The organism is Vibrio sp. ER1A (assembly GCF_000733315.1).
GTDB lineage: Bacteria > Pseudomonadota > Gammaproteobacteria > Enterobacterales > Vibrionaceae > Vibrio > Vibrio mediterranei.
In genome coordinates this window covers 1,176,794-1,234,464 of the sequence record NZ_JPJA01000086.1, presented here as the reverse complement: position 1 = coordinate 1,234,464, position 57,671 = coordinate 1,176,794, and the positions used below count along the sequence as shown (strand labels likewise).

Annotated in this window: 55 protein-coding genes (1 of these 55 cut by a window edge); 34 read left to right on the top strand and 21 right to left on the bottom strand. The window is 44.8% G+C overall.

All coding sequences use genetic code 11. From position 1 onward, the window contains the following. Positions 1 to 270: 270 nt before the first annotated feature. Positions 271 to 2,247 (bottom strand): acetoacetate--CoA ligase, encoded by a 1,977-nt coding sequence (locus tag HW45_RS12610; RefSeq protein ID WP_038227228.1) that lies wholly within the window; start codon positions 2,245 to 2,247, stop codon positions 271 to 273. Positions 2,248 to 2,472: 225 nt separating this feature from the next. Here HW45_RS12610 and phhA point away from each other — a divergent pair, with 225 nt between their 5' ends. The 7 genes from phhA (at position 2,473) to HW45_RS29580 (ending at position 10,310) form a co-directional block, all read left to right on the top strand. After that, entirely contained in the window at positions 2,473 to 3,264 is a 792-nt protein-coding gene (gene phhA, locus HW45_RS12605; RefSeq protein ID WP_038227227.1) for a phenylalanine 4-monooxygenase, read from the top strand. Continuing rightward, positions 3,257 to 3,592 carry a 4a-hydroxytetrahydrobiopterin dehydratase gene (locus HW45_RS12600; protein ID WP_006070894.1) on the top strand — a complete coding sequence of 112 codons (336 nt, stop codon included), beginning with the start codon at positions 3,257 to 3,259 and terminating at the stop codon, positions 3,590 to 3,592. The genes phhA and HW45_RS12600 overlap by 8 nt, the downstream gene beginning before the upstream one ends. 165 nt (positions 3,593 to 3,757) lie before the next feature. After that, entirely contained in the window at positions 3,758 to 4,924 is a 1,167-nt protein-coding gene (locus HW45_RS12595) for an efflux RND transporter periplasmic adaptor subunit (RefSeq protein ID WP_038227226.1), read from the top strand. Continuing rightward, positions 4,917 to 8,045 carry an efflux RND transporter permease subunit gene (locus HW45_RS12590; protein WP_038227225.1) on the top strand — a complete coding sequence of 1,043 codons (3,129 nt, stop codon included), beginning with the start codon at positions 4,917 to 4,919 and terminating at the stop codon, positions 8,043 to 8,045. Before HW45_RS12595 ends, HW45_RS12590 begins: the two co-directional genes overlap by 8 nt. A gap of 242 nt (positions 8,046 to 8,287) precedes the next feature. Next, positions 8,288 to 9,349, top strand: a complete 1,062-nt coding sequence (locus HW45_RS12585) for a linear amide C-N hydrolase (protein WP_038227224.1) — start codon at positions 8,288 to 8,290, stop codon at positions 9,347 to 9,349. Between the two features lie 81 nt (positions 9,350 to 9,430). Next, positions 9,431 to 10,156 (top strand): hypothetical protein, encoded by a 726-nt coding sequence (locus tag HW45_RS12580; protein WP_038227223.1) that lies wholly within the window; start codon positions 9,431 to 9,433, stop codon positions 10,154 to 10,156. A gap of 13 nt (positions 10,157 to 10,169) precedes the next feature. Then, complete coding sequence (locus HW45_RS29580) at positions 10,170 to 10,310, top strand: hypothetical protein (RefSeq protein WP_160171217.1); 141 nt, start codon at positions 10,170 to 10,172, stop codon at positions 10,308 to 10,310. 51 nt (positions 10,311 to 10,361) lie between these two features. On the opposite strand, the gene HW45_RS12575 is transcribed toward HW45_RS29580, so the two are convergent. The 3 genes from HW45_RS12575 to nagE form a co-directional block, all read right to left on the bottom strand. After that, positions 10,362 to 11,222, bottom strand: coding sequence for a helix-turn-helix transcriptional regulator (locus HW45_RS12575; RefSeq protein WP_038227222.1), 861 nt, complete (start codon positions 11,220 to 11,222; stop codon positions 10,362 to 10,364). 167 nt (positions 11,223 to 11,389) lie between these two features. Beyond that, the gene (yiaY, locus tag HW45_RS12570) at positions 11,390 to 12,538 is read right to left on the bottom strand and encodes an L-threonine dehydrogenase (protein WP_038227221.1); all 1,149 of its coding nucleotides are present in this window, start codon (positions 12,536 to 12,538) and stop codon (positions 11,390 to 11,392) included. A gap of 371 nt (positions 12,539 to 12,909) precedes the next feature. Next, complete coding sequence (gene nagE / locus HW45_RS12565; protein ID WP_031494588.1) at positions 12,910 to 14,382, bottom strand: N-acetylglucosamine-specific PTS transporter subunit IIBC; 1,473 nt, start codon at positions 14,380 to 14,382, stop codon at positions 12,910 to 12,912. A gap of 167 nt (positions 14,383 to 14,549) precedes the next feature. Between nagE and HW45_RS12560 the strand changes: the two genes are divergently transcribed. After that, positions 14,550 to 15,428, top strand: a complete 879-nt coding sequence (locus tag HW45_RS12560; protein ID WP_038227220.1) for a LysR substrate-binding domain-containing protein — start codon at positions 14,550 to 14,552, stop codon at positions 15,426 to 15,428. 22 nt (positions 15,429 to 15,450) lie between these two features. Here HW45_RS12560 and HW45_RS12555 read toward each other — a convergent pair whose 3' ends face one another. The 4 genes from HW45_RS12555 to HW45_RS12540 form a co-directional block, all read right to left on the bottom strand. Then, on the bottom strand, positions 15,451 to 16,764 hold the full coding sequence (locus HW45_RS12555) for a BamA/TamA family outer membrane protein (protein WP_200874577.1): 1,314 nt from the start codon (positions 16,762 to 16,764) through the stop codon (positions 15,451 to 15,453). A 208-nt stretch (positions 16,765 to 16,972) separates the two neighbouring features. Next, positions 16,973 to 17,893: a M14 family metallopeptidase gene (locus tag HW45_RS12550; RefSeq protein ID WP_038227219.1), complete on the bottom strand. Its 921-nt coding sequence runs from the start codon at positions 17,891 to 17,893 to the stop codon at positions 16,973 to 16,975. A gap of 137 nt (positions 17,894 to 18,030) precedes the next feature. Further along, positions 18,031 to 18,459 (bottom strand): acyl-CoA thioesterase, encoded by a 429-nt coding sequence (locus HW45_RS12545; RefSeq protein WP_038227218.1) that lies wholly within the window; start codon positions 18,457 to 18,459, stop codon positions 18,031 to 18,033. A 96-nt stretch (positions 18,460 to 18,555) separates the two neighbouring features. Further along, positions 18,556 to 18,864 carry a DUF1289 domain-containing protein gene (locus tag HW45_RS12540; RefSeq protein WP_031495200.1) on the bottom strand — a complete coding sequence of 103 codons (309 nt, stop codon included), beginning with the start codon at positions 18,862 to 18,864 and terminating at the stop codon, positions 18,556 to 18,558. A 96-nt stretch (positions 18,865 to 18,960) separates the two neighbouring features. Here HW45_RS12540 and HW45_RS12535 point away from each other — a divergent pair, with 96 nt between their 5' ends. Then, positions 18,961 to 19,239 carry a hypothetical protein gene (locus tag HW45_RS12535; protein WP_006070915.1) on the top strand — a complete coding sequence of 93 codons (279 nt, stop codon included), beginning with the start codon at positions 18,961 to 18,963 and terminating at the stop codon, positions 19,237 to 19,239. A gap of 69 nt (positions 19,240 to 19,308) precedes the next feature. On the opposite strand, the gene pyrC is transcribed toward HW45_RS12535, so the two are convergent. After that, positions 19,309 to 20,334, bottom strand: coding sequence for a dihydroorotase (gene pyrC / locus HW45_RS12530; RefSeq protein ID WP_038227217.1), 1,026 nt, complete (start codon positions 20,332 to 20,334; stop codon positions 19,309 to 19,311). A gap of 134 nt (positions 20,335 to 20,468) precedes the next feature. On the opposite strand from pyrC, the gene HW45_RS12525 reads away from it, so the two are divergent. Beyond that, entirely contained in the window at positions 20,469 to 22,352 is a 1,884-nt protein-coding gene (locus HW45_RS12525) for an MOSC N-terminal beta barrel domain-containing protein (RefSeq protein WP_443083039.1), read from the top strand. Between the two features lie 62 nt (positions 22,353 to 22,414). On the opposite strand, the gene HW45_RS12520 is transcribed toward HW45_RS12525, so the two are convergent. Both HW45_RS12520 and nadE read right to left on the bottom strand, forming a co-directional pair. Continuing rightward, on the bottom strand, positions 22,415 to 22,660 hold the full coding sequence (locus tag HW45_RS12520; RefSeq protein WP_006070919.1) for a YdcH family protein: 246 nt from the start codon (positions 22,658 to 22,660) through the stop codon (positions 22,415 to 22,417). A gap of 218 nt (positions 22,661 to 22,878) precedes the next feature. Next, on the bottom strand, positions 22,879 to 23,709 hold the full coding sequence (gene nadE, locus HW45_RS12515) for an ammonia-dependent NAD(+) synthetase (protein ID WP_038227216.1): 831 nt from the start codon (positions 23,707 to 23,709) through the stop codon (positions 22,879 to 22,881). A 118-nt stretch (positions 23,710 to 23,827) separates the two neighbouring features. Between nadE and HW45_RS12510 the strand changes: the two genes are divergently transcribed. Together HW45_RS12510 and HW45_RS12505 are read left to right on the top strand one after the other, a co-directional pair. Then, entirely contained in the window at positions 23,828 to 24,340 is a 513-nt protein-coding gene (locus HW45_RS12510) for a nicotinate-nicotinamide nucleotide adenylyltransferase (protein ID WP_038222203.1), read from the top strand. 31 nt (positions 24,341 to 24,371) lie between these two features. Further along, complete coding sequence (locus HW45_RS12505; protein WP_038227215.1) at positions 24,372 to 24,866, top strand: hypothetical protein; 495 nt, start codon at positions 24,372 to 24,374, stop codon at positions 24,864 to 24,866. A gap of 87 nt (positions 24,867 to 24,953) precedes the next feature. Here the strand turns inward: HW45_RS12505 and HW45_RS12500 are convergent, their stop codons facing one another. The 3 genes from HW45_RS12500 to HW45_RS12490 form a co-directional block, all read right to left on the bottom strand. Next, entirely contained in the window at positions 24,954 to 25,610 is a 657-nt protein-coding gene (locus HW45_RS12500) for a flavin reductase family protein (protein ID WP_038227778.1), read from the bottom strand. A gap of 140 nt (positions 25,611 to 25,750) precedes the next feature. Beyond that, a complete protein-coding gene (locus tag HW45_RS12495) occupies positions 25,751 to 27,232 on the bottom strand; it encodes a cryptochrome/deoxyribodipyrimidine photo-lyase family protein (RefSeq protein WP_038227214.1) in 1,482 nt (493 codons plus the stop codon). Positions 27,233 to 27,543: 311 nt separating this feature from the next. Then, positions 27,544 to 28,152 carry a hypothetical protein gene (locus HW45_RS12490; RefSeq protein WP_038227213.1) on the bottom strand — a complete coding sequence of 203 codons (609 nt, stop codon included), beginning with the start codon at positions 28,150 to 28,152 and terminating at the stop codon, positions 27,544 to 27,546. 199 nt (positions 28,153 to 28,351) lie between these two features. On the opposite strand from HW45_RS12490, the gene HW45_RS12485 reads away from it, so the two are divergent. Continuing rightward, on the top strand, positions 28,352 to 29,482 hold the full coding sequence (locus tag HW45_RS12485; protein WP_006070949.1) for a 1-acyl-sn-glycerol-3-phosphate acyltransferase: 1,131 nt from the start codon (positions 28,352 to 28,354) through the stop codon (positions 29,480 to 29,482). 91 nt (positions 29,483 to 29,573) lie between these two features. Here HW45_RS12485 and HW45_RS12480 read toward each other — a convergent pair whose 3' ends face one another. Both HW45_RS12480 and lpxL read right to left on the bottom strand, forming a co-directional pair. Further along, positions 29,574 to 29,975: a hypothetical protein gene (locus HW45_RS12480; protein WP_065311704.1), complete on the bottom strand. Its 402-nt coding sequence runs from the start codon at positions 29,973 to 29,975 to the stop codon at positions 29,574 to 29,576. 49 nt (positions 29,976 to 30,024) lie between these two features. Then, positions 30,025 to 30,954, bottom strand: a complete 930-nt coding sequence (lpxL, locus tag HW45_RS12475) for an LpxL/LpxP family Kdo(2)-lipid IV(A) lauroyl/palmitoleoyl acyltransferase (protein WP_038227212.1) — start codon at positions 30,952 to 30,954, stop codon at positions 30,025 to 30,027. 298 nt (positions 30,955 to 31,252) lie between these two features. On the opposite strand from lpxL, the gene HW45_RS12470 reads away from it, so the two are divergent. From HW45_RS12470 to HW45_RS29575, 3 genes are all read left to right on the top strand, one after another. Beyond that, a complete protein-coding gene (locus tag HW45_RS12470; RefSeq protein ID WP_038227211.1) occupies positions 31,253 to 32,002 on the top strand; it encodes a hypothetical protein in 750 nt (249 codons plus the stop codon). Positions 32,003 to 32,106: 104 nt separating this feature from the next. Then, positions 32,107 to 33,567, top strand: a complete 1,461-nt coding sequence (locus HW45_RS12465; RefSeq protein WP_051868038.1) for a hypothetical protein — start codon at positions 32,107 to 32,109, stop codon at positions 33,565 to 33,567. Between the two features lie 174 nt (positions 33,568 to 33,741). Beyond that, positions 33,742 to 33,906, top strand: coding sequence for a hypothetical protein (locus HW45_RS29575; protein ID WP_156020246.1), 165 nt, complete (start codon positions 33,742 to 33,744; stop codon positions 33,904 to 33,906). Positions 33,907 to 33,991: 85 nt separating this feature from the next. On the opposite strand, the gene HW45_RS12460 is transcribed toward HW45_RS29575, so the two are convergent. Both HW45_RS12460 and HW45_RS12455 read right to left on the bottom strand, forming a co-directional pair. Next, positions 33,992 to 34,417 carry a DUF6515 family protein gene (locus tag HW45_RS12460; protein ID WP_038227210.1) on the bottom strand — a complete coding sequence of 142 codons (426 nt, stop codon included), beginning with the start codon at positions 34,415 to 34,417 and terminating at the stop codon, positions 33,992 to 33,994. Between the two features lie 126 nt (positions 34,418 to 34,543). Further along, positions 34,544 to 35,209 carry a CatB-related O-acetyltransferase gene (locus HW45_RS12455; protein ID WP_038227209.1) on the bottom strand — a complete coding sequence of 222 codons (666 nt, stop codon included), beginning with the start codon at positions 35,207 to 35,209 and terminating at the stop codon, positions 34,544 to 34,546. 131 nt (positions 35,210 to 35,340) lie between these two features. On the opposite strand from HW45_RS12455, the gene HW45_RS12450 reads away from it, so the two are divergent. Next, positions 35,341 to 36,186: a GNAT family N-acetyltransferase gene (locus HW45_RS12450; protein ID WP_235225458.1), complete on the top strand. Its 846-nt coding sequence runs from the start codon at positions 35,341 to 35,343 to the stop codon at positions 36,184 to 36,186. Positions 36,187 to 36,203: 17 nt separating this feature from the next. On the opposite strand, the gene HW45_RS12445 is transcribed toward HW45_RS12450, so the two are convergent. Next, positions 36,204 to 37,580 (bottom strand): MATE family efflux transporter, encoded by a 1,377-nt coding sequence (locus HW45_RS12445; protein WP_038227207.1) that lies wholly within the window; start codon positions 37,578 to 37,580, stop codon positions 36,204 to 36,206. A gap of 384 nt (positions 37,581 to 37,964) precedes the next feature. On the opposite strand from HW45_RS12445, the gene urtA reads away from it, so the two are divergent. The 16 genes from urtA (at position 37,965) to dhaR (ending at position 54,197) form a co-directional block, all read left to right on the top strand. After that, positions 37,965 to 39,254 (top strand): urea ABC transporter substrate-binding protein, encoded by a 1,290-nt coding sequence (gene urtA, locus HW45_RS12440; protein ID WP_038227206.1) that lies wholly within the window; start codon positions 37,965 to 37,967, stop codon positions 39,252 to 39,254. A 100-nt stretch (positions 39,255 to 39,354) separates the two neighbouring features. After that, a complete protein-coding gene (gene urtB / locus HW45_RS12435; RefSeq protein ID WP_038227205.1) occupies positions 39,355 to 40,980 on the top strand; it encodes an urea ABC transporter permease subunit UrtB in 1,626 nt (541 codons plus the stop codon). 14 nt (positions 40,981 to 40,994) lie between these two features. Beyond that, complete coding sequence (gene urtC, locus HW45_RS12430; RefSeq protein WP_038227204.1) at positions 40,995 to 42,143, top strand: urea ABC transporter permease subunit UrtC; 1,149 nt, start codon at positions 40,995 to 40,997, stop codon at positions 42,141 to 42,143. Continuing rightward, a complete protein-coding gene (gene urtD, locus HW45_RS12425) occupies positions 42,140 to 42,991 on the top strand; it encodes an urea ABC transporter ATP-binding protein UrtD (protein WP_038227203.1) in 852 nt (283 codons plus the stop codon). The genes urtC and urtD overlap by 4 nt, the downstream gene beginning before the upstream one ends. A 1-nt stretch (position 42,992) precedes the next feature. Further along, positions 42,993 to 43,688, top strand: a complete 696-nt coding sequence (gene urtE / locus HW45_RS12420) for an urea ABC transporter ATP-binding subunit UrtE (protein ID WP_038227202.1) — start codon at positions 42,993 to 42,995, stop codon at positions 43,686 to 43,688. Further along, positions 43,685 to 44,608, top strand: coding sequence for an urease accessory protein UreD (locus tag HW45_RS12415; RefSeq protein WP_200874576.1), 924 nt, complete (start codon positions 43,685 to 43,687; stop codon positions 44,606 to 44,608). Before urtE ends, HW45_RS12415 begins: the two co-directional genes overlap by 4 nt. Before the next feature lie 34 nt (positions 44,609 to 44,642). After that, on the top strand, positions 44,643 to 44,945 hold the full coding sequence (gene ureA / locus HW45_RS12410) for an urease subunit gamma (RefSeq protein WP_006074658.1): 303 nt from the start codon (positions 44,643 to 44,645) through the stop codon (positions 44,943 to 44,945). A gap of 8 nt (positions 44,946 to 44,953) precedes the next feature. Next, positions 44,954 to 45,289 (top strand): urease subunit beta, encoded by a 336-nt coding sequence (locus tag HW45_RS12405; RefSeq protein WP_038227201.1) that lies wholly within the window; start codon positions 44,954 to 44,956, stop codon positions 45,287 to 45,289. 31 nt (positions 45,290 to 45,320) lie between these two features. After that, positions 45,321 to 47,024: an urease subunit alpha gene (gene ureC, locus HW45_RS12400; RefSeq protein ID WP_038227200.1), complete on the top strand. Its 1,704-nt coding sequence runs from the start codon at positions 45,321 to 45,323 to the stop codon at positions 47,022 to 47,024. A gap of 37 nt (positions 47,025 to 47,061) precedes the next feature. Then, positions 47,062 to 47,514, top strand: a complete 453-nt coding sequence (gene ureE, locus HW45_RS12395; protein ID WP_038227199.1) for an urease accessory protein UreE — start codon at positions 47,062 to 47,064, stop codon at positions 47,512 to 47,514. 41 nt (positions 47,515 to 47,555) lie between these two features. Beyond that, positions 47,556 to 48,137 (top strand): HupE/UreJ family protein, encoded by a 582-nt coding sequence (locus HW45_RS12390; RefSeq protein ID WP_038227198.1) that lies wholly within the window; start codon positions 47,556 to 47,558, stop codon positions 48,135 to 48,137. Between the two features lie 33 nt (positions 48,138 to 48,170). Continuing rightward, positions 48,171 to 48,881 carry an urease accessory protein UreF gene (locus HW45_RS12385; RefSeq protein WP_051868130.1) on the top strand — a complete coding sequence of 237 codons (711 nt, stop codon included), beginning with the start codon at positions 48,171 to 48,173 and terminating at the stop codon, positions 48,879 to 48,881. Between the two features lie 29 nt (positions 48,882 to 48,910). Next, positions 48,911 to 49,534, top strand: coding sequence for an urease accessory protein UreG (ureG, locus tag HW45_RS12380; RefSeq protein WP_006074664.1), 624 nt, complete (start codon positions 48,911 to 48,913; stop codon positions 49,532 to 49,534). A gap of 99 nt (positions 49,535 to 49,633) precedes the next feature. Further along, the gene (locus tag HW45_RS12375; protein ID WP_038227197.1) at positions 49,634 to 50,035 is read left to right on the top strand and encodes a DUF4345 domain-containing protein; all 402 of its coding nucleotides are present in this window, start codon (positions 49,634 to 49,636) and stop codon (positions 50,033 to 50,035) included. 503 nt (positions 50,036 to 50,538) lie between these two features. Further along, positions 50,539 to 52,104: a BCCT family transporter gene (locus HW45_RS12370; RefSeq protein ID WP_038227196.1), complete on the top strand. Its 1,566-nt coding sequence runs from the start codon at positions 50,539 to 50,541 to the stop codon at positions 52,102 to 52,104. A 164-nt stretch (positions 52,105 to 52,268) separates the two neighbouring features. Continuing rightward, complete coding sequence (gene dhaR / locus HW45_RS12365) at positions 52,269 to 54,197, top strand: dihydroxyacetone kinase operon transcriptional regulator DhaR (RefSeq protein ID WP_038227773.1); 1,929 nt, start codon at positions 52,269 to 52,271, stop codon at positions 54,195 to 54,197. Positions 54,198 to 54,225: 28 nt separating this feature from the next. Here dhaR and dhaL read toward each other — a convergent pair whose 3' ends face one another. Together dhaL and dhaK are read right to left on the bottom strand one after the other, a co-directional pair. Beyond that, positions 54,226 to 54,861 (bottom strand): dihydroxyacetone kinase subunit DhaL, encoded by a 636-nt coding sequence (gene dhaL, locus HW45_RS12360; protein WP_038227195.1) that lies wholly within the window; start codon positions 54,859 to 54,861, stop codon positions 54,226 to 54,228. Positions 54,862 to 54,887: 26 nt separating this feature from the next. After that, complete coding sequence (gene dhaK / locus HW45_RS12355) at positions 54,888 to 55,946, bottom strand: dihydroxyacetone kinase subunit DhaK (protein ID WP_038227194.1); 1,059 nt, start codon at positions 55,944 to 55,946, stop codon at positions 54,888 to 54,890. A gap of 347 nt (positions 55,947 to 56,293) precedes the next feature. On the opposite strand from dhaK, the gene HW45_RS12350 reads away from it, so the two are divergent. Beyond that, on the top strand, positions 56,294 to 57,671 hold the 5' portion of the coding sequence (locus tag HW45_RS12350) for a dihydroxyacetone kinase subunit DhaK (protein WP_038227193.1). The gene runs 245 nt beyond the window's last position; the window shows 1,378 of its 1,623 coding nt (coding positions 1-1,378); it begins with the start codon at positions 56,294 to 56,296; its stop codon lies beyond the right edge, outside the window.

Below are 57,671 nucleotides of genomic sequence, written 5' to 3'. Positions count from 1 at the left end.
TTTTTGTTTAATTGTTGAGCGCTATTCTTCACGGTTCCGAAAGCCTTTACGATGAATTAGAGAAATTCAGTTTTGCGGTTCAGAAATGAATTTCTCCAATTCCTCGGTTTGCACTAGTGAGTTTGTTATAACATCGGAAATAGCTGACTAAGGTAGAAACAATGAAGTATTTATCACTGGCTCTGGTGTTCACTGGCTATCTAGCGTTCTTCTTTTTCTTCGCATTGCGTATGAGTGTATAGCGATTAGTGATCAAACCTTGAAGTTACGTTATACAACGTGGCTTTTCACTTCTTCTAGAACCCAGGGGTTAGCAATCGCCCCTTGGTTCTTGACCGGTTGACCATGTAGCGTTTGCTTGACCGCTAGCTCTACTAACTTGCCTGACTTGGTTCGCGGTACTTCGCTGATCGGATAGATCTCTGAAGGAACATGACGTGGAGAGCAGTGTGTTTTCAGGGTTTGTTTAATGCGTTGTTTTAAGACGTCATCAAGCGTGGCCGTGTCGCTAAGTTGAACAAACAGGACCACGGTTTCATTGCCATTCTGAACCCGACCAACCGCGATAGCGTCACTGATTTCCTCCAACTGGTTCACTTGCTGGTATATTTCTGCAGTTCCAATACGAACACCTCCCGGATTAAGAGTAGCGTCACTTCGACCAAAAAAGGTCATACCGCCAGTAGGACTTTGCATTACATCGTCGCCATGATTCCAAACTCCTGGGAATTCAGCCCAATACGCATTGTGATAGCGTTCGCCCTTATCGCTCCAAAAACCGATAGGCTGATTGGGAAAACTGTTGCGACATACCAGCTCTCCACGCTGTTCAATCACGCTATTACCCTGTTCATTGAATACTTTTACATCCAGCCCTAGTCCCGGTGCTTGGCATTCTCCTCTGTAGACTGGGGACACAGGGTTACCCAAGACAAAACAGCCACAAATATCGGTTCCCCCTGATATAGAAGCCAGATGCAAGTCTGGTTTTATCGCGTCATAGACGAAATCAAACTGTTGTGGATAAAGGACGGAGCCTGTTGAACACAGCGTTTTGAGTCGTGGTAAAGCGAAGTGTTCGTTGGGTTGGTAATGGAGCTTTTGTAAAGTCTCAAGGTACTTTGCAGATGTGCCAAACAGAGTGACCTCAGCTTTATGAGCGAGTCGCCAAAGGGTGTTTACTTTGGGATAGACAGGGCTGCCATCAAATATCACCAATGTTGCCCCCGATGCCAAGGCAGAGACTTGCCAGTTCCACATCATCCAACCACAAGTGGTGTAATAGAACACGCGGTCTTGGGGCTTGATATCACAATGGAGTTGATGTTCTTTCAAGTGGTTGATAGTAGTGCCACCGACAGAATGCACAATACATTTTGGTTTGCCTGTTGTCCCCGAAGAGTAGAGAACGAATAAAGGTGCATTAAACTTAACGCGATGGAAGGCGACTGGCATAGGCGAAAAACGCCGTGCTAGGGAGTCCCAATCCACGGCATTTTCCATTTGAGTATCGTGCTGGTCAGAATAGCGAATCAGGCAAGCTTGGGTAATCGAAGGCAGAGCGTCGATAAGGCTTTGGTTTTTCTCAATCATTCCGAAAGCCTTGCCATTGAAATGGTAACCGTCGCAGCAGAATAGGATTTTAGGTTCAACTTGCCCAAACCGTTCGATGACACTGTCCACGCCGAAGTCGGGAGAGGTGGAAGTCCATATCGCACCTAAACTGGTTGCTGCGAGCATGGCGATAACTGTATGAGGAATATGTGGCAAATAGCCCGCTACGACATCGCCTTCAGCAATACCCAACTCAATAAGCCATTGTTGGACGATGGAGACCTGCTCAATTAACTGCTGCCAAGTAAGGTGAGACGACTGATGATTTTCGTTCTGAAAGTAAATAGCAAGTTCAGAAGGGTGAGCCTTGCCGTAAGCTAGGAGATTTTCGGCATAATTTAATGTCGCATTGGGGAACCAGAGCGTGTCTCTAGCGACGACAGGTTTGTCCCATTTTGGCGAACCTAACTGGCAACTCGGCGCATGCCTGTCTCCAACTACACCACAATAATCCCATACTTCATTCCAAAAGGACTCTGGCTGGCTGATGGACCACTGATGCAAATGAGCATAATCACTAAAGCTGAGCCCTTGTTGTTCCAGTACTTGCATAAAGGCTTTGAGATGAGAACCCTCGACTCGCTCGGGAGAAGGCGACCAGAGTGGGATGTGATCCATGTCGTTATTTGGCATGCGCTTCCTTTGTACTTAATGCGATGAATTGTGATTAAGTTTTGGTGCGAATCCTCAATACGTCAAATTGAGGGAGCTGAAAACAATATATTGATAAGTCGAAAGAATTCGTTCAAATGTAAATAAATTGTTACACCGCGATGCGCATTAGAGTCTGATTGAATTATTGTCAGCAAATTTCTCCGCACATAGGCTTAATGTAACGAAGTTGTTAATGGTGACGAGATGACTCAGTACGTATCAAAACCTGTGAACGAGCTCGGTTTTGTGGAGTGGAGCAGCGAGGAAGATCAGATATGGCATGACTTGGTTGTTCGACAGCTCGATTTGGTGAAAGAGAGAGCGTGTAAGGAGTATTTGCACGGCCTAGACTTGTTAGATCTACCCCTTGATCGTGTTCCGCAGCTACCTGAAATTAACCTAGTGCTACATAGAGAAACGGGGTGGCAAGTGGAGCCAGTACCGGCGCTTATTGATTTTGACCGATTTTTCGCGTTATTGGCCGACCGCAAGTTTCCTGTTGCGACGTTTTTGCGGTCGAGAGAAGAGTTTGACTACTTACAAGAGCCCGACTTCTTTCATGAGGTATTTGGTCATTGTGCCATGTTGACCAATCCGCAATTTGCCGAATTTACTCGAATCTACGGCAAGCTAGGCAGTGATGCTGACGCCAAACAGCGAGTATATTTGGCTCGACTGTACTGGTTTACCGTTGAGTTTGGTTTAGTGGAACAAAACGGTCTAACTAAAATTTACGGCGGTGGAATTCTCTCTTCACCGGGAGAAACTCTCTATGCGTTAGATGATGAACGAGCACTGCGCCAAGCTTTCGACTTGGATACCGTGTTAAGAACTCCATACCGCATTGATATCATGCAGCCGACCTATTTTGTACTGGACGATATTGACCAACTATACCAACTACGATCGGGCGGTCTCACCGAATACGTTAATCGAGCGATGAACGCTGGATTGTTGCCACCACTATTTGAACCAAAGGATAAGACTCATGCTTAATGAACTGCGCTGTGAAGCGTGTAGTAGCGATGCACTGGCATTAACGAAGGAAGAACAGCAACAACTACTGACAGAACTGAACGGCTGGAGCATTATCGAGAGAGATGGGATTCCTCAGTTAGAAAAACAGTTTAGTTTTAAGAACTTTAAGTTGGCTTGGGCCTTTTCTAATAAGATTGCTGAGCTAGCAGAAGATGAGTTTCATCACCCTGCAATTCTTTTGGAGTGGGGGAAGGTAACCGTGACTTGGTGGAGCCACTCAATAAAAGGATTACACCAAAACGATTTTATCTGCGCGGCTAAATGTGATTCGCTGTCGCACTCATAATCCCATCGAATGAATCTAGTGTAGAAGGTATGTTGTGATGCATACCTTCTTGTTCTTATTGCTGCTCTTCACACAAACACAGAAAAAGATGAGGTTTCCTTACAGTTTCTCTAGCTGAAATTACGTACAATAATCAAAGCAGAAGAATATAAATCAAGGGAAGCTATGTTCAAGCGCAGTATTAAATGGATTCTACCATTCGCGATTTTAGGTGTGGCCGCTGGTGGCTTTATGCTAGTGGAGCAAACGGCTCCAGAAATTGAAGACCAAAAACAAGTCGATACCGTCCCAAGAGTTAAAACCCAAATCCTAAAAGCCGAAAATCATCAGGTGCAAATCTCAAGTTTTGGTGAGGTAGTGCCACTTGAGCGCACTGCGTTATCAACACAAGTTTCCGGTGAAGTTACCAGTTGGCATCCGAACTTTGTGGCAGGCGGCGTGGTAAAACGCGGCGAAATTCTTTTCACCATCGAAAAAGATAACTATCAAGCAGCGGTGCTGCAAGCCCAAGCACAACTTGCGCAGGCGCAAGCGGCCTTAATTGAAGAGCGTGCTAAGGCGAAAGTTGCCGAAAGACAGGCAAAGAAAATCAAAGATACCCAAGTCTCGGACCTCTATCTGCGTATTCCTCAAGTGCTAAGCGCAGAGGCCAGCGTTAAATCGGCGCAGGCTGCATTGCGCAGAGCCAATCGTGATCTTGCCAACTGTGAAGTTGAAGCGCCTTATGATGCGTTGGTGGTCTCCAGAAGCATCGGTGTTGGTCAGTACATTACTTCAGGCGCACAAGTTGCGGAGCTGAATAACATTGAATCAGCAGAGGTGATGGTACCCATTGCAGGCTTCGACGCGCCTTTCTTACCTGACAATATTGTAGGAGTGAAAGCCGACGTCATTTCTAAAGGTCGCACTAACTCGGTTCGAGATGGTGTGATTATGCGAGATCTAGGAGTGGTAGACAGTGCTACGCGTATGGCAAACCTAGTGATTCGAATCAAGGACCCTTATGCGCTGACAACGGATGCCAAACCATTACCTTTTGGTTCATATGTTGAAGTGGTCTTCAACGGTAAACAGATCCCAAACCTGTTTAAAGTGCCGCAAGAGTTGGTCACTGATGAGCGAGTCTGGGTTGTCGATCAAGAAGACAAGCTCGTCCCTAAAAGTGTCCATGTTTTGCGTGAAGAGCAGGCAAACTTCTTTATCGATTCTGGTGTGAAAACAGGCGATGAGCTGGTATTAACTGTGCCCGAGTTCCCGCAAATTGGAATGTCGGTGATTCGCTCGAATAGTAATTCAGAGGTATTGGTGAACCAAGGAGAAGCCAGTGAGTAAGTCCACTCAACGCGGCATTATCGCCCTTTTTGCCAATAACTCGGTAGCCGCCAACCTTTTGATGGCGTTTATCTTGATCATGGGAACCGTCAGCTACTTTCTGATTCAGCGCCAGATGTTCCCAAATTTTGAAATCAACTACATTAATGTGACAGCGTCTTACCCAGGGGTTTCTGCTCAGGAAATAGAAGAGACGATCCTAATCAAAGTGGAAGAGTCTCTGAAAGATGTCACCGAGATTAAAAAAGCGGTGACTGACGCTTATCGAGGTGGCGGTGCGGTAACTTTGGAAATTGATACCAAGGCAAACCTTATGGAAGTACTGGATAAGGTAAAGCAGCGAGTCGATGCCATAGCTAGTTTCCCCAAGGCGATGGAGCCGATTAAGGTCACGCAGATAGAGTTTAAGCAAGACGTTATTGGTATGGTGCTGTCAGGCAATACGTCGTTATCAGAGCTGAAAACCATTGCGAAGCAGGTAGAGAAAGAACTATTACAGCTTAATGACGTTTCTTTGGTTGAAGTCAGCTCTCCACCCGATGAAATCGGTATTGAAATTCACCCAGATGAGCTACGAACCTATGATCTAACGCTTGACGACGTAGTAGCGGCGATTCAAAAATACTCGGCAAATTTTTCCGCAGGACAAGTCAGGACTAGTACGGGTTTAGTGTCGATTCGAATTGAGAACCAGTACTACGACGGTTTTGAATTTCGGCAGATACCCGTCAAAGTCGGCGCCAATGGCTCCAAGGTCTTGTTGGGTGATATTGCCAAAATAAAAGACGAGTTTACTGAAGGGCAACACTACTTTAAGTATTCAGGTGAGAACGGCATCTATTTGACGGTAAAGGCAACGAAAACCCAAAATATGGTGCCTGTGGCCGAAACGGTGAAGCGCTTTATTGACGCAAGAAATCAAACGTTACCTCATGGTATTCAGCTCAACACTTTGATGGATATGACGTTCTATTTGAATGCTCGACTGGATATGATGCTTAAGAACCTGTTGCAAGGTGCGGTTTTGGTAGCGGTTTTGCTGACCATTTTCCTGCGATTCCGCTTAGCTATGTGGGTTATGGTTGGTTTACCGGTCTGTTTCTTGGGAGCGGTTATGCTGATGCCGCTGTTTGATGTCAGTATCAATATCATCACACTGTTCGCGTTTATTATGGTGCTCGGTATTGTGGTAGATGACGCCATAGTCATAGGAGAAAGTGTCTACACCGAGGTTGAAAAAGAAGGTGGAGGGGTCACCAATGTCGTGCGCGGCGCTCAGCGTGTCGCAACCCCTGCAACATTTGGGGTACTGACAACTATTGCTGTGTTTGTTCCGTTCTTATTCTCGACAGGACCAGAGAAAGCGTTTTTCTATGGTCTCTCAATTGTTGTTATTTTCTGTCTGATTTTCAGCTTGATAGAGTCGAAACTCATCCTGCCAGCGCATTTGGCTCATACCAAATTTACCCCAGTCAAAGAGAACAGTTATCGTGCCCGTTTCAATCGCTCATTTTTCCGCTTTGTTAATGGGCCATACAAGCGCACCGTGTCGTGGTGTGTGGAGTGGCGTTGGTCTGTGATGGCTGGCTTTATCGCAATTTTGGTTATCAGTGCGGCAATGCTGACGTCAGGTCATGTGCGTATGATCCCAAGCCCTAAAGTTCCGTCTGACTTTCCAATGATTAAAATTGAGATGAACAGCAATGCGTCCGATGAACAAACGATTGATGCGTTACTCACTCTTGAAAAAGTGGTGAGTGAGGTCGATAAGGATATAGAGCAAGAGTACGGGCAGCCTGTTATTCGTGACATGATGACGATTAACACTAGTCGCACCGAAGGCATGATCATCCTTCCTCTGGTTGATGAAGACGTGCGTCCAGTTGATGCGTTTGAGCTGTCTCGTCGTTGGCGTGAAAAAATGCCGACGATTGTTGGTCTGAAATCCATTGTTATTAACGATAATGTGGCTGGTGGCGAAGAGGGCGATGAGTTTGGTTATTTGCTGTATGGCCCCGATATGGAAGTGCTGAATGCCGCTGGACGTGAGCTTATTTCAAAGCTTCAGCTCCAGACGGGGTTGTTTGATATCAGTTCTTCGATGGATACTGGCAGTCGTGAAGTACAACTTTCGCTGAAACCTGTGGCTTATGATCTCGGACTGGATCTAGCTAATGTAGCGTCGCAGGTTGGTGGCAGCTTTTATGGTGGAGAGGCGCAGCGAGTACTTCGGAATACTGAAGAAGTCAGGGTAATGGTTCGCTACCCTAAGTTGACCCGAGAAGCGTTCTCTTCACTGCGCTATGCCTTGATTAATACCCCATCAGGCAAAAAAGTGATGTTGGGCGATGTGGTTAACATCACCAGTAAGCCGGGCATCAACCAAATACGACGGGAGAATGGTTTTAGAACGGTTTATATCTATGGTTCTATTGACGAAGCGGTGATTGAACCCGATAGAGCAGTGAAGAATATTGAAGATAATGTGCTTCCGGAACTACGCGCTCAATTCCCTGAAGTGAAAACTGAGTTAGGTGGCACGATTGAAGAACAACAAAAGCAAAAAGCAGAGCAGATAGTGTTCTTTATTGCAGGGATGATAACGGTTTACATTCTATTAGCTGTGCCATTAAAAAGTTATGCCCAGCCGTTTATCATTATGTCTGTTATTCCGTTTAGCCTAACGGGTGCGATATGGGGGCACTATTTCTATGGCCTTGATATGAGCATGATGTCCACATTTGGTTTGATTGCGGCGGCAGGGGTTGTGATTAATGACTCGTTAGTGATGACTGATTATGTCAACCAAATCAAAGCGCGGTGTGATTGTGCGAAGCAAGCCGTGGTTGAAGCTGGCTGTGCGAGGTTTAGGGCGATAACGCTGACCTCTATCACTACGTTCTTTGGGGTGTTGCCCATCATGTTCGAGACCAGTCTTCAGGCGGCGTTTGTTAAACCTATGGCCGTTGCTTTAGGCTTTGCTGTGATGTACGCCACCGTGGTAACTCTCATTGCCGTTCCGTGCTTATATGTGATTCTTGAGGATATAGGCAAAGCTTTTAGCAAACTGAAACGAGTGTACTTTCCAGTTAAAGATAATCAAAACACAACAGCAGTATGATTGTTGTGATGGTTTTCGATTTTAATTCATTGTAATCATTAAAACTAACCTTTCCCTTTGGTGCTGTAAGCTAGAGGGAAAGGGTTGATGTTTCCTGCCTTACTACTTCCTCTTTTCGACTAACCTATTCGATATTTATATACTAATCACTTTGATGTACTTCTACTCAGCGATTAAAATTCGCTCTATCAACAGGTGACAAAACACGGTTTTGCTACCGTGAACATATTAGAGAGTTGAAAATGAAGAAGACAATTATCGCGCTTACATTAGCTGCTACAGCATCAAGTGTACTCGTTGGAACCGCCAACGCATGTTCTCGCATCACGCTTGATACGCCATATGGTGTATCTCAAGTTAGAACACTTGATTGGGGACAGAAACTTGGTACGTATGCGATTATGTCACCAGCGGGTGTTGAGGTGGCAACTAAAGCGGTTCCATCGTACAAAACTGCGGCGAAATGGACGGTGAAGTATCCGACATTGAACTTAGAAGAACGTGCCGTGTTTGTTGATACATCGGGTGAGGCTATCAACAATCAAGGTTTATCTGCTTCAACTTTATATATGTACGATTCGCAAGCATTCATCAAGGATTACAAGGACACCGGTGCACCGGCAGTTAACTGGGGTGATGCCGCAGCTTTTATGGCGCAAAACTTTAAAACGGTAGAAGAAGCGGTCACTGCGTTTGAAGCAAATGAATTCCAGTTTGCTTGGGCCGATGGTATTCATGGTACCCAGCATGGCTTGCATATTTCGGTACAGGACAAATCTGGTGACATTGCTTTGTTTGAGCTCAATGAAGGCGGCAAAATGATGGTGCATCGCGGTTCTGTGAACGACAAACTGCGAGTAATGGTGAACGCCCCTTTGCAGCAATATCACGATGAGAATGCGACAAAAGTAGGTGACTTCAATCATGTCGAAAATGGTCATAACATCGGTTCTACTATCTCATCCCCAGAAAGAATGCTACGAGGCTTGTACAACTCTGCTCATGTTAAGTTTGACCCACAGGCTTCATGGGCACAGACAGAGGGTAAGCTCCAATCCACATTCGATTCAGGGAATCTAGTGCCCCAAGACATTATTGACCCAGCAAACGGTGAAACATATGCCAGCTGGATTCAATATACCTACAACTTCGAAAATGGCTCATTCAAGATGCGCAACTTTGATACGTACAGTGAGATTCGCATCGACCTCAGTCAGCTTAACGACATCAAAACCGTATCATGTGCTGATTTAGTAGAACAAGCTGAGCTATCAAATGTCGCTACCTTCTCTACGTGTAGTTAACCCTTCTTATCACTCTGGCAATGCCTTGTGAAATCCACGGATGACCTAATTAAAGGGATTTTTGTTTAATTAGGTATAAATATGAAAAACACTATAACTGCCATGGCTCTAAGTTTGATTACTGCGGGCGTTTGGGCAAATGAAGTGACATCGACTCACCAAAAAGATGTCGCTCCAGAAGCTTCAATTCAAGATATTAATTATGGCGATCCGACGGCTCTATTCTCAATGGTTGGACTGTCTAGATCAAACGATCGTACTCAACTCAACAGTGTGTTCGGTTGGGGGCAAGGGCATATGGTCTTCGCTGATTTAGGTATCGGTGACAAGAAAGATATTGAAGGCAAGACAGATATAGATTACCGCGTTCGCTATTTTAAGGTTAACGACGGCCTAGGTTATTCCCTGGATGTCATCGGAAATCGAAATACCACGACGACGCTAGCGGGTGCTATCTACAAGATCGAACTTACCCCTAATCTCTCTGTGTTTCCAATGCTCTACGGCGGCTATATGGATAGCAAACACGACATCGCGGTAGAAGGTAAATCATCCTTTAAAAACTCGGCGTTAGTTCAAGGCGGTCTTTATGCGATGTATGGGTTTGATGCTGGTCACTGGCTCTATGCCAACCCTAAAGCGACATACATTACTCGCGCCAAAGAGTTTGTTCCACAAATAGAAATTGGCGGTGGCTATATGGTGACTGATTATGCGTCCATTGGTTTCAAAGTTGAGCATACCGCGGACAATAAAGTGAGCAAGAAAGACACGGTCAGTTGGCTACAAGCCAGCTATTACTTTTAGCTGAGGTAAACCGGTGGAAGACACACTAGACATAGTTGCCATGTGTGTCATGGATGACCGCAGTTTTATTTTGGCGTTTCTAATTGGTGCGGCCTTTATGATGTTTTGGTTTGAACTTCGTCGCTGGAGTTCAGACAAGAATAACGCTGAATAGTGTTCTAGCGACGATTAGAACAGGAGGTGCCTTTTAATTAAGGCACCATTTTTAATGACTGCCATGAATTAGCGAACGTTGGTATTGCTTTGGAGTTAGGCCGTAAGCATTCTTAAACAGTCTTATGTAGTGAGAAATATTGTCATATCCGGCTTCATAGGCAGCATCAGTAACACTCAATTTGTTGAGACTTTGTTTTGAGGACTGCAGTCTAACTTGAGTGAGGTATTGTTTAGGGCTTAGCTGTGTTGCTGCTTTAAATTTCTGTGAAAAACTCGACTGAGACAATCCCACTTCTTCTGCTACCTGAGCTAACGTCATCTTTAGTCCCATCGGTGAATTCATAATCCTAATCGCTTTACTGATGGGGTGAGAGCGATGGTTCGAGATGATACTTTGGCAAGTATTATTGCGCAGCAACTCAAACACCAATTCTTGTCCGGTCAGGTCGATTAGAAAGTCCATGCAGGCTTCTTGCTCTCGAAGGATCTCTTGCATTCGAGTGTGTAGTTTGTCGATTCTTTTGTCGATGGAATTGACCGCGAAACTTTGTGACTCTAATGCTGTTGGTGAATCGACTTCTAGAGTATCAGCAACACGTTGACTGACGCCTTCAATCATTTGTTCATCGAATTCATACACCAGTGCTTTGGTGTACTCAGGCATCTTCATGTAGATGTTCGAATTAGGTGGTAACAGAACAAATTGGTCACGGTTGTATTGGAAGCTCTGCGACTGATTGACACTCACCGATTTGGTGCCTTTTAAAATGGTACACAGGCGAGGAGCATCGTAAGAGCGGTACTCATCGTGAAAGTCTTTTGGAAGATCGTAATAGAGTAAGTTTAAGCTACCGGTAGATAGTGCGTACTCACGTTCTGCCACTCGACTAAAGCTGTTTAGTTTATGCATAAATAATGCGTCTTTCTGTTTTCATCGCCTGAAAGCTAATAGTAGGGAGATGGCAAGAAGGTAACATTGATCTGAGTTAGGAAAGGCGGGAGCTTTTTAAACGCAAAAATGCAGGCAATCGGTTGGCCTGCATTTTTGTGATGTTGCACGTTAAACGTGTCGAATAATTACAGCGCTGAATCTAAGATGGCTACGATTTCTTCGTGGCTTGCTTGTTTAGGGTTGGTGAAACCACAAGCGTCTTTTAGCGCGTTCTCTGCAAGTACATCGAAGTCGTCGCGCTTTACACCAAGCTGTTCAAGACCAGCCGGAATGTTCACATCTTTAGATAGCTGACGAATAGCATCAAGACCAGCATTCGCGGCTTGCTCATCAGTCATGCCATTAGTATCAACACCCATGGCGCGCGCGACGTCAGCTAGGCGTGCAGGTACTACCTTAGCGTTATATTGCTGAACGTGTGGTAGCAAGATTGCGTTACATACACCATGAGGAAGATCGTAGAAGCCACCAAGTTGGTGAGCGATAGCGTGAACATAGCCCAGTGAAGCATTGTTAAACGCCATACCTGCCATAAACTGCGCATAAGCCATGTTGTCACGTGCAGTTAGATTGTCACCGTTTTGCACCGCCTCACGAAGGTTTGCTTGCACCATTTCGATAGCTTTGATCGCAACGGCATCCGTGACTGGTGTAGCTGCGATAGACACATAAGCTTCAATCGCGTGCGTAAGTGCGTCCATCCCAGTTGCCGCTGTAAGAGACGCGGGCTTAGCCAGCATCAACTCAGGGTCGTTTACAGAGATAATTGGCGTCACATTCTTGTCTACAATTGCCATTTTGATGTGGCGAGCCTCATCTGTGATGATGCAGAAACGTGTCATTTCAGAAGCAGTGCCTGCCGTTGTATTGATTGAGATCAGCGGTAACTGAGGCTTCGCTGATACATCAACACCTTCGTAGTCTTTGATTTCTCCGCCGTTAGTCGCAAGCAATGCGATACCTTTTGCGCAATCATGAGGGGAGCCGCCACCGAATGAAATCACACAATCACACTGATTGCCTTTTAGTAGCGCTAAGCCATCGTTCACGTTCTCGATAGTTGGGTTTGGTTTAGTCTCGTAAAACACAACCGCTGCTACGTTTGCACTATCAAGCAAACTAGTGAGTTTACTTACTGCGCCCAGCTCGTTTAAAACCTTGTCGGTAACGATAAGAGCTTTAGTAAAGCCATGTGATTTGATAGCGTTTACCGCTTCTTCAAGACAGCCGACACCCATTAGGTTTAATGATGGAATATAGAAAGCGTTAGACATGCTCTACCTCGTTCAATGTTTAATAATATTTTTGACCGCACATCTCAAGAAACAGTGGCATTACCGCGGGGGCAGTAATGCACTCGTACTACCACTTTAGAGGTGCTTTTTATCGTTGATTGAAGAGTAACAGTAGGTTTGAATAGCAAACTAGCGCAGATTTTATAGAAATAGTCGAAATTTGATTAGCCTGAATGTTATGAGAATATTTATATTATAAATTAGTAGGTTAGCGGATTAAAAAGAAGTGCAAAGTCGGTGACTAAGCGACTCTGCACTTCGAGGGGGAGGCGGTAAGGTGATACCGCCGATTTTTCTCTGTTGAAGGTGATTCAACAAATTGAGAAAGGGTTTACATCACGAGTCCGTTATCATTGCGCTAAAGCGACTTTCATCTGTTCGGCGACTTTGTCGACCTTTCCTAGTCCTATGATGACTTGAATACCGTTCTTACCAACTGGAACAACACCTGCGGCACCAAGTTGTTTGAGTTTTTCTTTGTCTACAATGCCAGAGTCTTTTACTGATAGGCGTAGGCGAGTAATACAATTGTCTACTTCAGTAATATTGTCACTACCACCTAGGGCTTCAATATACTGGTGAGTTAAGCCTTCGATACCTTGATCACCGCCTACCGCTGTTTCTTGCTCTGGAGCCATGTCTTCACCACGACCTGGCGTTTTTAAGTTGAATTTCAAAATAGCGAAACGGAACACGCAGTAGTAAATGGCGAAGAAAACTAAGCCCTGCACAATAAGCATATACCACTGAACAGCAAGCGGGTTTTGACTAGACAGGACTAGGTCGACAAAACCGGCGGAGAAACCAAATCCTGCGATCCACTGCATACTTGCAGCAATATATAGTGAAATACCAGTCAGTACGGCGTGAAGTAAGTACAGACCTGGAGCTAGGAACATAAAGCTAAACTCTAGTGGCTCAGTAATTCCTGTAAAGAAAGAGGCCATCGCAGCAGCAAGCATGATAGAGAACACGGCTGATTTGTTCTTTTTATCTGCACAGTGGTAAATCGCCAATGCTGCACCAGGAAGACCAAACATCATGATTGGGAAGAAGCCCGCTTGATACATGCCAGTCACACCAACCGTAGCTGTTCCATTAGCAATAGACTGAGCACCGCCTAAGAAGTTAGGAATGTCATTAATGCCAACGACATCAAACCAGAAAACAGGGTACAGGGCGTGGTGCATGCCAACGGTCAACATTAATCGGTTAAAGAAGCCAAATAGACCTGCTCCTAATGCACCCATAGATTGAAGTTTAACACCGAACACGATAAGAGCGTCATACACTACAGGCCAGACATATAGAAGCACGAAGGCTAACAGCATACCCGCAATAGAAGTCAGAATAGGGACTAGGCGCTTTCCACTGAAGAATGCCAGCGCTTTAGGTAGCGTTACACCTGAGTAGCGATTGTAGATTTCAGCAGAGACTATACCGACAATAATACCAACAAATTGGTTGGAGATTTTGCCAAAGGCTGCCGGAACTTCGTCAGCACTAATACCTTTAAGTTGCTGCACGGTTTCTGGAGAAAGAAGAGTTGTCAGTACTAAGAAGCAGATAAAACCAGACAATGCAGCAGAGCCATTTTTGTCCTTGCTTAAACCAAATGCAACACCAACGGCAAACAACACTGCCATGTTATCGATGATTGCACCGCCGGACTTAATTAAAAACGCAGCAAGGGTACTGTCTGCTCCCCAACCTGTTGGATCCAACCAATATCCAACCCCCATTAAAATCGCAGCGGCAGGCAGGGTGGCCACTGGAACCATTAATGCCTTACCTACTTTTTGCATATAGCCGAGTATGTTCATTCAAACCTCTTTGTGTTTATTATTCACGGAACTTGCGCCCTGTACTTGCTTGCAACGACAGGGTGTTTATTCGTTTTCTAGTTGCTATTTGAAACTTATTTATCGATGCGAACAAACTAATTTTCGGGTACTATGGATTAAAAATTTTAATAAGTAGAGGCCGTGTTATGGCGAATGAACAAACCTTATTGAGGAATCTGCATACCTTCCATGTCGCAGCAAAAGTACTGAGTTTTACCCTTGCAGCGAAGGAATTGCACTTGACTCAAGGTGCTGTGAGCCATCGAATTAAGGTGCTTGAGAAGTCGCTTGGTTTTAATCTATTCACCCGAGGAACAAGGAAACTGGGGCTTACAGAGGAGGGCGAACGGTTTCATCAAACGCTTTCAAAATCGTTGTACTCCATTTTTGGTGAGATCGAAGAAATTAAATCGACGGATATGAGTGGGGAGATCACGATAGCCAGTTCGCCAAATTTTGCCTCGTCTTGGTTAGTACCAAGACTCAAAGGTTTTAATCAGCGCTACCCCAACTTTAATGTAAATATTCTTGTCCACGAAGAGCAACAGAACTTCGAGAATGACCAAGTTGATATCGCGTTTTATTATGGCGATGACAAACCAAAGGACTGCTTCGTTAAACCTCTCTTTGGTGAGCGCTATATTCCTATTTGTTCGCCTGAATACGCTCAACGATTTAAGCTCTTTGAACGTGGCCTAGATGGACTGAAAGAGGTCAATCTTATACATGCATTAGGGTCAAATGTCTGGGAGCGCTGGATTAAATATCACGACTATGATCTCAATATCTTTAGACACTTTTATTGTGTTGGGCATCGAGGGTTAGACCTGACCGGAGCCCTGAACTCACTTGGCTTAGCGATGGGGAGGTATTATTTTGTTAAAGACTATATTGAGAGAGGCGAGTTGGTTTGCCCTTACCCTTCAATGAGCACTAGCCAAACTTATGATTTGGTATGTCTAAATGGTCATGAAGAAAGACCAAAAATCCGGACATTTATTCATTGGATCGATAGCCAACTCTAGTGTTGGCTATCGGAACGAAAATTTAGAATGGATGATCAACCATAATCCAGAAGTTAGTGCTTTCTGGAGACTTAGCTAAATCGGCACGAACGACCAATCCGGCCATCAATGCACGAACTGATGCGCCGCCATCGTACTTGAGATCGGTAAGAAGTTCGTTCGCCGTGTAGGCAGAACCTACGCGACCTACCTCAACAAAGCCTACAAGTTGGATCCAGTCTACTCTCAAGAAATTCAACCAAGAGATATCTTTAATAGGGTTATAGGCCAACGTATAACGATATTCTGCAGAGCCATAAATCACGGCTTTGTCGTGGAATCGGTTATTGTCGTAGCCACGCATACGAGTAAAGCCACCTAAAGTTGCCCCCTCATTATAAGGTGCATTTCCGTTTATAGACTGTGTGCCATTAGGGTTATCCGTCACTTCCCAAGTAGGTGAATAACCGGTCCAGAAGTTCATCGCGATAATTCGTTGTGATGCCCAATCCGACTTGCCGAGAGAAAAGTATTTGCTCATATCAAGTTCGTTGAACGACCACTGCTTTTTAGACTCAAACCAGCCCCAATCGTGAGAAGTTGCGATGTATTGTCGGCTACCGTAGGAAGGGTTGGGGGCAAAGTCGGTATTATCGTAGAGTATGCCAAACTCCATCGCATGAATCGCGCCGTCGACGTCCCCTTGTTGAAACTCAAAAGATTGGTATCGATTAAATTGGCGAGCTACAAAGATAGTTGAGCCGCTGGTCAACGGATTCCACTCTTTACCTCCGGAAGGCTCTGAGACTAACAAACCGTTGCGGATCTGATAGTCAACGAGTCCTTTGTCTCTGGTTACACCAATAGGAAGTACATACTCCATCTTGATATCAAACCAGTTAGATGCGCCATCCGCTTCCAAATAATCTAGATTAGATGAGCCATTGCTACCGGGACGAGGTGGGGTGTAATAGGCATTACCTGAAGTATAAGCACGTTGTTTTGGGTAATACCCAAACATGCCGTATGCACTCAAGAACACGCGTTCGGTTCCTGGAATCATGTAGTTCCAAACACCTCCAGCTAGTGCATAACTGGTTTCACCTCCAAAGACAGTGCCACCTATGGTCATCTGGTCTTGGTAGATACCTTTTATCATGCCGCCAACACCGACATTTAGCCCCATGGTTTCCGTACTAAATAGGTAAGGCAGTACCATGGATTCTCTAATTCTGTCTGGCGTTTCCTGTCGGTCAATACGCGACTTGACGTTAGTTGGTGTCGCTCCTTGCGCCACCACTGCAGTGAGTGAGCACGATATAGCAGCGATGACACTTATAAAACGGCGGTATGTCATACGAGTTAGACTTCCTTGTGAGATTTTTCATTCTTATTATGGTGTAACGATAAATAGCCTAACGTTATTTTAGGAGATAGAAAACACTAAGTGGTTATTTTGGCGGCTTTTTAACAATGGTTTTGTAAATTTGGTGGTTATTGGCGCGAATATAGAAAACCCAAGCCGTAGCTTGGGTCATAGAGTATAAAGTCACGAGTGAAGATTACTACATACGCGCCTTTAAATATTCCAAAGCCCCAATGACAGATGCGACTTGAGCATCGTTACACTCTTGTGAGGTGACTTTTGGACTGTCTGGATAAACTTCAGTTGTGGTTGAGTACTCACAATCCGTCATGCCGGTGCAAAGGCTGAGCTTTTTCAGTGGGTAATTGATGACGCCATGCTGAACGACTTTAGAACCGATAATATTGCCATTTTGGTCTGGCGGGGCAATATGAGTCACTTTTTCTACATGCTGGATGATCGTCGCTTGAAATTCATCTGCGGGATTCTCGGTATTGCCGACAAGATAGAAACCGTCAGGAACATTGTCCTCGATGTAGTCGAGACCATCGCGTGCCGCTAGTGCTGGTCGAAACTCGCTTTCATCTGTATCCGTTGTTTCATGTAAATCGATATGTGCCCAAACAGTGGTATCTAACGATGCAACCATCGACATGAGGTTCGCAGACTCTTCTGTTGGTGAATCTGTATAGAAAGAGCGATTAGGGTCGACAGCATTCGGGTTCCAACGATTGATCGTTTCATAACCCCAAGGACTGACACATGGTGCGATAACAATGTTGAATAGTGACTCGTAGTGAGAGGCGTTTTCTTTGGCGAACTGAAGCGCACCGTGGACGCCAGAAGTCTCATAACCATGAACACCACCAGTAACAAGAACCGTTGGCTTCTGTGAATCCCAAGATTTGGTTTTTAATACGAAGAGTGGGAATCGATCAACATCATACGAAAGCGCACCATATTGCTCAATATTGAAGGTATCTTTTAGCGCTGCGATCTTTGGGAGTACATCTTCGCTGTACAGACGCTTAACAGTAGTCGATTCGCGCCATTGGATAACGTTTTCCTCAGTCCATTTCTGTCCTGGGGTACCGATAGGGTAGTGAAACTGGTTTTTCATGGTTTCCATTCTCGATATTGTTTGTGCTGCAAGAATAGCTTTGCAAGGTTTAACGTGCAACGAGCATGGTGTGAAGATTGTGACAAATCATTTTCGGACCACTGAGCTAGCGGTTCAAACGGCTCGTTTGATCGCGTTTAATCGCGGTTTGCTTGTTCAATCGCTGACATGAGTTTGTCAGAAATCAGGGCTTTTTGATTGGTGGTGAAATCAAACATGACGATCGTGGCTGTCCCCGTCGTGGTGACTTTGCCAAGCTTCTTGCTGACCACTTGATATTCCATCTTAAAGCGGTCTTCTTGTACCTCAGTAATTCGAGAGCCGACAAGTAATGTATCGGGGTAGGTGACAGGCAGTTTATAGCGGCAATAGGTTTCCCCAAGTACTGGGCCTATATTCGTGACTGCCATGTCTTCCATTAGATTAATGTGACTGAAGTAGTCGAGTCGCGCGGTTTCAAAGTATCGAAAATACACTGCGTTATTGACGTGATTAAGTGCATCCATTTCGCCCCAAGCGACAGGGATCTCTGTAACGACAGAGTAGTCCTTAAGCAATGATTCCATATTGTTATCCTTTATTAAGTTTGTGCATTTACTCTATTTTGGAATTAACAATAATGCAACATTAACGGTGCGAAGTTGAGTACCCCGTTTGGGGGTTTATTCAATAGGTAGGGTTGAGAGGCATTTTCGGCACAAACACAGATCGGATTTTTCGATGGAAGAGGTATCGCGCTTGTCCAGTTCAAAACACCAACAGGTATCGTGGCCCGCCGAGATGTCACAATAGGCGGCTTCTCCACATTTGGGGCAAACGTGTGTGGTTGCAGAACCTGCTAACTGCTCCATTTTGTCATCGCGTTCTTCTTCTTCCATTAAACGCCATGCAGACAACTCGTCCATGGTACGAAAGCAACCAGAACAAATGCCACCTTCGTTTTTACAGGCGGCTTTACAGGGAGTGGCGATAGCAATAGTTTTAGTCATAGATTTAAATCAATAGGTTGCACAGTTTGTTCTAGAGCGTTAGAATTAAATGGTAATAATTATCATTTGCAAAAATAAATGACGACACTCTTTTTAATTATTGGCGTGATGTTTATTCTCGCCTTAGCTCGCAAGCTTGCATTCTCCAACATAGCGCTCGCTTTGTTAAGTGGATATTTAGTGTTGTGGCTCTATTTGGATAACTCCACCCTAACGGCAATCTGTTTGCTGCTGTTTGCACTGTCACCAATTTTGGTGCGAGTAAAAAGCCGCAATATTAGTTTTATCTTGTTCATTCAAGCTTTAATTTTGCCAGTTGCGATTCATTTTGGGATGACGTCGCTGCCGATTCAGTAACGTTCCCGAATCAATAAAAAAGGCTCCCATTGAGAATGGGAGCCTTGACGATAAGTACATCAGTAAAAATTACTTCACTTGCCAGTTGACCGTTTCTCCGCCACGGATAGGTACAACAATGTCATTACCGAATGGCATGGTTTCTGGCACGTTCCATTCAGATTTCTCTAGCGTGATAGTATCTGTGTTACGTGGTAGTCCATAGAAGTCTGGGCCGTTGTGGCTTGCGAATGCCTCTAAATTCTCTAGCTTGCCTTCTTGCTCGAATACTTCTGCGTATAACTCTACTGCTGCGTGAGCAGTGTATGAGCCAGCACAGCCACAAGCGGCTTCTTTTTTGCCTTTAGCGTGTGGTGCAGAGTCAGTACCTAAGAAGAACTTCTTACTTCCGCTAGTTGCCGCTTCTACTAATGCTTGTTGATGCGTACCGCGTTTTAGAATTGGTAGGCAGTAGAAGTGTGGCTTGATACCGCCAACGAGCATATGGTTGCGGTTATACATCAAGTGGTGTGCGGTAATTGTTGCTGCTACGTTGTCGTTGGCATTTTTAACAAACTGAGCTGCATCGGCTGTCGTAATATGTTCAAGAACAATCTTAAGGTTAGGGAAGTCGTTAACGATTGGAGCCAGTACCGTATCGAGGAACTCTTTTTCACGGTCGAAGATGTCAACGTCGTGAGTAGTCACTTCACCGTGAACCAAAAGTAGCATTCCAACTTCTTCCATTGTCTCTAAAACAGAGTAGATGTTCTTTGCTGAAGTTACGCCAGAATCTGAGTTCGTTGTTGCACCAGCTGGGTACAGTTTTGCTGCTACCACACCAGCCGCTTTGGCTTTACGAATTTCTTCTTGAGAGGTGTTGTCGGTTAGGTACAGCGCCATTAGAGGCTCAAACTGCTCAGATGGTTTTTCGGCCATGATGCGCGCTTTATACGCAAGTGCCATTTCAGTGTCAGTGACAGGTGGGATAGTGTTAGGCATGATCAATGCGCGGCCGTTGTAGCGACTGATGTCACGAACGGTATCTTTTAGTACTTCGCCATCGCGAAGGTGAACGTGCCAGTCGTCAGGACGAGTAATAGTCAATGTAGTCATTTGGGCTCCCACCAAGTTAGATTCTTCTTGAAACGGAGCCTAAACGGCCGCGAAAAATGTGAATGCAATCGCTTACGTTTAGGCGACAGGATGATAGAGGAAAACGACTTAGATTTCACTATGTTTCTGGGACAATGTGCAAAAAGGCGTTAACATTGTGCTCTGCAAATGGACATAACAACAAAAAGGGCTCAGTCGTGGCAAAATCTACTCTGCTTTCCCAAATCAATATCTATCCAGTTAAGTCAGTTGGAGGTATTTCTCTTTCCTCTTCATGGGTTGAAAAACAAGGGCTTTGTTTTGACCGTCGTTTTATGGTGGCATTGGCCGATGGTTCAATGGTGACCGCACGCAAATACCCTAACATGGTAAAAGTGTCATCCAGCCTTCTACCGACAGGTATTATCTTCACTTACCCTGGACTGCCTCCTTTAAAGCTGCAATACAGTACATTTAAAATGCAGGATACGGCCGCTACAGTATGGGCAGACAGTTTCTCTGCTTACACGACAACAGATGAAGCGGATGATTGGTTCAGTGAAGTATTGAATCAAAGGGTTGAGCTACTTTTCACTGGCGAGCAATCAAACCGGGTAAGAGAAAAACTGGGTCATAATGTGAGCTTTGCAGACGGCTATCCTTTACTTATCATTAGCTCCGGTTCACTAGCGGAATTGAATAAGCGAAGCAGTGAAGTACATAGTATGGAGCAATTCAGAACCAACTTAGTGGTTGACTCGGACGAGTCATTTATCGAGGACTCATGGAAGAGAATTAAGATCGGTGATGTAGAGTTTGAAGCTGTAAAGCCATGTGAGCGTTGCATTCTGACAACAGTTGATGTTGAAAAAGCGGAATTCAGAGCCAGCAAAGAACCGCTAACGACCTTCTCACGCTTCCGTGCCAATGAACGCGGTGGCGTGTTCTTTGGTCAAAACCTTGTGGCAAAGAATGAGGGTATGATTCGCACTGGTGATGCTATCGAAGTACTGGAATACAAAGACAAAGAGTACTACGAGGATCTGGATGCGCATAAACAAGAATTTGTTTGTGTCGAGCGAGAGCATGTCGCGAGGAATTTTGAAACTTTTTGGTTAGAACCTCAGAAAGGTGCAATGCCAAGCTACAAAGCAGGCCAGCATTTACCGATAGAACTCAGTATGGATGGTAAAGCGGTCAAGCGCTTGTATACCTTATCATCAAGTCCAAGTCGTCCTGGACGCTTAGCGATATCGGTGAAACGAGTTGATGGTGGAGAAGTATCGAATTGGCTGTTTGATCATTTTCAAGTAGGTGACACCTTGATTGCCGATAAGCCTAACGGTTCATTCCATATTGCCAACTCTGAACATGAGCCGCTGTTATTATTATCTGCAGGAAGTGGCGTAACTCCGATGATGTCGATGCTGCGCGACCTTACCGACCAAAACGATATACGAGATGTGGTGTTCTACCATCAATGTTCAACTTACGCTGATATCCCATTTGCGAATGAGTTGAAAAACCTAGAGAAGCAAAATAAAAATCTCACGGTGATATTGGCACTGACGCAACCATCAGAGGATTGGCAGGGATTAAAAGGACGTTTTAGTTTGTCCCATCTAAAACAAATTGCCGACCTTACTGAGAGACAAGTCTTCGTTTGTGGACCTGACGGCTTTATGCAAAAAGCAAAGAACTTGATGTTGAAGAAAGGACTACCTGAAGATCACTACCACCAAGAGGCTTTTGGGGTCGCTACTGCAACGGAACAAGTGGTTAAAACCGTACAAATTAGCTTAGATGGTACGGTGTTTGAGGGGGACAATCAGCAAACGATTCTAGAGCAAGCAGAAAAAGCCGGTCTTGCAGTTGCTCACAGTTGCCGTGCGGGGTTTTGTGGCGCGTGTAAGGTTACGGTAGAGTCAGGCCTAGTTCATCAACCTGACGTACCGGCGATTCAAGACAGTGAAATTGCAGAAGGAAAGGTTTTAGCTTGTTGTGCGGTACCACAGACAGATGTGGATATTGTCAGTTAAATAGAGAATTGCGAGGCTGTTTGGTGCCAGTGTCCAACTGGCACCGACTTTCTATTTATTGCCTACTTTGAAGCACTCACTATACGTTGATGCAACGAATCTTTTAGTACCGCTCTATTGTGTTTCAGTTGATGCATTTCGGTATCTTCGATGGGAGAACCGTTCAGTTCTAACACACGAATTTCTTTATCCAGCGCGTTGTAGTTTTTCGTGTCAGCTGCAAAGCCTTCATCGCTTGCCGCAAGGGCATGAATAACGTCTTGATGTTCTGGAAATTCCTTCAGAAGAGAGTGATCTTCGCCTAACATAGCAACCCCTTTTATTGGTGAACAATAGTTTTCGCTTGGGCATTCGCACAAGTGACTCTGGGCGCCAACGGCACTTGTGATCACTAGTGCTGTTATAACAATGGCACATCTTTAAGCTGATTAAAAGTTGAGCGATGGCAAGATCTGATTTCAGAGAGGTAAATCACAGGGTTAAAAAAAGCCAGCAAATAATTGCTGGCTCTATGAAGGAAATCAACTTAGTCGTAGATCGTTGGGATTGGCTCGCGTTTATGTTGTGTTGCTTTATAAATGGCAACGAGGCGATCACTGACTTCTTGAGATACAGGCTTACCTTCGAGGAAATCGTCAATCTGATCATAAGTCAGGTTGAGCGCATCTTCGTCTGCTTTTTGTGGTGCGAGTTCTTCCAGATCTGCAGTCGGTGTTTTCTTAACGAGTTGCTCTGGCGCGCCAAGGGTATCTGCTACTTCACGAACTTGGCGTTTGCTCAGGCCAAATAACGGGGCAAGGTCACAAGCACCGTCACCAAATTTGGTGTAGAAACCAGTAATGTTTTCTGCCGAGTGGTCCGTACCTAGCACTAACCCTCCCACGTATCCCGCGATTTCATACTGAGCAACCATGCGAGCACGAGCTTTTACGTTACCTTTTACAAAGTCGACCTTTGCGCTGTCTTCTGGTAGTAGACCTGTGCCTTCTAGAGCTATATGTGAAGCGGCGTGCAAACCGTCAACGCCCGCTTTAATGTTCACAGAAACAGAATGAGTTGGTTCAATGAAAGACAAGGCTAGTTGTGCTTCGTCTTCATCTTTTTGTTCACCATAAGGTAGGCGAACAGCGATAAAACGATAGTCTCTAGAATTACTTTCTTCATTCAGTTCATTCACTGCAAGTTGAGCAAGGCGACCACAAGTTGTTGAGTCAACACCACCACTGATACCCAGGACGATAGATTTGCAGCCAGATTGCTGAAGTTTTGACTTGATAAAAGCAACGCGGCGTTCAATCTCAAAGCGTGGGTCAATAGACGGAAGCACGCGCATTTCGTCTCGAATTAGTTGTTCCATGTGGGATCCCTTTTCCTGCAAGCAAAAAATATTTTCTCGTATGATACCTACGAAAATCGCTGAAAAAAAGTTACAGTTAGGGTCAATCTATGCAGAGAGACGATTTATTGAGATACATATGACAAAAATAGCGATATTTGGTAGCGCTTTTAATCCTCCTAGCTTTGGGCATAAGAGTGTTATTCAATCTCTGAATCATTTTGACAAAGTACTATTAGTTCCTAGTATCTCTCATGCATGGGGAAAAAGTATGCTCGATTACAGCATACGTTGTCAGTTAGTGGACATGTTTATCTCCGACATTGGACAAGCCAATGTTGAACGTTCCAACATTGAAGAGTCTCTTTACGAACCAGGAACCTCTGTGACAACTTTTGCTGTATTGGAAGCGTTAGAAAAAAGATACCCAGAAGCTGAACTAACTTTTGTTGTTGGTCCCGACAATTTCTTCAGCTTTAGCAAGTTTTATAAAGCGCAAGATATTGTTGAGCGATGGTCCATTCTCGCTTGCCCTGAAAAAGTGAAGATCCGCTCGACGACGATACGATATAGTTTGTCACAAGGTTTGAATGTAGATCACTTAACGACGCTTAGCGTCGCTCAACATTTGGTCGCACATAAGCTATATTGATAAAGATTATAACAAGGACGAAAAATAAAAAATGAAAGCAAGATGGAGTTGTATTGCTTTAGTAGTAGTGGTGAATAGTCCTCTCGCATTCGCATTTTGTGAGAGTAATACGAACAAATCTGTTGTGTTAAAAACGACGGAGGAAGAGTCGTTTTGCTCGCTTATTTCTAAACCCTTCAACTATATTGGCAACCAAGTTATTACGCTTGGTGGTTTAATAGAAGACGAACCTCCTATCAACTCTCTACAAGATTCTTATTGGGATCAATGGCTTCTTACGCAAGAATCCGAACCTGTGCTAACAGGTAACATAGAAAATAGTTTTGTTGGTATTGGTTTATGGGTACCTGAGGAAATCGCTCGTCATAAAGACGAAATGTCGATGCAAGAATGGCTGATGGCACAAGGGCTTCATTTCGGCGTTGGCTTTGGTGAAAAAGGTAAAGAACCACGTTTACGCTTGGACTACCGTTGGCATCAAGACTACCAAGGCGATATGATGATGCAGGTGGAAGTGCCGTTTTAACCAGTTTTAGAGAAGTAACGCTGTTCTGTGCTCTGTTTATCAGCTCCCACGCTTAGTCATGGAATATAAGTTGCTCGGTAATCCTAACTAAGGGTCTCCCCTCCGATTTAATGAAACCAAACTCTCGTCAGGCTTGGCATAACTCAAGCGATCAAGTCGTTGTGTGACATGGTAACTATCCAAACCAGAAATGGTTACTAAGTCGATACGTTCTAAATCAAGGTAACCGTCAGGCATAATGGCTTGTTCTGACATGTGTATAGAAACTACTTCGCCTATGAGCATTTCTGTGTTGTTACTTTTAATATGGATGTGCTCCTTCAGAACCAAACCCATTTTTAAATTGCTTTCAAGTACGAATGGAGCAGGAAAAGAAGAGTGGTAATAGGGAGTAAGTCCTACAGCACCGAACTCGGATATGTGCTTTGGATATCTAGCGGATGTTTGATGTGCTTGCTGGAAGAAGCTGGCAGCAACGGCATTGATCGTGAAATGACCGGTTTCGAGTATATTTTCCATGGTATGCCTGCGACTATTTCTTGGACGAACAACAAAGCCAAAGAGTGGTGGTTGGGAGCCGAGGTGAATGACAGAGCTTACAATAGCCAGATTTTCATTGCCTTGTTGGTCGCAAGTGCCGATTAAATTTGCGCTTTTGTATCCAGCTAACGAGTTGATAAGACGAGTTCGATACCTAGATTCCATGTTATCGATATCGTTCTTTGAAAAGATGATATTTTTCATAATGCATTGGAGGCTTTCTGCCATTCCCTTCTATATTTTTACGTGCAAAAAGAGACAGAATTTCAACGATAACTGTACCTATAAATGTCTCTTTCAAAGGTGATAAGACAGCTATCTTACGCGTTAAGTCGGTTGGTCGATCAACCGCGTTTTTTGTGACTAGATAACCGAACGTGACGTGACAGAATACGTTGACCTTCTTCTTTGACATCAAGTCTTTTTCGCCATGTCCAGAGTCTCTCCCTTGCTGTCTTTGCATTGGATTCCAAATCGATGATGGGGTTGAGATAGAGGGCGGAAGAGTCGAGATCGTACATAATGGCTTCCATCGCTGTCATCTTCCAAGGCTCAAACAAAAGCGGCACAGGCACCTTAGACAACTCAGGTAGCCACTTGAGAATAAACTTACCCTCAGAGTCGTGCTCTTGAGCTTGTTTCGTGGGGTTGTAGATACGGATCGTGTTTACCCCTGTGATGCCGGCCTGCATTTGAAATTGTGGATAGTGAATACCGGGCTCAAAGTCTAGAAAAAGCTGCGCTAAGTGTGTGACGCCTGCACGCCAGTCTATATTTAGATGATGGGTTAGAAAGCTGACTAGCATGGCGCGCATTCGAAAGTTGAGATACCCTGTCCGGTGCAAGCAGCGCATACTAGCATCGACTAACGGTATGCCTGTTTTACCTTGTTTCCAGGCCTCTAACAGTATTAGATCTCTACTAGTGTTGTGTTCCAGCAGTGGCTCATAGGCTTTGTTTAGGCAACGAAACTCCATCTTACACTCCGATTCGAATTTCTGCATAAAATGACAGTGCCAATGTAAACGAGAAGACAGAGCGACTAGACTGCGACGAAAACCAGTAACTTGCCAATGCTGTAATAGGCTTTGGTAAACTTGTCGAAGCGAGATGTTACCCCACGCAAGATAGGGAGATAGGCGTGAGCACGCCACCCGAGACGCTGTAGGGCTAGATAAGGAACGATAGTATTCACGACCGCGTTGCTGGAAGAAATCATGTAGCGTCTCCCAAGCTAGCGAACTACCGCCAGTCTGCATACCCTTAAGTTTTGATTGCCAGTTTAGTGGTGGAGAAAAAGCATGATCAAGACTAACCGTGTCGAGAGTGGTAAGTGCCTTGTTATGGAGTTGGATATCTAAAATAGGCTCTCTCATTACTTTGTTCCAACGTTTATCCCAGTGAGTTCTGTTGGCAGCTCCTCGTATTACTGCACCGAGTTGGTATTCGTGCCACGGTATGTTGTGTTTTTGAAACCAAGTGGCTATGTTTTTATCTCGTTCAAAAGTACAGTTCAGGCCAAGCTCCTGATGAGAAAATACTGCATTAATATAGAAACGGTTGCTTATAGAGCGAAAGCACTCTAAGGCGTCACCGTGCATGATAGTGACATTGTGAGAGAGAGGGGCAAGCGTAGCGTTCATATCGGTTAGGGACTGCCAAACGAAACGCCAGTGTCTTTCAGAATAATGAGGGTTATCAAGCAGCATGGGTTCAAAAACATATAGAAGTACGGTTGGGAACTTAGACAACAAGGCTTGCTGCAAGGGCTGGTGATCGGTTAAGCGTAAATCACGCTTAAGCCATACAATATTAATGGTCTGCATCATTAACCTCTTTGGTTTCCTGACTCATGTCTACGTAAAGCGAGTACATATTTCTCAGAAGACCAATGGATTAATTCTAATAACGCTATTGAGGCGTCCTACATCAGCTTTACTACTATGTTTGAAGTAAGATCTTTATGAAGCCTAGTGCCAATCACTTAGGATTGTTATATTACTTCCTTAATAGTCAATAGTATTGAATAGCTGTCTGTTATTGAGATGTATCGTCTCTGATGATAGCCGTTCAACCAGAGACGCCAAGAAAAGTAGTAGGAAAAGTTAGAAATAGGTAGGGTGTGCTCTGCGGTCAATTAACGGAGGTCAGTGTTGCCCAATAAGCTTTGAGACAGTAATTGAAGTTGCTCTCTATTTCCTGCGAAAAGATTGTCACAGATAGCCTCTAATTTGATCCCTGATAGTCTTTGCTTTCGAGCTTCTCTTACAAGCAATGCGAGTGCGAGTTCGCCAGAAATCGTCTCACTGTTCGGTTTCCATTGACTTACCGCTAAGCATTCTTGAGTTTGTGATAGTTTTGGAGAAAGCTTCGTCACATCATGACGAATGACTTGAAGCAAGTCCTTGGTGATATCAACACAACTTTCAATAAGAAGCCTATCCAAGAGCGCGGAAGTAAGCGTGCTTACGTTGACCTGACCAGCTTGCTTGGGAAAAGAGTCCGTTAGTCTGACAGAGAATTTCACTACACTCACGTGACTAGTTGGCAAGATGGTTAAACTCATCAAACAATCCAGTGGTAGCCAGAATGTATCACCGGCGTTAAAGACATATTCATTTTTTCCAAGCTTCAACAACACCTTTCCACTCTCAACTCTGAACAGCTGATTATGTAGTGTCTTTTTACGAGGTGTAATAGTCAGCAAGTCGTAGCTGATGGATTGAAAGTCTATGGCGTGGTTCATGATGGTCTTTGGTAGTTAAACTGCGCGTAGATTACCGTGAGTGAATCCCAAATCCAACCTAAGATCGCACTTTTATGTGCGCTGTGCTGAACAATCATGCAAAAGTGTGGTCTGACCTTAACAAAAATAGACTTAAGTTAGCTGCGGTCTTTAGACACTAAGCGTAGAATAGTGCAGCTTTTAATTTGATGTAACAAACATGACAACACAAAACGACCCATATATTGATATTCGTCCGTACAACGACGAAGAGATTCCTGCAGCGATTGACCGTTTGATTAATGATGCAGAGTTTATAGATGCTATTTTGCAACATCGCTTTTCAAATCATGCTCCTTGGTTCAAAGCTCTAATGAGCCCAATGGTAAAAGTGTACTTGAAGTTTAAGTGGGCGAAACTGGATAGCGTTGAAGCTATTCAACTAGAGGTAAAAAAATACCTAGAGCAAACCTTGGATACGACGACGAAAGGCGTGGTGTACAAAGGTCTCGACAAACTAGACAAAAATACGTCGTATCTATTTGTCTCCAATCACCGAGACATTGCGATGGATCCGGCTCTAGTCAACTATGGTCTGCATGAAGGGAACCATAGAACAGTTCGTATCGCGATTGGTGACAACCTGTTGAAGAAGCCTTGCGCTACAGAACTGATGCGTCTAAACAAGAGCTTCATTGTAAAGCGCTCCTTGAAAGGCCCTCGTGAAATGATGAAGGCGTTGGGCACTTTGTCTTCATACATTAAGCACTCACTGGACACTGGCAATTCCATTTGGATCGCCCAAAAAGAAGGTCGAGCAAAAGACGGTAACGATTTTACTGATCCAGCTATTCTTAAAATGTTCCACGTAGAAGGGCGTAAGCAAAAGATACCTTTTGCTGAGTACATCCGTTCTTTAAAGATTGTTCCTGTTTCGATTTCGTACGAAAACGATCCATGTGACATCGCGAAAGCTAACGAGCTTTACGAGAAAGCGACGCATGGTAACTACGAGAAAGGAGAATTTGAAGATATCGAGAGTATCGTTCAAGGTATTGTAGGCCGTAAAGACAGCGTTCACGTTGTATTTGGTGACGTAATCGATCAAGATTTTGATACTCCAGAAGCGCTTGCGGAAGAGATTGATCGTCAGATTCACGAAAACTACACACTGTTTCCAATTAATAAGTTGGCGGCAGGTTTGGAAGATGAGTTTATCACTGGAACGACTCGCGCGACGCTTCAAGATAAATTGGATGCTTTACCAGAAGGTGCTCACCCGTTCTTAATTGATAGTTATGCGAACCCGGTAAAAAATATCATTAAAGAGCGCGAGAAACTCTCCGCTTAATTTTTGCTGTAGGGCACGAGCTCAAAGTTAAAAAAACCAGTCGTATTGACTGGTTTTTTATTTTCCGAAAAGCCAAGCGGCTAATTGACGCTTAGTGTCTTGAATAGATCGATAAAATTGGAAATTTGTTCCAACCAAAGTTAATGGTGAGAGAAGTGGTTTTGTTCGGACCAACTGATTCATGAAAGTCTTCAGCAAATATACGTTCGCCATTAGCCAAGATAGCAACTAACTGCGTTTGATTGATAGTACGTTTGGCTGAAGAAGTATTGGTTACGGTGACAACCGCCCACCGTTCTCCTGACTCGCTACTCATGAGAACATAGTTATTGATAGAGAAATCACTGCGATTAGGTTGGATGTTATCGCTATTTGGAAACGCCAGTTCGGAATAGTGTATCGCTGGCTGGTCGATACTTAGTGTCTCATATTCCATCGACATAACTGGTAAGGTTACAGCAAGGCTCCATATTAAGAGTAGGGCTCGAAACATACTACAAATCTCCTTTCCCGTTAGGTGTTATTTTCTTATAAATCAATTGTTAGGAGTACAGGCTGCTCGCGCCCTCTGGACGTGTCTTAAACCGTTTATGTAGCCACATCCAACCGGGAATATCGCGCTCAATCATTCCTTCTAGTTCCTTGTTTAGTACCTTGGCTGCAGTTTCAGGGTCACGCCTTGGAATTTGCTCGCTCAAATCCTCGCCAATATGCAACGTATAATGATTATCTTGTACGACAGTAACCCCTGAAATTACGGCACAGTTTGTGGCATCAATGAGGACGCTGGGGCCTGCTGTTACAGCAGCTTGCTGCACTGCAAAAAACGGTGCAAATACTGAGTTGTGATGACCATAATCATGGTCTGGCAAATACCAGAGTCGGCATCCCTTTTTAAGCGCTCTAAGCATGGTTCTTACATCTGTTCGGTCAATCATTTGATGGCCACTTCGGGTGCGACCTCTATGTTGGACGAACTCGTAAACCAGGTTTGAATGAGGTCGATAAACGCCAAAACCTTGAGCAAACTGACCGAATATTGAAGCGGTCATTTCTAGATTTAGGTGATGACTGCACACTACCAAGGTTCCTCGCCCCGCCGCCTCTTGTTCTAAAAGGACTTCCCTGTCGACAACGGAAGAGATTCTGCGTAGTCGCCATTCAGGCCAAAACCAAGCCATACCCGTTTCAAACAGTGCGATACCAGTGCGTTTAAACGTGTTTCTCAGTATTAAATCGCGTTGTTGAGTTGTGTAATGAGGAAAACAAAGTGCTAGATTTTGGGCGGCAACTTGGGATCGTTTCCTGAGTATTTTCATCGCCAATAATCCAGTTCCAGTGCCTAGTCCGCGTAAAAAGGAGTAGGGAAGGACATTGACGATGAAAGCGAGAAATCCAAAGGCGCACCAGATTCCCCAGTATTTAGGGGCTAGCATACGCACTGAAAATAACGGTCTTGGTACAATATTCATAATTAAAGTATTCGCGTTTAATTGCCAATGATCTCTATTGGTAATTCGGGCAATTTACAATGAATATAAAATCGAGCAGTTCAGTGAAGAAGTGACTCGGAGAAGCGTTGAATGCCGTCAGTATTACTAATACTTCTTGATGAGAGTTCGTTCCATTGATTGGTCGTTATTACTCTATATTTGATACTGATCCGCTATAGAATTATAAAGATCTATTGATTGGCTTGATGTCATGTAACGTAGTGATTTGTCAGTGGTTGTCTATAATCAAATCAAGTTTGTACATTTAGGTGACCTAATGAACTATCCCGAAGCATTACCCCATGGTGAATTGACTCAAGTATTGGAAAATATTTATTTGGTCACAGGGTCTGTTTCCATGAAAGCGCCACACCCTAAATGGGGACCGTTTAATCTTGTCTTTAGTCGAAATATGATTGTGATTAAACAAGGTGGAGACCTTATTTTAATAAACTCGGTGAGACTGAGTGACGAAGGCATCGCTGAGTTAGATGAGTTGGGCGACGTTAAACACGTCATTCGATTAGCTGCCTTTCATGGCTTTGATGACCCATTTTATAAAGAAACGTTTGGAGCAACCTTGTGGTCAGTGGACGCGCCTTATATACGAGGATTTTCAAGTGAAGAAAGTGCAGAATACTACCGTGCTGATCGAATTCTAAAGTCGGGTGATGATCTTCCTATCAATGGTGCGTCCTATCATGAGTTTTCCACCAGTACCCCCAATGAAGGCCTGATTCTGCTGCATCGGGATAAAGGTATTTTGGTATCTGGCGACAGTATGCAGAACTGGTCCCGACCTGATGAATATTTCAATTGGTTTGCAAAGTGGGTGATGCCCCATATGGGTTTCATTTCTCCAAATAATTTTGGTCCTGGATGGCTAAAAATGGCTAAACCAACGGCCACTGAGCTAATGGAAAAGGCGATGTTGAACTATGATACCTTGCTACCAGCGCATGGCTTTCCCATTATAGAAAATGCACGCGAAGGATTTGTTTCAGCCGCTGAACGGCTACAGAATTGAATTAAAGCTATTAATATTTACTAACAATTGATTGAATCGGTGTCTTATGATGAGACGTAGCGCACAATAAAGTAGGCTGCCCTCCTTTTGACTTGGGGTCCGCTATGCACAGCAAATATCCATACATTGTTGCATTGAGTATATTGACATTGGCAGGTTGCAGTTCTTCCATTCCTCCAGAAGAGCGCCAAGCGGCCCGCGAAGAGATTAATGCTACATCAGATACACTGATTAATCAGCTCAGTGAACGTTACCCTGACTTACCTGAGCGGCTTGCCTATGCTGATGGTTACGCTGCTGTTTCTATGTCTAATGTAAAGATCCCTGTTTTAGGTGGTGGTACTGGAGTTGGTGCAATCTATGACCAACGAGATGGCTCCGTAACCTATATCAACGTCAACCGATACGAAGTGGGGGCTGGTCTTTCACTAGGTACTACTCAAGCGTTGGCTATCTTCAACGATGCTTCAACATTAAAGGAATATCGCAGTGGATCTTGGGAACCTTCAGTCGGAGCTGAGTGGTTTTTAGGTGAAGATGGCCAGTTTAGCAGTATGAGCTTAGCAGGTAGAGATGAAGACGTACCTATCTATCTTATTTCTAGTTCCGGTGGTGGTGCCGTCGGTAGTGCGAAGGTAGTGTCGGTTTCGGTTAACTACGACCTAACAGAGACAGGGCTTGGAGAAAATCGAGTACCAAATAAAGAGCCTATTACTGCCAGTGATGCGCCACCTAAGAAGTGGGACCGAGCGCTGCCTTTCTATGCTCAGAATGTTATTGATAAAGGGTTTAGCTTGCCAAAGCCATTTGGTATCAGTGTGATTTATGCCGATACATTCCAACAAATGCAGCTTAATGATTTAGAAGTTGGCTTTCGTGGTTCAAACAAAGTACCGATTGACTTCGTTTCGTTTGATAACAATACCAGCCATACACAGACTCCACAGTTAAAGCTAGATGCTTGGGTATTCCCGTTTATGAATGTCTTCGCGACGGTTGGTAAAATCAGTGGTGAAGCTGATATTCAATTTACTATTGATGGGAACGACTTTATCAATCAGGCAGGTATAGATTGTTCCAAACTTGCGAATAAGCCAGTGTGTAATAGAGTAGAAGACAAAGCACTTACAGTGCCCGTTGTCGCCGATCTAAGTGGTACCAATTATACCGTTGGCACTATCCTAGCTTCAGGTTGGAAAGATTACTTCTTCACAGTTCCAATTTCGGTCTCTTATGCGGACATGCGTCGCAGTGATGCTGAAGGGTTTGTTCTTAATATCTCGCCTCGTGTTGGTAAGCAAATTCCACTTAAAGGAACTCAATCCATTGCCATTTATGCTGGGGCAACCTATCTGGATAGCCGTTTAACCATTTCGGGGTCACAACCAATACCAGGCACCAATGAGTCTATTGATTATAAGGTTGAGCAAGAGAATATTGATAAGTGGCTGGGGTTAGTGGGTGCCAACTATAACTTCAATCGAGATTGGTCTCTTTCTATGGAGTATGGACAGAATGGAAGTAAAAAGCGTCAGTTTATTTCGAGTCTAACCCGACGCTTTTAACTGAGGTTTGCCCATCCAAAGAGGTGACGATGGTTAGGCCAGATTGGATTAGATAAACTAATCGAGAATCCATAAAATTATTTGTAATTAAATTACTTAAAACATTTGACCTTCGTCACGAAATGGGTAAAATTCGCTCTGTCTTTTGAAATGTTATTACATAAGGTAGAGAAAATGAACGCAGCACTTCTATCAACATTGGACACTGAGAAAACTACAGAAGTAGAAAAAGCATCAAAATCTTCAACTTCTACTCTAGGTGAGATCGCAACTATCCTAACGATGTACCTTGCGACTTCAGCTGTAGTTTTGTTACTTAGCCTAACTTGGGTTATGTAACCAGCCTTTCAAGGATTTGAAAAGTAAGCGATACTCCCTAAAGCAGTTCATGTGAGTATCGCCTAAGTCCCCCCTTCTTTACGAGCTACGGCTCAACCACAACGTACTTACCATTGCTCACCGCAAGAAACCAATTTCCTCTCGAAACAAAGTACTGTTGTCCTCTTTTATTTACTGCTGTCGCCCCTTCAGGGAGCTTTTTCACCATTTGTCCTAGTGGATAACGCCTCTTTGGTGGCTTCTCTACGATAATGTATTTGTGCTTCTCTTTTTTGTAGTAGTGGCCATCAATCAACGCATAGGTAACCCCTGCGATGGCAAGCATAACGGCGGAGTCCGGTAATCTATGAGGCTCATAGTGGTGCACAATGTGAACTTCTTTCTTATGATGTTTGTGCTTTTTCCACGGTTTGTCGAAGTGTTTATGCCAAGGGTCAGCAAAGGTAGGGGAGGACAAAACGCTCAAGAATAAGATGAGTATTTGCGCTTTTTGGGAGAATTTTCTGTTCATGAATGACCTAAGAGATGTGTGTTCTCAGGTCATTGTCTATGTATTCACGATTGTCGAGTTAACCGCCTGTCAGCAGCTGGTAGGTTTTACATGAAGCGACAATAAGTTAACTTACTTAAATAGTTATCATGAATGCGTTAAGTCTGGATGTGATTGATAGTATTGATACAACGCATCAATATCAGGGCTACACATTACGGACATAACTTGCTTTAGTGTATCTAGAGGCCAGTTCCACCACTGCATCTCAAGCAATTTATTGATCTGATCTTCGCTGAAACGTTTTTTGATCACCGTATTATGTCCAACCACAATGGCATAGGGCTCTACGTCTTTGGTGATAACCGAACGAGCGCCAATGACAGCGCCATCGCCAATTTTGACTCCAGGCATAATCATCGCTTCACTGCCAATCCACACATCGTTGCCAACGATGGTATCGCCCGCTTTCTGAAAGCCATCTTTGACATCAGTACCGAAGGTTTCTTGTGAGAATGGGAAGGTAGAAATCCAATCGAGTCGATGCCCTTGGTTGCCCGCGAGCATAAACGTTGCCCCTGAAGCAAAAGAGCAAAACTTACCGATGATCAGTTTATCGATATCGGTATAAGCACCGCTTTCCCAAAATTCTCTCGTGGGTTTATCGCCCAGTAGGTAGCGAACTGCGATATCTTCGAAGCTCTTGCCGTGGTAAAAGCCAGAGTAATAGGAGTAGTCGCCAACCTGAATATTAGGGTTAGTAACCTTGTCTTTGATGACTTCACCTTGAAGCCAGTTAGGAAATGTATTCATGTCTTTCGTTCTTTTTGGTAATGACTCACAAAATCTAGCACGACCTTTAGTCGCTTCCAATGAGCTTGTTGTAGAAGTTTGTATTGCCCACTAAGTTACTTATAACAGTAGACGCAATGAAAGGTGCAAATATGAAGGGATTTCATATTAGACAAATGAATTTGGAAGAGGTGCAGTTAGCGGTCGATTGGGCGGCGGAAGAGGGCTGGAATCCAGGGCTCAATGATGCGCAGCAGTACTTCCTTGCTGACCCGTCCGGCTTCTTGCTAGGGAGTTTAGACGGTGAGCCGATAGCGTGTATCTCTGTGATCAAATATGACCACAACTTTGGCTTCTTGGGGTTTTATATCGTCAAACCAGAGTATCGGGGGAAAGGGTATGGAATACAAATTTGGCGTAAAGGAATGGCTTATTTAGAGGGTTGCAATGTTGCTTTGGATGGCGTCGTAGACCAACAGGACAACTACAAGCGCTCTGGATTTGTCTTGTCACACCGTAATATTCGCTATCAAAGCCTAACCGCATCATCGCCATATAATCAAGAGACTATCAAGCCTTTGCATAGTGTAAGTTTGGATTTAGCTCAGCATTACTTGCTCCCCTTTTTCCCGCCACATCGAGAGGCGTTCTATCAATCATGGCTGTTTCAGCCAAACAGTGTGGCTTTATATGCTGGTTCACCTTCTGATATTAAAGGCATTGGGGTTATTCGGCCGTGCAAAGATGGGTATAAAATAGGACCGTTATTTGCTGACTCAATGAGTATTGCAAACATGCTCTATACTGGACTTACTTCGAGTGTTGAGCCAGACCAACCGGTTTTTCTAGATGTCCCTGAAACCAATAAAGCAGCACTAGAGTTGGCATCAAATCATCAAATGACCGCCTGTTTTGAGACAGCGCGCATGTATACCAAGGGCAGTCCTGATATTGCTCTTAGTAGAACCTTTGGTGTGACTTCTTTTGAAATTGGTTAGCTGCCTGAAAGCTCATGTTAAGCGGTGGGTCGTGCTTCGCTATCAGTCAGATTGTTGACCCATCGATGACTGAATACACGCCAAGTAGCGGGGAAAGCTTTGACGATCTCTTCTGATGTCATCATTAACAATACTACCGGAAACGACCAGTCAAAGAACATCGCTCCCAAAGCGGTGAGTGGAACTGCCCAGACCCACTGGCAAACAAAGTCCATATTCATACAGAATTTGTTGTCTCCGCCGCTACGCAAAATCCCCACGATCAAGGTGATGTTGATGCTGCGCATCAAGATACTCAACGCGACAATTGGGAAGCTTAGTGCCATCAAGTCGATAACTTCTAGCGATAGCGCTCCATAGAGTTTCAATATGGCAGTTTGCATTATTAGTAATAGTCCGCCGAGTACAGCGCCCAGAAGAATGGCGGATTTGAATGCCCAGCGTGCGTAAATGGTGCTGAGTCCAAACTGATTCGCACCCAAACTGTTGCCAATCAGGATACCGACAGCGCTAGATAAACCATGAGCCACAGAAAGTCCAATAGACTCTAACGGCGTAATCACAGCCATAGTCGCCAGTTCGATTTCGCCCATGCGGCCAAGAATCAAGTGGAAGGTAAAGATCCCTGCGCACCAGATAAAGGTTCCGACGACAATAGGGTAAGTAATCGTGAAAAACTTACGAACCAATGAAGGTTTAAAAGCATTGGATATATGCTTAAGGCGGAGTGCTAGTGCTGGGTATCGATAATAGATAAGAGTAATGACGGCAATAAGACGAACACTACGCGCGATCACACTGCCGATGCCTGCGCCAAGTAAACCAAGTTCTGGGGCACCAAAGTGGCCGAAGATGAGTACGTAGTTCAACGCAACGTTCAGGCCAATCTCTATGATGGACAAGTAAAGATTGATTTGCGTTTGTCCAATAGAGCGCAGTGCCGTATCCGCAGCAATGGTTAATCCTGAGAGCAGGGTTGCGACGCCCAGCAGTTGTACATATTGGCTGGAGAGTGCAAGTACCTCGCGACTTGGATTAAACAGTTGAGGGAGTAACTGCGGCGTAAAAAAGCAGATAGAGAAGCAGAGACAGGCAAATATTTGGGTCACAATAGTGCCTAATGCAAGGTTGTTCTTTAGGCCATGCTCGTCTTGTGCGCCCCAATATTGCGCAAGTAAAATCCCCATTCCGGAGCTTAATCCCCAGATAAAAACGATAGAAACCCAAAATATCCTCGCACCAATACCCGCAGCGGCGACTTCCTGAGTACCTAATTGACTGATCATTAAACTATCAACAAACCCCAAGCTGCTCATCAGTAAGCTTTGCAAAGCGATAGGCACGCCAAGCATCAAAACACGTTTGATAAATTCACTAAAGGTTTGTTGTTGCATCACTTTCTCCCTATTGTCTGCCTTATTAAACTAATGAGAATCAACATGGTATGCAATCAGTTACCTTAGATGAGGTGTCGAGTTAGTCGCATTTTTCTTATATGGAAGCGTAAACCAAAGAGGTTTTTTAATAGCTTGAGTCTAAAGAACAAAGACAGGAGGTAAATATTGCGAGTGATATCGCTATCTTGGTGAAAATCTACTTATGATTGCACCAATATGCAGCGCACCAGAATGAGTATTGAGGTTCAATCCAGTGCTGGTTTGATATAAAAGCTTTAATATTCAATTTGTTGAGTCTTCGGGATTGTAATTGTCATATCTGGCACTCTTCTTGAAATGTGAAAGTTAGACATAACTATTCATAATAGGGAGATATCCAACATGAACATGACGTTCAAACTTAAGCTTGCTGCAGTGAGTGCTTCAATGGCTCTTGTATCGGGTATGGCAGTGGCTGAGGAAGAAACGATTAAAGTCGGAGTATTGCACTCATTATCTGGCACCATGGCCATCAGTGAAACCACGCTAAAAGATACCATCTTAATGCTGGTGGAAGAACAAAATAAAAAGGGCGGTTTACTTGGGAAGCAGCTAGAAGCTGTGGTTGTCGATCCTGCTTCCAATTGGCCATTGTTTGCGGAGAAAGCTCGCGAATTAGTGGAAAAAGAAAAAGTGGATGTGGTGTTTGGTGGGTGGACATCGGTCTCTCGTAAGTCGATGTTGCCCGTGTTCGAAGAGTTAAACAGTATCTTATTTTATCCAGTGCAGTACGAAGGCGAAGAGTCTTCGAAGAATGTGTTCTACACTGGCGCCGCGCCAAACCAGCAGGCCGTTCCTGCCGTTGACTACCTGATGACCGAACTGGACGTCGAGCGTTGGGTGCTGGCGGGGACGGACTATGTTTATCCGCGCACGACGAATAAGATCTTAGAAGCCTACCTAAAAGACAAAGGCGTCAGTGAGAAAGATATCATGATCAGCTACACGCCATTTGGTCATTCTGATTGGCAGTCGATTGTTTCAGAGATTAAGAAGTTTGGCTCTGAGGGTAAAAAAACGGCGGTGGTTTCTACGATTAATGGCGATGCGAATGTCCCCTTTTATAAAGAGTTAGGCGCGCAAGGTGTCTCTTCGGAGGACATTCCCGTAGTCGCATTCTCAGTGGGTGAAGAAGAGCTATCTGGGATGGATACGTCGGCGTTAGTCGGGCATCTGGCAGCCTGGAACTACTTTATGAGTGTCGACACGCAGGCAAATGAAGAATTTGTAGAAACTTGGCAGAAGTTTATCGCGAGTGACAAACGAGTGACGAATGACCCAATGGAAGCACACTACATTGGTTTCAATATGTGGACTCAAGCGGTAACCAATGCGGGTACGACGGATGCAGAACAAGTTCAAGATGCGCTAATTGGTGTTTCGGTGCCGAATCTGTCTGGGGGCTACTCGACTATGCTACCTAATCACCACATTACCAAACCTGTTTTGATCGGTGAGATTCAAGACGACGGGCAGTTTGATATCGTTTGGGAAACTACGGGCTTAGTGGCTGGTGATGCATGGTCAAACTTCTTGCCAGAATCTGCAAAGCTCTATTCTAGTTGGTCTAAACCATTTTCTTGTGGTGCGTTCAACGTCGAAACTGGTAAGTGCTCAGGAAGCGCAAACTAGTTGCTAGACGGTATGGTGCTTTCACGGTTTCTCGTGAAAGCACCTTTTAGATCTTGTCCTCAATGTATTTCAAGAGAGGGCAACGCAAAGGACGCATTTCATGAAAAACATAACTCAATTATTGAAAGTGGTCGTGTTCTTAATTTTGAGTACGAATGTCGCGTTGGCAAACGTAAGTGACCGAGAGTCTTTCTCAAAAGTGCTCATAGGAAAAAGCACCCCTCAAAAACAAGCGGCGATGTCTTGGCTCGTGGACCACGAACCCAGCGACGTCGCTAAATCTGTGTTAACCGCTTGGCTACATGGCAATCTGTATTATTTCAATGACAAATCGAGTGACCAATACCAACAATTATTTCTATCAAGCGATATCCGCAATGCGGCTCAAGTCGTCAGTGCATGGAGCGATACTACTCTCGCTGTCGAGTCTTCTCGCCAGTTCAAAAAAGTTCGGGTGAACAACAAGCTACGAAGCTTAATTCGTTTAGAAATTGCCTCGCTCGGGTTGGATCATGCCGATGCGACAATTCGTTTAAATGCAGTAACAGCATTAGTGGGGCAAACCGACGATGCAGTTATCTCCCGTCTTAAACAAAGAGCCAGTATTGAAACGGAACAAGAGATTGCAAGCCTGTTGCGTCTCGCACTGTCCATTGATGAAGCTCTAACAGGCAACACCACTGAGCAGCGGATTGCCGCCATTGATGTTCTATCTGATTACAAACAATCGGTAGTGTTATCAACGCTTAATCAAGTGCTGAAAACGGAGACTGACGATCTCGTGCGCAGTGCAGCAGAGCGCGCATTAGACCGCTATCAACAGAGTCAAAAATTCTACTCAGGGGTTGAGACGGTATTTTTCGGGCTCAGCTTAGGCTCGGTTCTGGTACTCGCAGGGATCGGGTTAGCTATCACCTTTGGTGTGATGGGTGTGATTAATATGGCCCATGGTGAGCTGATTATGATCGGTGCTTACACCACCTATGTCATGCAGCAGTTAATGCCAAACCAAATTGGTCTAGCGCTGATTCTTTCTATCCCTATGGCGTTTATTGTCTCTGGACTAGTAGGTATTGCCATTGAGCGAAGCGTCATTCGTCATCTTTACGGTCGACCACTAGAAACCTTGCTAGCGACTTTCGGGATCAGTTTGATCCTGCAGCAAGCTGTGCGCTCCATTTTCTCTCCACTTAATCGCTCAGTGAGCACACCTGATTGGATGTCAGGTGCGCTGCAAGTCAACCCAATGTTGTCACTTACCTATAACCGTCTTTACATCATTTTGTTCTGCATCATGGTGTTTATCGGCTTGGTGAGGGTGCTTAAGAAAACCCCACTGGGTTTGCAGGTTCGGGCCGTATCACAAAATAGAGCTATGGCGAGAGCAATGGGCATTCGCTCCGAGAGAGTGGATGCATTGACGTTCGGGTTAGGGTCTGGAGTAGCAGGAGTGGCAGGTGTTGCGTTATCCCAGCTCACCAATGTGGGCCCGAATATGGGACAAGCCTACATCATAGACTCGTTTATGGTGGTGGTGTTTGGTGGTGTTGGCAACTTGTGGGGAACGCTCGTTGCGGGATTAAGCCTAGGCCTATTCAATAAGATCCTTGAACCTTGGGCTGGGGCGGTATTGGCCAAAATCTTGGTATTGGTATTTATCATTTTGTTCATTCAAAAGCGTCCACGTGGGTTATTTCCACAGCGCGGGCGAGCGGCTGAAGGTTAAGGATAACTGACACTATGCAATCTAAATCTTTTGTTCTATCGGCATTAAGAGGGGATAGGGGTGGTCAGCTTACCATTCTGGCTCTCCTAGTTGCTGTTGTTGTCGTGCCACTGGCGAACACCTTGTTGCCAATAGGTCACCCACTTCATGTTGAAACCTTCACCATTTCACTTATGGGCAAGTATCTCAGTTACGCCATGTTGGCGCTCGCTGTGGACTTAGTCTGGGGTTATCTAGGGATTTTAAGTCTTGGGCACGGGGCTTTTTTTGCTCTTGGCGGTTATGCCATGGGTATGTACTTGATGCGTCAAATTGGTGATCGGGGTGTCTATGGTAATCCTATTTTGCCGGACTTTATGGTGTTTCTAGACTGGCAAGCATTGCCTTGGTTTTGGCAGGGCTTTGACCAATTCTGGTTTGCTTGTTTGATGGTGGTCTTGGTTCCTGGTGCCTTGGCTTACGTTTTTGGATATCTCGCTTTCCGTTCTCGTGTGTCGGGCGTGTATTTATCCATTATGACTCAGGCTTTGACCTACGCATTAATGTTGGCTTTTTTCCGCAATGAGATGGGATTTGGTGGCAACAATGGTCTCACTGACTTTAAAGACATCTTAGGTTTTAGCTTACAGCAGGATGCCACCAAAATTGCACTATTTATGATTACTGGTATCGCTTTGATGGTGAGTTATGTGGTCTGTCGAACCATCATCGGTAGCCGTTTAGGACGTGTTTCAATGGCGATTCGTGATACTGAGTCACGAACCCGATTTATGGGCTATGACGTCGATGGTATCAAACTATGGATCTTTGTGTTATCGGCAGTCATAGCAGGTGTTGCGGGCGCTTTATATGTCCCACAGGTCGGCATCATTAACCCTGGTGAGTTTGCACCTCTCAACTCGATTGAAGTGGTTGTCTGGGTTGCCCTTGGCGGTCGCGCTACCTTGTTCGGTGCCATTGTTGGGGCATTGGTGATCAACTATGCAAAGAGTTGGTTTACGGTCGAGTTTCCAGAAGTGTGGTTGTTTGCGTTGGGTGGGTTGTTTGTCCTCTCAACGATGTATTTCCCTAAGGGTTTGATTGGCTTCTTCTCCGACAAAGCCCAACAATTCCGTAAAAAGGCATCTAACCCGAAAACTCAGACAAAGGAGGTGACAGCATGACGACACTGCATCGAGCCCAACAGCTAAAAAGTTCGGTCCAAGAGTTGGCTCGTCGAGACGAAGTTTTCTCTTTTTTAAAACCGGATCATCACCCCCTAATTGATACTCGTCATAACGTCCTTCTGTACGTGGAAGGGGTCAACAAAAGCTTTGACGGGTTTAAGGCCATCAACGATCTCAACTTATATATCAAAGAGGGGGAGTTACGCTGCATCATTGGTCCCAATGGTGCGGGAAAAACCACCATGATGGACATCATTACGGGCAAAACGAAGCCAGACACAGGGCAAGTCTGGTTGGGCTCTAATATTAACCTGTTAAAAATGAACGAGTCTGAAATTGCCAATGCAGGCGTTGGTAGAAAGTTCCAAAAACCGACCGTTATTGAATGTCTAACCGTTTGGCAGAACTTAGAGTTGGCTATGTCCGGCGTTCGCGGGGTTTGGGGGACGTTTGTTGCCAAACTGTCTGGCGAACAAAAGGACAAGCTAGAGTCAGTATTGACGCTGATTCATTTGCAAGATCATGCCACGTTGACGGCTGGTAACTTGTCTCATGGACAAAAGCAATGGTTAGAGATCGGCATGTTGCTGATGCAAAACCCTAAGTTGTTGCTGGTGGATGAGCCTGTAGCAGGCATGACTCATCAAGAGATGGATCGCACCTCAGAGCTATTGAACTCGCTGGCGGGTAAACACTCGGTGGTCGTGGTAGAGCATGATATGGATTTTGTTCGCTCTATTGCCAGCCACGTAACTGTGCTCCATCAAGGACATGTCTTGGCGGAAGGAACCATGGATCAAGTGCAATCTCATCCAGAAGTAAAACAAGTGTATTTAGGGGAATAATATGTTGCAGATCCAGTCATTGAACCAGTTTTATGGTGAAAGTCATACCTTATGGGATTTGGATATGTCGATTCCGAAGGGTAAGTGCACCGTGCTGATGGGACGAAATGGCGTGGGTAAAACCACCTTACTTCAGTGTGTTATGGGGCTTGTGAAAGTCTCAAGCGGAGATATTCAATTAAACGGAGAGTCGCTACTTAAGCATGACGCAGAATCTCGACCTCGTATGGGTATTGGTTATGTTCCTCAAGGTCGACAAATCTTTCCCATGTTGACCGTTCAAGAAAACCTTGAAGTTGGTCTGCCGATTCGTGAAAAAGGCGATAGACGCATTCCTGAATTTATCTTCGATTTGTTCCCAGTGTTAAAAGAGATGTTACATCGTCGCGGTGGCGACTTATCAGGTGGTCAGCAGCAACAGCTAGCTATTGGTAGAGCTTTGGTCGTTAATCCAAAACTGTTGATTCTCGATGAACCTACCGAAGGCATACAGCCCAATATCGTCCAGGAGATTGGTGACATCATCAGAATGTTGAATGAAAAGCTTGGCCTAACAGTATTGCTGGTGGAGCAAAAACTGCCTTTTGCCAGAAAAGTTGGAGATCAATTCTGCATTCTGGATCGTGGCAGGCAAGTTGCGGCGGGTGAGATGTCGACCCTAGACGACTCGTTAATCAAGGAGTACCTAACAGTATGAATGCACCAGCGACAAATCAGAAAGAAATGGGTGTCAATCCAAGTACGGCGCTTCAGGGTTCGCTTGGACAAGTAATAGACGCTCACACTCAATTCGGTTGGAAAGCGACTCTCGACTTAACCTTTATTGATCGCGGCGATAAAACGGTATTAAAACACCGCTCTCAACAAGGCCCACTTGCCATTCAGCGCCCTCTGTATCCAGAGGGTAACCCTTGTCATACTTACTTGCTCCATCCACCCGGAGGAGTCGTTGGTGGAGATACTCTACAGATCAGTGTGCACGCCATTCAAGGTGCCAAATCACTTATTACCACCCCAGGCGCGACCAAGTTTTATCGTTCGGAATCTAAATACGCCAAGCAAAAGCAAACATTGCATGTTGCCAGCGGCTCTCGCTTGGAGTGGCTACCGCAAGAGAACATTTTTTTCCCTGATGCACACGTTCGTCTCGATACCGAAATCCATTTGGAGCGTGGTGCACAGTTTTTGGGCTGGGAAATGCACTGTTTTGGGCGGCCTGCACTAAATGAGGGATTTAGCTCAGGTCATTTGCTCGGAAAAACAGAGGTTTATCTTGATAAGCAGTTGCTACTGACTGAAGGTTTGAATGTTCGTGGTAATGATAAATTATTGAAAAATAGGGGTTTATTGAATTATCAAATGATGGGGACGGTTTACATTTCAATTGATGATGAGGATTTTTACCAATTGGTACAGACCTTGCTCAATAACATGCAACAAGAACACAAAGAAGGTGCAGTGTTGATTGCTGCGAGCCAGTTGGAAAATTTACTGGTTATTCGTGCATTGGGAAACTGGAGCGAAGTGATCTTGGCGTGCTTCGAAAAGATCTGGCAGTTGGTTCGCGAGCATTGGACTGGTGACTGTCCTGAGCCTCCAAGAATCTGGGCAACTTGATCGAAATTCAATATTCACAACATAAGGTTATTAAATGGAATTAACCCCAAGAGAGAAGGACAAACTGCTGATTTTTTGCGCCGGAATGTTGGCAAAACAGCGTAAAGAGAAAGGGCTAAAGCTTAATTATCCTGAATCGGTAGCGTTTATTTCAAGTGCGATTTTAGAAGGGGCACGTGAAGGAAAAACTGTCTCAGAACTAATGGATTTCGGACGCACTTTACTCACATCTGACCAAGTTATGGAAGGGGTACCTTCGATGATTCCTGATGTGCAAGTTGAAGCCACGTTCCCTGATGGGACTAAGCTTGTCACCGTCCACGAACCAATTGTTTAGGGGGACTTATGGCAGCGCCTAAAGCAAATTACTCGGGCTTTGTCCCGGGACAAATTGAAACCGCAAAAGGTGATATTGAGCTCAATGCGGGGCGAGATACAGTAACGGTGACCGTCGAAAACCTTGGTGACCGTCCGGTTCAGATAGGTTCTCACTACCATTTCTACGAAGTTAACAATGCACTCAGCTTTGATCGCGAAGCGACGCGAGGGTTTCGTTTAAACATTGCCGCCGGTACAGCAACGCGTTTTGAACCCGGACAATCACGCACAGTGGAGCTGGTTGCCTTTGCGGGTAAACGCGAAGTCTACGGATTTCAAGGTAAGGTCATGGGCAGTTTATAAGACGCCTAACTCAAAACAACAAGGAAGAATAATGGCGAGTATTTCTAGGCAAGCCTATGCAGAGATGTTTGGTCCCACGGTGGGTGACCGAGTTCGTTTAGCGGATACTGATCTTTGGCTAGAAGTTGAAAAAGATCTCACGGTATACGGTGATGAAGTTAAGTTTGGCGGTGGCAAAGTCATTCGTGATGGCATGGGGCAAAGTCAATTGCCTAGCAGTCAAACGCCAGACCTCGTTATCACAAACGCACTGATCCTCGACTATTGGGGGATCGTTAAAGCCGATGTGGCGGTGAAAAATGGCCGTATCGCAGCGATTGGTAAAGCGGGAAATCCCGACATTCAGCCTGGTGTAGATATTATTGTTGGCCCCGGAACCGAAGTGTTAGCAGGAGAAGGTTCAATCCTTACCGCTGGAGGCATTGATTCACATATCCACTTTATCTGTCCGCAACAAATCGAAGAAGCGCTTGCATCTGGCGTTACTACTATGATCGGCGGCGGTACCGGGCCGAATACCGGTACTAACGCGACAACCTGTACTCCTGGCCCTTGGAATATGCATCGTATGTTGGAGTCCCTCGACCAATTCCCAATGAATTTTGGCTTGCTAGGGAAAGGCAATGCCAGTCAGCCAGAGGCATTACGTGAGCAGGTAGCCGCAGGTGCGGTTGGTTTAAAATTGCATGAAGACTGGGGAACCACACCTGCTTCTATTGATACTTGTTTGACCGTCGCGGATGAGATGGACGTGCAAGTGGCGATTCACACCGACACATTGAATGAATCGGGCTTTGTTGAATCGACGTTGGGGGCAATTGGTGACCGAGTTATTCATACCTATCACACAGAAGGGGCGGGTGGTGGTCATGCGCCAGATATCATTAAGGCGGCAGGGGAGTCTAACGTGCTGCCTTCTTCTACCAATCCAACCAGGCCTTATACCGTAAATACAGTGGATGAACATCTGGACATGTTGATGGTGTGCCATCACCTTTCCCCTTCGATCGCAGAAGATGTTGCCTTCGCTGAGTCGCGTATCCGCCGCGAAACGATTGCTGCGGAAGACATTCTTCACGATCTTGGGGCGTTCTCTATGATCGCCTCAGATTCACAAGCGATGGGACGAGTTGGCGAGGTGATTACTCGCACATGGCAGACCGCGCATAAGATGAAAGTACAACGTGGAAGTTTGCCGCAAGATTCAAGCTATAGCGATAACTTCCGACTAAAACGTTATGTCGCCAAATACACCATTAACCCAGCTATTACCCATGGCATGGCTCATGAAATTGGCTCAATTGAAGTGGGTAAGTTGGCTGATTTGGTGCTTTGGAAACCGGCTTTCTTTGGAGTTAAGCCAAGCGTCATTCTCAAAGGAGGCATGATTGCGATGGCTCCAATGGGTGACCCTAACGCCTCTATTCCTACCCCTCAACCTGTTCACTATCGTTCGATGTTTGGTAGTTACGGAAAGGCTTCTCAGCACACGTCGATGTTGTTTGTATCTCAAGCGGCACAAAATGCTGGAATAGCTGAGGAACTCGGATTGGGCAGCCTCATCGGTGTTGCTAAACAGTGTCGCACCATCAGTAAGGCTGACATGAAGCTGAATGATTGGCAGCCAAATATTGAAGTGGACTCCCAGACCTATCAAGTCCGAGCGGATGGCGAATTGTTGGTCTGTGAACCAGCGGATGTACTGCCAATGGCGCAGCGCTACTTCTTATTTTAATAAAAAAAACAGATAGTTAAGCATTGAGGATAACACTGTGATAGAGCTAGTAGAAATTACCCAACAACCCACGACTCGGCCTCATGCCTTCTTGAGTTTGCCAATTGACAGTCGAATCAAGAGTCGTTTGAAAGTGATTCTCGATGACGGTCGTGATGCAGGATTGTTTTTGCCCAGAGGTCACATTCTGCGTGGTGGTGAGCAATTAAAAAGCCGCTGCGGCTTAGTGGTAGAGGTTAAAGCAGCGCCGGAAAAAGTCTCTTCAATCTATTGTAGTGACCTACATCTGCTAACCCGCGTCGCTTATCACCTAGGCAACCGACATGTCCCACTACAAGTCGAGTTTGGTTGGGTTCGTTACCAACACGACCATGTGCTGGATGAAATGGTAGAAGGGTTAGGTGCAACCGTTTCAGTAGAGCTTGCTCCGTTCGAACCCGAAGGTGGGGCGTACGGTGGCAAGAGTGGCGGCCATCACCATCATCACTAATTAATACCTATTAAGCCCAATAACAAGAAAAGGAATATTCAATGAAATCAAAGTTCGCCAAATCAGTGTTCAAGACAACAACAGCGCTGTCATTTTTAACCCCAGCGTTTGCTTTTGCTCATCCTGGGCACGACTCAATGGCATTCACCAGCGGTTTGCTGCACCCCATCACAGGTGTTGATCACCTTATTATGCTTGTTGCCTTCGGTTTGTTGGTCGGCTGTTTAACGGTAAGCAAAGCTCAGAAGATAGGCTTACTTGTGGGAGCGCTGATAACTCTTATGGCTGGTTTACTCGCCGGGAAATGGTTTGGTCTAGTCTCTGGTGTGGAGATGGCCATTGTCGCCTCTCTGTTTGTCGTTAGTGCGGCCATCTGGCAAGTATTTAGCGCATCGCAGCAAATGGTGAAGCTGGCTGTCGGTTTGTGTATCGGCATGATGTTCTTTCACGGCTACGCTCACGGCGTTGAAGCGCAAGGCGAACTTGGTCAGTTTTCTATGGGAATGGCGATGGGTGCGACGGTGTTAATGGCTGTCGGAATTCAAATTGGCCATTTAGTCGCTTCACGTTGGATGGCGGTTGGTGTTGCGGCGCTGAGTTCTGCGTTCTTAATGGCATCTTAATTTATGACCTCAAACGCAGCAGAAGACGACGCTATGGTGTCAGACAGAGGCACACCAAATGCCGCCAATGTGAGCAGTGATGTCTCTAGTTATCGACTTTTTCAGCTGATAAGCCCCTCATTGCCTATTGGCGGGTTTACATACTCGCAAGGGTTAGAGTGGGCGGTAGAGGCGTGCTGGGTGACTAATCGTGAGTCAATGGAAACTTGGTTAGCCAACATGCTGTTTAACAGTGTTGCTACGTTGGAACTGCCCATCATTGAACGTTTGTATGCGGCGGTAGAGTCAAAAGATAGCGAACAAATACTGCGACTTACTGAACGCCTCTACAGCAGTCGAGAAACCAAAGAGTTACGGGCAGAAGAGAAGCAACGTGGCCTTGCTTTGAATACGTTACTCAAACGTCTGGAAGTCGAGCTTCCAGACATTGAACTAAGTGACTACCCAGCTACACAGCTTCTCGGACTATGCGTCGCTGCGGTGTACTGGAATATCGAGTTAACCGATTTAAAAAAAGGCTACCTATGGAGCTGGGCCGAAAACTTGGTGATGGCAGGTGTCAAACTGGTGCCATTAGGTCAGACCGATGGACAGTTGGCACTTATCAATTTATCAAACCATTTTGCTGAAACATTAGCAATTGTACAGGCGACCGAAGACTGGATGATTGGCAGCTTCACTCCTGCGGTATCCATCGCCAGCAGCCTACACGAAACACAATATACCAGACTGTTTCGTTCTTAGACGAAACAGCGGAGGAGATAGGAAAGACTATGGAAAGTTACAAACAACCGTTACGAATTGGCATTGGCGGTCCTGTTGGCTCGGGCAAAACAGCGCTACTAGAAGTACTCTGTAAGGCGATTCGCGATAAGTTACATATCGCTGTAGTAACCAATGACATTTATACCCAAGAAGATGCAAAGATCCTGACACGAGCAGAAGCACTGGAACCCGATAGAATTATTGGTGTAGAGACCGGTGGTTGCCCCCACACAGCAATCCGAGAAGACGCGTCGATGAATCTTGCGGCGGTGGAGGAGTTGGCAAAGCGCCACAAAAATCTTGATGTGGTCTTTGTTGAAAGTGGTGGCGATAATTTGAGTGCGACTTTTAGCCCAGAGCTTGCAGACCTTACAATCTACGTTATTGATGTCGCGGAGGGAGAAAAAATTCCCCGTAAAGGCGGCCCTGGTATTACGCGTTCAGATCTATTAGTTATCAATAAGATTGACCTTGCCCCCTATGTTGGAGCTTCACTTGAAGTGATGGAACAAGACACGCAAAGAATGCGTCCTGTGAAGCCTTATGTGTTCACTAACCTTAAAGAGAGCAAGGGGCTAGATACCATCATCGATTTCATTTTAACAGAGGGTATGCTTGAGTTTCATAGTTAAGAATTCGCTCCCTTAACCACGAACCGCAAAACGAAAATCCCGCATTATTGAGAGTTGTGACTTACACTTCTGATAGTTAGCTTCTCTAGCGGGATTTTTATGATACAAGCAAAATTGATGGTCTGGATTACGGCTCTGATTTTTTTTGGTTACGGTGTCTTGTTTACACTCTCTCCCAACACTCTATTCGAACGCGTCACTGATAGCGCTCTATTTTCTTATTCTGCCAGCATTGATGTTCGCGCAACATACGGAGGTATGTCTGTCGCAGTCGGTATCATTCTCATTCTGCTCGTCATAAAAAATGAAACACTGAAAGTGTCGGTGGTCGCTTCCACGCTGTTGGCGGGCTTTATGGCACTGGCTCGCACGGTTGGTATCGCAATCGAGTCTCAACCCAACGATACCATGCTACTGTACCTACTTGCAGAAGCCTTTTTCACAGTTTGGGGGCTATTTATTCTTTGGAAGCTGCCAAAGCGGAGGTTTTACTTTAAGTAAGCGTATCCAAAGGATGTTTCAAAATGGAATTATCAAACAAGGAGTGTGTTTCAATCTGAAACGGATGGAGGCGGAAGTGCGCAATTTAGTGATCGTCTTGGTAGTTTCCAAAAGAGGTAAGCCGATTGTTGGGTAAATTGACATAACCATCAAACTTTAGCTGTAAATAGTCGATAGTTTCTGTTTTTATAGAGCTTCCATGAATAGGATAGCTCTCGATTAGAATTATTCGCGGGTAGATGGTTCATTATATGAACGTAATATTGGACGTCGTTTAGACACAGCTAGACAATATTATAAATCACAATATATAAACCAAGTTTCACATTGGTTTCCTGCTTTAAAAATCAACGAATAGTGAATTTAAAGGGTTTCTCGCTCGATATGCCAGGTTATGTCACGCCTTTATTCATGAGGGGTAGAGGGCGTGGTTAATTATAGAATTGCAATTGCATTTATTATTAATCGCCTGCGGCGAAGATCCTAAAATAAAGGATTGATTCATGAGCAACATATTAAGGCTTAAGATCTTTTTGCCGCCACTCTTTTTTCTTATCGTTGCGGTACTTGTTAGTCTTGTTGACCTACCGGCTTTTCTAGAAATTACAACCAGAATCAACGCTTGGATTTTAAACACATTTGATTGGCTGTTTTCTGCTGGGGCATTTGTGATGGTCTTGACGTGTATTGTGGTGTTCTTCTCTCCTTTAGGTCGTGTCACTATAGGTGGTGAGGGTGCAAAACCGATACTAAGTAAATGGCGTTGGGGAGCGATTACGATTTGTACCACCACTGCGGCAGGTATGTTGTTTTGGGCTACGGCAGAGCCGTTGTACCACCTCTATGCTCCTCCGAAGTCACTTTCCCTACTTCCAGGTTCAGCGCAAGCCGCTGATTTTGCTCTTTCTACCATGTATATGCATTGGTCATTTACACCATTTGCAATCTACGCAATTCCGGCTCTGGCGTTTGCATTGGCGTTCTATAACCTAAGCAGTCGATTTTCCATTAGTGCGGCACTGCAACCAATATTAGGTAAGCGATATTCGCTCAAAGTAGGTGGCGTGGTTGATTCAATATCCATGTTTGCTCTGGTAGCTGGAATGGCTTCTTCTTTGGGAACAGGAGCTTTAGTGCTTTCTAGTGGTATTGAAAAGGTCACCGGTTGGGAAAATAGCGCATTGCTATTGGGCTTTGTTATTGCAACCATTGTGGTGTGTTTTGTTGCCTCTTCTGTTTCAGGGTTACACAAAGGAATCGCACGCCTATCTTCTGTGAATACTTGCATCTTCGTAGTGATAGCTTTAACCGCGTTTTTCTTTGGACCAACTGACGTCATTTTTCACAATGGCAGCCAAGCGTTAGCCAATTATCTGTCTGAGTTTGTAAGCCGAAGCTTCTCACTAAACCTTCAAGATGGAGACAACTGGGCTAAGAGCTGGACGGTATTTTATTGGGCAAATTGGTTAGCCTGGGCTCCAGTCGTGGCATTATTCCTAGGCAAAATAGCTAGGGGACATACGGTTCGCACATTTTTGATTGTGAATCTGGTTATTCCCGCAACATTCTCAATGATGTGGATGGCGATATTCTCAGGAATGATTCTAGAGCTTGATATGAGCAGCGATGGCGCTTACTTTGCTCTGCTGAACGAGAATGGACCCGGAGCCGTAATTTACGGCTTGCTTGACCAGTTACCTCTGCCGATGTTGTTTATCTGCCTATTTATCTTTATTTCTTTCCTAGCTTATGTGACGGCTGCGGATTCGAATACAGAGGCAATCTCTTCTTTATGTATCGAATCGAATGATGAAGACAATGAACGAGCTAAGAAAGCGAAGGCTCAACTAAAGGTGCTATGGGGAAGTGTGATTGCTTTAGTTGCTTGGTCAATGACGGCATTTTCTGGCGTAGATGGCATAAAAATGATGTCTAATTTAGGAGGTTTGCCGGCTTTATTTGTTGTGATTGGGATGAATGCATCTTTGTTAGTGTGGCTTAGAAATAGCTACAAAGAGCACTTGTCGACATCAAGCTCCATGAACCCTCAGAGGTCGACCAGCCCCTGATATCGTAGATTGTTAATGTATGAATCTAGCGACATAGTACCTTTTGCATAAATTCTGAGCATTAGGAAATAGGGTATCTTAACTGTGATTGAGACACCTAAAAACAGAACACTAACCTTATATACTGTCGGCAATACGGTTTTTCTCCTATGACATCTTATTCAATGCAGTCTATTGAAAATTGCAAAAAGCGCTGGGAATTTTTCCAGAAGCATTTATGGGTCTCCCCTGAGTTTGCTACATCACCTATCTTCCTATCATGGGAGAAGTGCGTAAAGCAGATGAGCGCCTATAAATGGTCTCGTCCTCACATTGCTTCGGGCTATACTTTAGCTTCTTTGAAACGACGTACCGAGCGCATTATTAACTGTGCAGCGACGGTAGTTGAAGATACTTATGATCTATTGCGCGAAGAAAAACTGCTATTGCTAGTGACCGATGACAACGGCTGCGTAATGTTCACGATTGGGCATGAAGAGCTTGAAGCGAAGATGGAGGCGCTCGGCATTAAGGTCGGCTGTTTTTTAAGTGAAGATAAAATTGGTACCAATGCGGTTAGTTTTGTTATGGAAACAAACATGCCAAGCGAGGTCTTTGCAAGCGAGCACTTTAAACGAGATTTGCACGAAATAGGCACCGCAGCAGCACCCATCATAGACGCATATGGCAAGCTTTGTGGAACCATAATGTTGGTGAGAAATGCGCAAGACTATAACAAGGAGAATCTGGTCATTGCATCCTCATGTGCTAGAGAGGTGAGTCTTCAACTGCATATTCAGAATGAACAGGAAAGCATGAATCGGCTCCAGTCTGCTCATAGCGCTGCATTGGATTATATTGATGACGGAATCTTATCTTGGGATGGTGACAACTTAATTTCTTACACTAGCCAGCAAGCAGAGAAGTTGCTGAGTATCAATAACAATGACTTACTTGAGCGAGATGTGTTTGAAGTTATTCGTTTTGCTCCAAACATCATGTCTTCAATCGAGAAAGGCGAAACAGTACTGCGTAAGAAAACCACTTTTGAAGTCGATGGGCGCTTTATTGAAGCGATTGTTACTTTTCGCTGCATGTCGGATGGGACCAATTTACTCTTTATCCACCCCATAGATAAGTTCAAAGATATGATTCAGCAGCAGGTAGGCGACAATGCTAAATATTCATTTAGCAGTTTGCCATTTGTCTCCAAAAAGATGAAACATGTGTTGAGAGTGGCTAAGCGCGCTATCAACTCTGATATGCCGATACTGATATCTGGTGAAGAAGGTGTAGGGAAGATTGATCTTGCCAAAGCCATTCATAACGAAAGTGATTATAGAGAAGGACCATTCATTACGTTTAATTGCCGTTCGACGAACGCACATCAGCAATTAAGAGATGTTCTTGGATTCGATGAAGGAGAAGGACAACTTTCGAAATTCGAATTGGCTCAAAACGGCACTTTGTATGTAGAGAACATCGAATACCTTGGAAGTGAGTTGCAAGCAGCATTCCTGAAGCTGTTAAAAACGGGACTGACCAGCCGTAGTGATAGCCAACGACTTATCACGGCAAGGTTTCAGTTAATCACCAGTACGACATCGAACGTGGCCGAATATGTGTCTCAAGGCAGTTTCTTGAGACAGCTTTTCTATGATATTTCTGCGAATGAATTGACGATACCTCCTTTAAGAAAACGAAAAGACGATCTAGAGCATATGATCTTAAAGTTGGTTAGCACTTACGAGCAGCGCCATAACATAGCGGTCAATATCGACAAGAATGTCATGCCAGTGCTCCTTGATTTTCCTTGGCCTGGCAACAATTCGCAGTTACGCAATCAGATAGAGCGAATACTGCTGAATCGAAGTTCAAATCTAGTAAAACTGATCGACATTCCGGATGAGATTAAGGTGCGTTCTATTACTGATGAAGAGGTAGCTGCGCCAATTCTTACTCTCGAAGAAGTAGAAAAGCAGACGATCATTCAAGCTTGGAAAGCATATGAAGGATGCATGCAAGACATCGCTAAAGCGCTAAACATTGGCCGTACCACCTTGTGGCGCAAAGTGAAAAAGTATGAAATCAGCAGTATGATGGAACGAGGTTGAGTGGTTAGCCAACCTCGTTTGCGGTTGGTTAACCTTCTTTTATAGCTTGAACCAGAGCCTGAATCATCATCAGTGATGATGTGGCACCGGGATCTTGGTGGCCGACACTAGCTTGTCCTAGATGGCTAGCAAGTCCCTTCTTAGCCTGCATTTCTATCGTCGATACAGCACTTTTTTCCGCGGTAGACAGCATATCATCCAGCAACTCATCTATCGGTACTCCTTCAGCCACATGTGTTTGAGCGCACTCCATCGTTGGTACCCAAACATCGCATAATGTCTTGTCTCCTAAACGGGCTTTCCCTCTGTTAAGCATCCCATCTACGCCTTTGGTTAGGCCATTGAGGAGCTCTTGAAAGGATAGTTGCTCACGGCTGCCAATGGTTGCAGCAGCACGAACGAACAGCGTGCCATACAATGGGCCACTGGCACCACCTACATTAGACATTAGAGCCATTCCCGTATTCTTCAATATCGTAGCTATGTTCTGTTTCTCAACCGATGGTAGGTTTTCAGCGACCATTCGAAAGCCTCTATTGAGGTGTTTACCATGATCAGCATCACCAATATCGCGATCTAAGTTGTTGAGAAATAATTGATGTTCGCTATAAGCTTCCGCACATAAAGCAAGCCAATTAACAATGTGCTGTTTTTCGATTTGCATGAGTTGTGTATCCTTACTGCTGCTCGTTACCATCTAAGAGCTGGCGTATCTACGGGGGCGTCAAATAGTTCGATCATCTCCTTGTCGGCTTTCAGAAGCGTAATGGAGAGACCTTCCATATCTAGAGCGGTACAGTAGCTTCCGACCATATTTCTTACAATGTTGAAATTTTCCTGCTGACAACACTTGGCAAGCTGTTGATACGCCACGTATAGTTGCGAAACTGGAGTGCCGCCAAAGCCATTAACGATAACGATATAGTCATGGTCTGGTTCAAATTGTTCATTGGTGAACTCGGTTTCGTTCCAGTGACTCTCTTCACGATCCCAGACGTTGATGAAGCGCGAATAGGGAGCGTCTTGTACTAAAGTCGTGAACATTTCACTGACTAGCTCATTCGCATTGGTGTATTCGATGCGCCTCATACCAGGTTCACCATGAATACCAACTCCAAACTCGACTTCGTTGTCAGCAAGTTCGAAGCATGGATTATCTGCTTCAGGCACGATAGGAGCATTGAGTGCGATCCCCAAAGTCCGACAGTTATTGATCACTCGACGGCCTAGTGTTTCGCACTGTTCCAGCGAATAGCCACGCTCGGCTGCTGCACCAACTATTTTTTCAAGTAAAACGGTGCCAGCACCTCCACGGCGTCCCGTGGTATATAAGCTATTCTGCACTGCAATATCATCATCAATTAAAACTGACCCGACTTTAATGCCATCTGCCTGCAGCAGTTCTACGGCCAGTTTGAAATTAAGTACGTCTCCGGTGTAGTTCTTAATCAAAAACAGCACACCTTTGTCAGTACTGACGCGACTTGCACATTCGTAAATTTGATCAGGTGTTGCTCGAGTGAAAATCTCGCCGGGACATGCTCCTGTTACCATACCTTTACCTACAAACCCAACGTGCATGGGTTCATGTCCAGAAGCGCCGCCTGATACTAAAGCAACCTGGTTAGGTGAGAGGTCATGCCAAACATAAAGAGGACTCTCATTAACTTTGATTTCTGGGCGAGAGGCAGTGAGTCCAGCCACTTGATCGAGCACCACTTGTTCGACGTCATTTATTAGTTGTTTCATGTTTTTTATCTAAACGCTCTATTTGTAGGGACTGAGACCATATTATGTCTAGCTAGGAATAGTGGCAATGATTTTGATTTGTTCCTAAATGAAACGGCTGTTTTTTTACTTGAGTTTCAAGTTGAAACGACAGGGTTGCGGACATCAAAAAAACGTGACGACATTAAAAGTCACCCCAATAAGAAAATAGTAATGAGTGGATAATTGAAACAACAATCAAAATTCAAAACCAATCTCAACGCTATTACTTCTTAATTTCCAACCTGGCTATTTATTATGACTCCAACGCTAAACGGCACTTGGAAATTTACCAATAAGTAACGCCGTCAATTAACCAAGGGATTAAAATGTCAGATCTTATTTTGAACACAAAGCAATCATTTGTTTTAGATTCTATTTCTGGTTCGCTTTACGCGGCGAAAAACAATAACTTGACCTTATTAGATTTCAATAACGATATTAAAGTCGTTGCTCGTAGCGATTGGAAAAAAGACAAGGTTGCTATTATCTGTGGTGGTGGTTCTGGGCATGAGCCTGCGCATGCGGGGTTTGTTGGCAAAGGTATGCTTACGGCTGCAGTTTGTGGTGATTTGTTTGCTGCACCAAGTGTCGACGCTGTGCTTAATGCCATCCTTCATGTAACAGGGGACTCGGGCTGCCTTGTCATTATCAAGAATTATACTGGTGACCGTTTAAATTTCGGGCTTGCTGTAGAGAAAGCAAAAGAGATGGGGTACAAGGTTGACCTGATTGTCGTTGGTGATGATATCTCTATTCCAGAAAACCCTCAGCCACGTGGCATCGCTGGAACCCTATTCGTACAGAAAGTCGCGGGATTCGTTGCGGAGAGTGGTGGTTCGTTAGGGCAGGTGAAGCAAGCGGCCATGGACGCGCATGAGAACACGGCATCGATTGGAGTCGCTCTGACGAGCTGCTCGCTTCCAGGAGAAAGCAAAGACAGAATTGAGCTCGGTAAAGCAGAGTTAGGTCTGGGTATTCACGGCGAGTCGGGTATTGAAACGATTGAGCTACCGACAGCAAATGAGCTAGTTGCTTTGATGGCTAACAAGTTAAATCAAGCGAAACCTACGACGGAAAATGCCCTGCTTCTTAATAACTTAGGTGGATTGTCGCCGATAGAGATGAATGTTGTTGCGAAAGCGCTGATGGAGTCTGAAGTCGGTCAGAAAGCCAAGTTTATTGTAAGTGGTGCGTTAATGACTGCGGTTGATATGAAAGGCTTTTCGATTTCAACGATCCAACTTTCAGAAACTATTGAGCTAGCACTTATTGCTGATGTAGAGACAGAGTCCTGGCCAGGTGTGGTTGCACATCGTAAGTTGCCAACTTTGGCTTGCGAAAACAGAGTGACTAAGAAGGAATATACCGCTTCCTACGATGAAGAAACTGCGTTGGTGCTGAGAAAAGTCTGCCATTCTATTATCAACATTGAGTCACAGTTAAATCATCTAGACTCGATCGTTGGTGACGGTGATACAGGTTCCACCTTCTCTGCTGGTGCGAGCAAAGTACTGGCTAAACTGGAGGCCAATGAGCTACCTCTTCAAGACATCGCTAAATTGATGACAGCGATTGCCGATTGCTTAACGTCTGTGATGGGCGGTTCTTCTGGCGTGTTGCTCTCTATTCTGTTTACTTCAGCTGGTCGTGACTACGACCTTAATGGCTCATTACCAAAAGCTTTGCAAGCGGGCCTTGATCAGA

What these genes read in the sequence shown, in the direction of transcription:
- HW45_RS12505 (WP_038227215.1), top strand. Translation starts at nt 24,372, where the DNA reads ATGAAAGCAAGATGGAGTTGTATTGCTTTAGTAGTAGTGGTGAATAGT.
- HW45_RS12525 (WP_443083039.1), top strand. Translation starts at nt 20,469, where the DNA reads ATGTGCAAAAAGGCGTTAACATTGTGCTCTGCAAATGGACATAACAAC.
- HW45_RS12465 (WP_051868038.1), top strand. Translation starts at nt 32,107, where the DNA reads ATGCACAGCAAATATCCATACATTGTTGCATTGAGTATATTGACATTG.
- urtC (WP_038227204.1), top strand. Translation starts at nt 40,995, where the DNA reads ATGCAATCTAAATCTTTTGTTCTATCGGCATTAAGAGGGGATAGGGGT.
- HW45_RS12375 (WP_038227197.1), top strand. Translation starts at nt 49,634, where the DNA reads ATGATACAAGCAAAATTGATGGTCTGGATTACGGCTCTGATTTTTTTT.
- dhaL (WP_038227195.1), bottom strand. Translation starts at nt 54,861, where the DNA reads ATGCAAATCGAAAAACAGCACATTGTTAATTGGCTTGCTTTATGTGCG.
- HW45_RS12470 (WP_038227211.1), top strand. Translation starts at nt 31,253, where the DNA reads ATGAACTATCCCGAAGCATTACCCCATGGTGAATTGACTCAAGTATTG.
- HW45_RS12405 (WP_038227201.1), top strand. Translation starts at nt 44,954, where the DNA reads ATGGCAGCGCCTAAAGCAAATTACTCGGGCTTTGTCCCGGGACAAATT.
- urtB (WP_038227205.1), top strand. Translation starts at nt 39,355, where the DNA reads ATGAAAAACATAACTCAATTATTGAAAGTGGTCGTGTTCTTAATTTTG.
- urtE (WP_038227202.1), top strand. Translation starts at nt 42,993, where the DNA reads ATGTTGCAGATCCAGTCATTGAACCAGTTTTATGGTGAAAGTCATACC.
- HW45_RS12415 (WP_200874576.1), top strand. Translation starts at nt 43,685, where the DNA reads ATGAATGCACCAGCGACAAATCAGAAAGAAATGGGTGTCAATCCAAGT.
- HW45_RS12585 (WP_038227224.1), top strand. Translation starts at nt 8,288, where the DNA reads ATGAAGAAGACAATTATCGCGCTTACATTAGCTGCTACAGCATCAAGT.
- lpxL (WP_038227212.1), bottom strand. Translation starts at nt 30,954, where the DNA reads ATGAATATTGTACCAAGACCGTTATTTTCAGTGCGTATGCTAGCCCCT.
- HW45_RS12520 (WP_006070919.1), bottom strand. Translation starts at nt 22,660, where the DNA reads ATGTTAGGCGAAGATCACTCTCTTCTGAAGGAATTTCCAGAACATCAA.
- HW45_RS12580 (WP_038227223.1), top strand. Translation starts at nt 9,431, where the DNA reads ATGAAAAACACTATAACTGCCATGGCTCTAAGTTTGATTACTGCGGGC.
- HW45_RS12595 (WP_038227226.1), top strand. Translation starts at nt 3,758, where the DNA reads ATGTTCAAGCGCAGTATTAAATGGATTCTACCATTCGCGATTTTAGGT.
- ureA (WP_006074658.1), top strand. Translation starts at nt 44,643, where the DNA reads ATGGAATTAACCCCAAGAGAGAAGGACAAACTGCTGATTTTTTGCGCC.
- dhaR (WP_038227773.1), top strand. Translation starts at nt 52,269, where the DNA reads ATGCAGTCTATTGAAAATTGCAAAAAGCGCTGGGAATTTTTCCAGAAG.
- dhaK (WP_038227194.1), bottom strand. Translation starts at nt 55,946, where the DNA reads ATGAAACAACTAATAAATGACGTCGAACAAGTGGTGCTCGATCAAGTG.
- HW45_RS12455 (WP_038227209.1), bottom strand. Translation starts at nt 35,209, where the DNA reads ATGAATACATTTCCTAACTGGCTTCAAGGTGAAGTCATCAAAGACAAG.
- phhA (WP_038227227.1), top strand. Translation starts at nt 2,473, where the DNA reads ATGACTCAGTACGTATCAAAACCTGTGAACGAGCTCGGTTTTGTGGAG.
- nadE (WP_038227216.1), bottom strand. Translation starts at nt 23,709, where the DNA reads ATGGAACAACTAATTCGAGACGAAATGCGCGTGCTTCCGTCTATTGAC.
- HW45_RS12575 (WP_038227222.1), bottom strand. Translation starts at nt 11,222, where the DNA reads ATGCATAAACTAAACAGCTTTAGTCGAGTGGCAGAACGTGAGTACGCA.
- urtD (WP_038227203.1), top strand. Translation starts at nt 42,140, where the DNA reads ATGACGACACTGCATCGAGCCCAACAGCTAAAAAGTTCGGTCCAAGAG.
- ureG (WP_006074664.1), top strand. Translation starts at nt 48,911, where the DNA reads ATGGAAAGTTACAAACAACCGTTACGAATTGGCATTGGCGGTCCTGTT.
- HW45_RS12550 (WP_038227219.1), bottom strand. Translation starts at nt 17,893, where the DNA reads ATGAAAAACCAGTTTCACTACCCTATCGGTACCCCAGGACAGAAATGG.
- HW45_RS29575 (WP_156020246.1), top strand. Translation starts at nt 33,742, where the DNA reads ATGAACGCAGCACTTCTATCAACATTGGACACTGAGAAAACTACAGAA.
- HW45_RS12450 (WP_235225458.1), top strand. Translation starts at nt 35,341, where the DNA reads ATGAAGGGATTTCATATTAGACAAATGAATTTGGAAGAGGTGCAGTTA.
- HW45_RS12545 (WP_038227218.1), bottom strand. Translation starts at nt 18,459, where the DNA reads ATGGAATCATTGCTTAAGGACTACTCTGTCGTTACAGAGATCCCTGTC.
- HW45_RS12485 (WP_006070949.1), top strand. Translation starts at nt 28,352, where the DNA reads ATGACAACACAAAACGACCCATATATTGATATTCGTCCGTACAACGAC.
- HW45_RS12500 (WP_038227778.1), bottom strand. Translation starts at nt 25,610, where the DNA reads ATGAAAAATATCATCTTTTCAAAGAACGATATCGATAACATGGAATCT.
- pyrC (WP_038227217.1), bottom strand. Translation starts at nt 20,334, where the DNA reads ATGACTACATTGACTATTACTCGTCCTGACGACTGGCACGTTCACCTT.
- ureC (WP_038227200.1), top strand. Translation starts at nt 45,321, where the DNA reads ATGGCGAGTATTTCTAGGCAAGCCTATGCAGAGATGTTTGGTCCCACG.
- HW45_RS12600 (WP_006070894.1), top strand. Translation starts at nt 3,257, where the DNA reads ATGCTTAATGAACTGCGCTGTGAAGCGTGTAGTAGCGATGCACTGGCA.
- HW45_RS12390 (WP_038227198.1), top strand. Translation starts at nt 47,556, where the DNA reads ATGAAATCAAAGTTCGCCAAATCAGTGTTCAAGACAACAACAGCGCTG.
- yiaY (WP_038227221.1), bottom strand. Translation starts at nt 12,538, where the DNA reads ATGTCTAACGCTTTCTATATTCCATCATTAAACCTAATGGGTGTCGGC.
- HW45_RS12610 (WP_038227228.1), bottom strand. Translation starts at nt 2,247, where the DNA reads ATGCCAAATAACGACATGGATCACATCCCACTCTGGTCGCCTTCTCCC.
- HW45_RS12445 (WP_038227207.1), bottom strand. Translation starts at nt 37,580, where the DNA reads ATGCAACAACAAACCTTTAGTGAATTTATCAAACGTGTTTTGATGCTT.
- urtA (WP_038227206.1), top strand. Translation starts at nt 37,965, where the DNA reads ATGAACATGACGTTCAAACTTAAGCTTGCTGCAGTGAGTGCTTCAATG.
- HW45_RS12385 (WP_051868130.1), top strand. Translation starts at nt 48,171, where the DNA reads ATGGTGTCAGACAGAGGCACACCAAATGCCGCCAATGTGAGCAGTGAT.
- HW45_RS12495 (WP_038227214.1), bottom strand. Translation starts at nt 27,232, where the DNA reads ATGCAGACCATTAATATTGTATGGCTTAAGCGTGATTTACGCTTAACC.
- HW45_RS12480 (WP_065311704.1), bottom strand. Translation starts at nt 29,975, where the DNA reads ATGTTTCGAGCCCTACTCTTAATATGGAGCCTTGCTGTAACCTTACCA.
- HW45_RS12555 (WP_200874577.1), bottom strand. Translation starts at nt 16,764, where the DNA reads ATGACATACCGCCGTTTTATAAGTGTCATCGCTGCTATATCGTGCTCA.
- HW45_RS12370 (WP_038227196.1), top strand. Translation starts at nt 50,539, where the DNA reads ATGAGCAACATATTAAGGCTTAAGATCTTTTTGCCGCCACTCTTTTTT.
- HW45_RS12535 (WP_006070915.1), top strand. Translation starts at nt 18,961, where the DNA reads ATGACGACACTCTTTTTAATTATTGGCGTGATGTTTATTCTCGCCTTA.
- HW45_RS12460 (WP_038227210.1), bottom strand. Translation starts at nt 34,417, where the DNA reads ATGAACAGAAAATTCTCCCAAAAAGCGCAAATACTCATCTTATTCTTG.
- nagE (WP_031494588.1), bottom strand. Translation starts at nt 14,382, where the DNA reads ATGAACATACTCGGCTATATGCAAAAAGTAGGTAAGGCATTAATGGTT.
- HW45_RS12560 (WP_038227220.1), top strand. Translation starts at nt 14,550, where the DNA reads ATGGCGAATGAACAAACCTTATTGAGGAATCTGCATACCTTCCATGTC.
- HW45_RS12490 (WP_038227213.1), bottom strand. Translation starts at nt 28,152, where the DNA reads ATGAACCACGCCATAGACTTTCAATCCATCAGCTACGACTTGCTGACT.
- HW45_RS12510 (WP_038222203.1), top strand. Translation starts at nt 23,828, where the DNA reads ATGACAAAAATAGCGATATTTGGTAGCGCTTTTAATCCTCCTAGCTTT.